Below are 43,503 nucleotides of genomic sequence, written 5' to 3'. Positions count from 1 at the left end.
GGCAGGCCTACGAATTGGTGGGCCACAAGTGGTTCTGTTCGGCCCCGATGTGCGATGCCTTTCTCACGCTCGCGCAGACCGACAAGGGATAGCGTTACGCTACCCGTGAGGGTGGCTACCTGCGCATCCTCAAGTGCGGTTTCCGCACTGGCGACAACGCGCCTATGGCGTACGTCGAGTTGGTTGATCGTCCTGCTGGCGGTGAAGCTGTATCCGCTGAGTAAGACGTCAGTCTGAAACGAAAAACCGGGCCTAGTGCCCGGTTTTTTGTGTCTGTAAGACACGCGCTGTTCATACAAGCTTCCCTGTAATTGATGCCGTCATGATGCGAGCGGGATTGTTGGTAGTATTTTTCTATTGATCTCTGAAAGTTAATGAATTTGTAGCCTTCCTGATCAATGGTCGATACTCCGTCCCACGCCGATTAGCCGGCAGTTCAAAAACTGACAGAGGAAGAAGATCGCATGAGCCAAAACAAAACGCTTACGACCGCCAGTGGCGCTCCTGTCGCCGACAACCAGAATTCACGCTCCGCAGGTCCTCGTGGCCCGTTGTTGCTCGACGATTTTCATCTGATCGAGAAGCTTGCCCACTTCAACCGTGAAAACATCCCTGAGCGTCGTGTGCATGCCAAAGGCTCGGGTGCTTACGGCACGTTTACCGTGACCCGCGACATCACCGAATACACCAGCGCCAAGCTCTTCGAGTCCGTCGGCAAGCAAACCCCAACCTTTCTGCGGTTTTCCACCGTAGGCGGCGAGCGCGGTTCGGCTGATACCGAACGCGACCCTCGAGGTTTCGCTCTCAAGTTTTATACCGAAGAAGGTAACTGGGACATCGTTGGCAACAACACCCCGGTGTTCTTCATTCGCGATCCGCTGAAATTCCCTGACTTTATCCACACCCAAAAGCGCCTGCCGCAAAGCAACCTGAAAAGCGCACAGATGATGTGGGACTTCTGGTCGCACTCTCCAGAAGCGCTGCACCAGGTCACCATCCTGTTCTCGGATCGTGGCATTCCCGACGGCTACCGCCACATGCATGGCTTCGGCAGCCACACCTACAGCCTTATCAGCGCCAAAGGTGAGCGCCACTGGGTGAAATGGCACTACAAGACCCAACAAGGCATCAAGAACCTTGCGCCGGCAGAGGCTGCACGCTTGGCCGGCACTGATCCGGATTACGCTCAGCGCGACCTGTTCGGTGCGATCGAACGCGGTGACTTCCCGAAATGGCGCGTGTGCATTCAGATCATGACCGAGGCCCAGGCCGCGGCGCATTACGAGAACCCGTTCGACGTCACCAAGACTTGGTCGCAGAAAGAATTTCCGTTGATCGAAGTCGGTGAGTTGGAGCTCAACCGCAATCCTCAGAACTACTTCGCGGAAGTGGAGCAAGCGGCATTCGGTCCGAGCAACATGGTTCCGGGTGTGGGGCTGTCGCCGGATCGCATGCTGCAAGGCCGTGTGTTCGCTTACGCTGACGCGCACCGCTACCGTGTCGGCACTAATCACCAGCAACTGCCGGTGAACGCGCCACGTAACCCGGTCTACAGCTATCAGCGCGACGGTTCCATGGCATTCGGCAGCAATGGCGGTGCAACACCCAACTACGAGCCGAACAGCTACGTGGAGTCGCCAAAACAAGCGCCGCGTTATGCCGAGCCTGCGTTGGCCCTGAGCGGTGCGGCTGATCGCTACGATCATCGCGAAGATACCGATTACTACAGCCATGCCGGTGCGCTGTTCCGCTTGATGAATGATGAGCAGAAAACCCTGCTGATCAACAACATTGCCGGCGCGATGGCCGGGGTTTCCGGCGACGTGGTTGACCGTCAACTGCAGCACTTCTTCCGCGCTGACCCGGCGTACGGAGAAGCAATCGCAAAGGCGTTGGGCGTACAGCTTAACTAAGTCTAAACGAGAAGCAGAACCGCCCTCATTTGGGCGGTTTTTGCGTTATTTAAACCACTTTTCTCAGAATATCTTCGCTTTTATCGCGCAATCGGCGTGACCAAACAGTCTTGTTGGTTCAAACTACAAACTTTCAAGCAGGGAGATGTAGGGCGATGCAAGGTCACCCAGACGTAATCGATTACCTCAACACGTTGCTGACCGGCGAGCTGGCCGCACGTGATCAATATTTCATCCATTCGCGGATGTACGAGGACTGGGGTTTTACCGAGCTCTACGAACGTATCAACCACGAGATGGAAGAAGAGGCGCAACACGCTGACGCCTTGATGCGCCGAATCCTGATGCTCGAAGGCACTCCGCGTATGCGGCCGGATGACCTGGATGTGGGGAGAACGGTTCCGCACATGCTCGCTGCCGATCTACGCCTTGAGTACAAAGTCCGTGCTGCACTCTGCAAGGGTATCGAGCTCTGTGAGTTGCACAAAGACTACGTCAGCCGCGAGATTTTGCGTATTCAGCTGAACGATACGGAAGAAGATCACACTTACTGGCTTGAGAAGCAGTTGGGTCTGATCAAACTGATCGGTCTGGAAAACTACCTGCAATCGCAGTTCTGATCCCGCTCTGCTGCCACAGAGAGACAAAAAAGCCCCTGTCACTGATGAAGTGACAGGGGCTTTTTCATGGGCCTGATTCAGGCCTTATCGCGAGCCAGCAGCGGCTTGAGGTAGAAGCCCGTGTGTGACTGCTTCATCTCGGAGACTTCTTCCGGTGTGCCAACTGCAATGATCTGTCCGCCTTTGGAGCCGCCTTCCGGCCCCAGGTCGACCAACCAGTCGGCGGTTTTGATTACGTCCAGGTTGTGCTCGATCACCACCACCGTGTTGCCGTGGTCACGCAGTCGATGCAGTACGTCGAGCAGTTGCTGTATATCCGCGAAGTGCAGGCCGGTGGTCGGTTCGTCGAGGATGTACAGGGTCTTGCCGGTGTCGCGCTTGGACAGCTCGCGGGACAACTTCACCCGCTGCGCTTCACCGCCGGACAACGTGGTCGCTGATTGGCCCAGCTTGATGTACGACAGGCCGACGTCCATCAACGTCTGAAGCTTGCGTGCCAGCGCCGGAACCGCATCGAAGAACACCCGGGCTTCCTCGATGGTCATCTCGAGAGTTTCGTGGATGCTCTTGCCCTTGTACTTGATCTCAAGGGTTTCACGGTTGTAGCGCTTGCTCTTGCAAACATCGCACGGCACATAGATGTCCGGCAGGAAGTGCATTTCCACCTTGATCAGGCCATCGCCCTGGCAGGCTTCGCAGCGTCCACCTTTGACGTTGAAGGAGAAGCGCCCCGGGCCATAACCACGGGAACGGGACTCCGGCACGCCAGCGAACAACTCACGGATCGGCGTGAACAGCCCGGTGTAGGTCGCTGGGTTGGAGCGCGGCGTCCGCCCGATCGGGCTCTGGTCGATATCGACCACCTTATCCAGATGCTCAAGCCCCTTGATGCTGTCGTGCGCCGCGGCTTCCAGCGTGGTTGCGCCGTTGAGTGCCGTAGCGCTCAAAGGAAACAGCGTGTTGTTGATCAGCGTGGATTTGCCCGAGCCGGAGACGCCAGTGACGCACGTCAGCAGCCCAATCGGAATCTCCAGGTCAACGTTGCGCAAGTTGTTGCCGCGGGCGCCTTTCAGGGACAGCGACAGTTTTTTGTTGCGCGGTGTGCGTTTGGCCGGCACCGCGATCTTCACGCGGCCCGACAAATACTTGCCGGTCAACGAGTCCGGGTGAGCCATGACCTCGGCCGGTGTACCTTCGGCGACAATATGCCCGCCGTGCACGCCCGCGCCCGGACCAATATCCACCACATAATCCGCCAGACGGATCGCGTCTTCGTCGTGCTCGACCACGATCACCGTGTTGCCGATATCACGCAGGTGTTTCAGTGTTCCGAGCAGTCGGTCGTTGTCGCGCTGGTGCAAACCAATCGACGGTTCGTCGAGGATGTACAGAACGCCCACCAGCCCGGCGCCAATCTGGCTGGCCAGGCGAATTCGCTGGGCTTCGCCGCCAGACAGCGTGTCTGCGCTGCGATCCAGCGACAAATAGTCGAGGCCGACGTTGACCAGGAACTGCAGGCGCTCACGGATTTCCTTGAGGATCTTGTCGGCAATTTCGCCGCGACGACCTGTCAGCTTCAGCACGCCAAAATATTCGCAAGCATCGCCGATCGGCAGATTGGTCACCGCCGGCAGTGTTTTCTCGCCGACCCAGACGTGCCGCGCCTCACGACGCAAACGCGTGCCACGGCAATCCGGGCAAGGCTGGGTGCTGAGGAACTTGGCCAGCTCTTCGCGTACCGAAGCCGACTCGGTTTCGCGGTAGCGACGTTCCAGGTTCGGCACGATGCCTTCGAACGGGTGCGAGCGTTTGACGATGTCGCCGCGGTCGTTCAGGTATTTGAAATCGACGTTCTGCGAACCGCTGCCATGCAGGATGAACTTCTGCTGGTCGGCCGGGAGTTCGTTGAATGGCACTTCGAGGCTGAACTTGTAGTGGAAGGCCAGCGACCCGAGCATCTGGAAGTAATAGACGTTGCGCCGGTCCCAGCCGCGGATCGCGCCCTCGGCCAGCGTCAGTTCGCCATTGACCAGTCGCTTGATGTCGAAGAATTGCTTCACGCCCAGGCCGTCGCACGTCGGGCAGGCGCCGGCCGGGTTGTTGAAGGAGAACAGCTTGGGTTCGAGTTCGCTGATGGCGTGGCCGCAAATCGGGCAAGCGAAACGTGCGGAGAAGATCATCTCTTCACCCGGCTCGTCATCCATCGGCGCAACCAGCGCAATGCCATCGGCGAGTTTCAGCGCGGTCTCGAACGACTCGGCCAGGCGCTGTTGCAGGTCGGCGCGCACCTTGAAGCGGTCGACCACGACATCGATCGAATGCTTTTTCTGTTTATCCAGCTTTGGCAGTTCGTCCAGCTCGCACAGCCTGCCGTTGACCCGTGCCCGCACAAACCCTTGGGCGCGCAGTTCTTCGAAGACCGAGAGGTGTTCGCCTTTGCGCTCGCGGATTACCGGCGCCAGCAGCATCAGCTTGCTGCCCTCCGGCTGCGCGAGGACCAGGTCGACCATCTGGCTGACAGTCTGCGCTTCCAGCGGAATATCGTGGTCCGGGCAGCGCGGAATACCGACGCGCGCATAAAGCAGGCGCAGGTAGTCGTAGATTTCGGTGATGGTGCCGACCGTCGAGCGCGGGTTGTGCGAGGTCGACTTCTGTTCGATGGAAATGGCGGGCGACAAACCTTCGATGGTGTCGACGTCAGGCTTTTCCATCATCGACAAAAACTGCCGGGCATAGGCCGACAGCGATTCGACATAGCGGCGCTGGCCTTCGGCGTACAGCGTGTCAAAGGCCAGGGACGATTTGCCGGACCCGGACAAGCCGGTGATGACGATCAGTTTGTCCCGTGGCAGGGTCAGGTCGATGTTCTTCAGGTTGTGGGTTCGGGCCCCACGAATCAGGATCTTGTCCAAAGTGGCCTCGCTTGGCGGGCGTCGAAAACGTAGGAGTATACGGCCAAATACTGGATGGATGCACACTATCAAACGAGCGGGTCAACGTCTTACATGAAGAGTCTGTCAGCGGAGCGCGTCAAAGCGTCGCGATATACCCCGTCAATCGATGGGACTGGTAGAATCGCCGCCGGTTCACATGAGGTTTTTCCATGCACGATCCCCACAGCGAACGCATGAGTGGCAGTGAGACCCGCGCAGCAAGCGGTCTGGCCCTGGTGTTCGCCTTCCGTATGCTTGGCATGTTCATGGTGTTGCCGGTATTGGCGACCTATGGGATGGATCTGGCTGGAGCGACCCCGGCCCTTATCGGGCTGGCGATTGGCGCTTATGGCCTGACCCAGGCGATTTTTCAGATTCCGTTCGGGATCATTTCCGACCGCATCGGTCGGCGCCCGGTGATTTACCTGGGATTGATCGTGTTTGCACTCGGTAGCGTATTGGCGGCCAATGCCGATTCGATCTGGGGCGTCATCGCCGGGCGAATCCTGCAAGGTGCCGGGGCGATTTCCGCAGCAGTCATGGCGTTGCTGTCGGACCTGACCCGTGAACAGCATCGGACCAAGGCCATGGCCATGATCGGCATGACCATCGGGCTCTCGTTCGCCGTCGCCATGGTGGTGGGGCCTCTGCTGACCCGCGCCTTCGGCCTGTCGGGCCTGTTCCTGGCCACCGGCGGCATGGCGCTGTTCGGCATTGTGATCGTGATGTTCATGGTGCCGAAATCCACCGGGCCGTTGCAGCACCGCGAATCCGGCGTCGCCCGTCAGGCGCTGATGCCGACGCTCAAGCACCCGGACTTGCTGCGCCTGGACCTGGGCATTTTTGTGTTGCACGCGATGTTGATGTCGAGCTTCGTTGCATTGCCGCTGGCACTGGTTGAAAAAGCCGGTTTGCCCAAAGAACAGCACTGGTGGGTGTACCTGACTGCGTTGCTGATTTCCTTCTTCGCCATGATCCCGTTCATCATTTACGGCGAGAAGAAACGCAAAATGAAACGAGTTTTATTGGGCGCGGTGCTGACGCTGATGCTCACTGAGCTATTCTTCTGGCAGTTCGGCGATAGCTTGCGGGCTCTGGTGATCGGGACGGTGGTGTTCTTTACCGCGTTCAACTTGCTGGAAGCTTCCTTGCCGTCGTTGATCAGCAAGGTTTCACCGGCAGGTGGCAAAGGCACGGCGATGGGGGTTTATTCCACCAGTCAGTTCCTCGGATCGGCATTGGGCGGGATTCTCGGCGGCTGGATGTTCCAGCACGGCGGTCTGTCGATTGTGTTCCTGGGTTGCGCCGGTCTGGCTGCCCTCTGGCTGGCCTTTGCTGTTACCATGCGCGAACCTCCCTATGTGACGAGCCTGCGCTTGCCGTTGTCGCCTGAGGCGATCCGCGAAGCGGGTCTGGTCGAGCGCCTGAAGGCCGTCGTAGGGGTAACAGATGCAGTGATCGTTGCCGATGAAGCAGCGATTTACATCAAATTGGACACCGAACTATTGGATCGCACCACCCTCGAGCGCCTGGTGAACAACCCGGCCCCGACAGCGTGCGAAGCCTAGGAGAACGTTATGGCCCGTGGGGTTAACAAAGTCATATTGGTCGGCACTTGCGGTCAGGATCCTGAAGTTCGCTATCTGCCAAACGGTAACGCCGTGACCAACCTGAGTCTGGCGACCAGCGAACAGTGGACCGACAAGCAAACCGGTCAGAAGGTCGAGAAAACCGAATGGCACCGTGTGTCGATGTTTGGCAAGGTGGCGGAAATCGCCGGCGAATATCTGCGTAAAGGTTCGCAGGTTTACATCGAAGGCAAGTTGCAGACCCGCGAGTGGGAAAAAGACGGTATCAAGCGTTACACCACCGAAATCGTGGTCGACATGCAAGGCACCATGCAACTGCTGGGCGGCCGTCCACAGCAGGGCGACCAGCAAGGCGGGGGCAATAACTACCAGCAGTCCGCCCCGGCCCCACGCCAACAGGCTCCGCGTCCTCAGCAGTCGGCACCGCAACAGTCGCGCCAGGCTCCGCCTCAACAGCAGGCCGCGCCACAGCCTGACTCGATGCCGGACTTTGACGACGATATCCCGTTCTGAACCGCAGCTTTTTCAGAACACATAAAAAGCGAAGCCATTTGGCTTCGCTTTTTTATTGGCGCTGTTAGTTGGACAAGCCAGTCACATTGGCCCGCGCCGCGTGCAGTTTCTTGTAGCTATCGATCAATCGCAGGTGCCTGTCGAGCCCCTCCAGTTTCATGCTGGTCGGCGTCAACCCGTGGAAGCGTACGCTGCCGTTCACCGATCCGATGGCGGCATCCGTGCGCTCGCTGCCAAACATCCGGCGGAAATTGGCCTCGTAGTCTTCCAGTTCCAGGTCTTCGTCCAGCTTCATCTCCAGCACCACATTGACCGCTTGGTAGAACAAGCCACGCTCAACGGTGTTGTCGTTGTATTGCAGGAACATTTCTACCGCCTCTTTCGCCTCTTCGAATTGCTGCAAGGCGAGATAGATCAGTAGCTTCAGTTCCAGGATGGTCAGCTGACCCCAAGCCGTATTGTCGTCAAATTCGATGCCGATCAAGGAGGTGATGTCGGTGTAGTCGTCCAGTTCGCTTTCCACCAGACGCTCAACCAGCGCTTGCAGTTCGCTTTCGTCCAGGCGATGCAGGTTCAGGATATCGGCGCGGAAGAACAGCGCCTTGTTGGTGTTATCCCAGATCAGATCGTCAGCCGGATAGATTTCCGAATAGTCCGGCACCAGGATGCGGCACGCCTTGGCGCCGATATGCTCGTAGACCGCCATGTACACTTCCTTGCCCATGCCTTCGAGAATGCCGAACAAGGTCGCGGCTTCCTCGGCATTCGAGTTTTCACCCTGGCCGGAAAAGTCCCACTCCACGAATTCGTAATCCGATTTCGCACTGAAGAAGCGCCAAGACACCACGCCGCTGGAGTCGATAAAGTGTTCGACGAAGTTATTCGGCTCGGTCACCGCATGGCCTTCGAACGTCGGCTGAGGCAGGTCGTTGAGGCCTTCGAAACTGCGGCCCTGCAACAATTCGGTCAGGCTGCGTTCCAGCGCCACTTCCAGGCTCGGGTGCGCGCCGAACGAGGCAAACACGCCGCCGGTACGCGGGTTCATCAGCGTGACGCACATCACCGGGAATTCACCGCCCAGGGACGCGTCTTTCACCAGCACGGGGAAGCCTTGCTCTTCCAGCGCCTGAATACCGGCCAGTATCCCGGGATACTTCGCCAGCACATCGGCCGGGACATCCGGCAGGGCAAATTCGCCTTCGATGATTTCGCGTTTCACCGCGCGTTCGAAGATCTCTGACAGGCACTGGACCTGGGCTTCGGCGAGCGTGTTGCCGGCACTCATGCCGTTGCTCAGGAACAGGTTCTCGATCAGGTTGGACGGGAAATACACCACCGCATCGTCCGACTGGCGCACGAACGGCAGCGAGCAGATGCCGCGCTCTTCATTGCCCGAGTTGGTGTCAATCAGGTGGGAGCCACGCAGCTCGCCGTCGCGGTTGTAAATCTTCAGGCAGTACTCGTCGAGAATTTCAGTCGGCAGTGCATCTTTGCGGCCAGGCTTGAACCAGCGCTCGTCCGGGTAATGCACGAACGGCGCGTTGGCGATGTCTTCGCCCCAGAACTGGTCGTTGTAGAAGAAGTTGCAGTTGAGTCGCTCGATAAACTCGCCCAGCGCCGACGCCAACGCGCCTTCTTTGGTCGCGCCCTTGCCATTGGTGAAACACATCGGCGAGTGCGCATCGCGGATGTGCAGCGACCACACGTTGGGCACGATATTGCGCCACGAAGCGATTTCGATCTTCATGCCCAAGCCCGCCAGAATGGCTGACATGTTGGCAATGGTCTGCTCCAGCGGCAGGTCTTTGCCCGCGATATAAGTGCCCGTCGCTGAATCGGACGCTGGCATCAATAACGCCTGAGCGTCGGCGTCGAGGTTTTCGACTTCCTCGATCACGAATTCAGGCCCGGCCTGCACCACTTTCTTCACGGTGCAGCGATCGATGGAGCGCAGGATGCCTTGGCGATCCTTGTCGGAAATATCCGCAGGCAACTCGACCTGAATCTTGAAAATCTGGTTGTAGCGGTTTTCCGGGTCAACAATGTTGTTCTGCGACAGGCGGATGTTCTCGGTGGGGATACTGCGAGTGTCGCAGTACAACTTCACGAAATACGCGGCACACAACGCCGATGAAGCCAGAAAGTAATCGAACGGACCGGGAGCCGAGCCATCGCCCTTGTAGCGGATAGGCTGATCGGCAACCACCGTGAAGTCATCGAACTTTGCTTCAAGTCGCAGGTTGTCGAGAAAGTTGACCTTGATTTCCATGGGGGATTACCAGAATAACGGGCTAGACGAAGTGGCTGCCATTATCCGGTTTTTCAGTCGTAAGTCTTGTTGTTGTCGGGTCTTGAACCTGGTTTACCGCCTGTTTCGCGCTTGGCCCGATGCACGGCAACGGGCCTTTTTGTTGGCGATGCATCGGTCAATCAAGAATCAGGTGCGGCAGAAACCGGCTCGAATCCTTGGTGATCAGACTATTGTCTTCCCGCACGCCGATCCCGGCCGCCTGATCGCCGATCACCCAGGAACCGATCAACGTGAAGCTGTCACCGAACTGCGGTAACGGCGCGAACTCCTGAAGGATAAACGGCGCGTCCGTGTACGGCCCGTCCTCTTTGACGATCAGTCCATCAGCGGTTTGCAGTTCGATATTGGCGCCTTCGCGCGAGAAGAACGGTTTGCGCACCCAACCCTTGGGCACCGCTTTGTTCGGCTCGGTATCGAGGTGCGCCGCCAGCAGGTTCGGATGGCCTTTGTTGAATTCCCACAGCAGCGGCAAGATGCCCTTGTTGGAAATGACCGACTTCCAGGCCGGCTCGAAAAACTGCGTGTCACTCTGGGCAATGGCAGCACCAAACGGCTCGTGGAAGATGAACTCCCAAGCATGCAGCTTGAACAGGTGTGGAATCCAGCGATCTTCAAGGTCGACAAAACGGCCGTCACTGGTCAGGCCGATGTCTTCGATGTCGATATGGCGCGATTCGATGCCGACCTTTTCCGCGACCAGCCGCAGATAATCGGTGGTGCCCTTGTCTTCGACCGAGTCTTTCATCGAGGCGAAATAGAACGGCTGCTTGAGCTGCAATTGAGCGAAAGCCTGGTGCAGTTTGGTGTCGATGCTGTTGAACTGGTCCGCGTGGCTGGGCAGCAGGCCGCGCTCGATGCATTGCTCCAGCCAGCCCCACTGGAACGCCGCCGCTTCATACAGGCTGGTCGGTGTGTCGTAGTTGAGTTCCAGCAACTTGGCGGGGCCGCTGCCGTTGTAGGAAAAGTCCATACGCCCATACAGGTGCGGGTGACCTTCGAGCCATGAGCTGCGAATCAGGTCGAAATACGCGGCGGGAATGCTCAGGCGCTCCAGCAGTTCTTCGCTCTGTACTGCGCGAGCGACCAGGTCCATGCACATTTCATGGAGTTCGGTGGTCGGATCTTCGAGATCGTTTTCGATCTGCTTGAGCGTGAACTGGTAATACGCGCTTTCATCCCAGTAGGGTTCGCCGTCGATGGTATGAAACAGAAAGCCGAGACTGTCGGCAGTCTGTTTCCAGTCATCACGCTCTGCGCAGTGGATTTTCTTCATCAGCTGCTCGACCCGCCACCGCCCCAACCGCTACGAGCGCTGGCTTTGCTGCCGAAACCGCCACGGGAGGTGGAGGAGGCCACGGACACCGGTTTGCTGGCGGAGCGCACCGAGTCGGCATAATTGCTGCTGCCGTAACGCGCCTGATTGGATTTGCCGAAGGTCGAGCCTTTGGCAATCCGCTGGCTGAGCGTCGAATTGGCGTAGCTGCCGCGATCGTCGCGATAGCGGTACACCGGCTGGGAGTAATAGCTGTTGCGGTTGCTGCTGAGCATGTTGCCGATCAGCAGGCCGGTCAGCAGGCTGGTGCCGGAGAAACCCGAGCCACCGCTGTTGGTTTCCGAGGCGGGCAGTTGCGCCTTGGCCGCGTCGACCTGGGACTGCGTCACCTGGCCATCGGCGGTCAGCTCGAAGCCGCCCAGTTTGGGAATGAACTTGCCAGCGGAGTCCTGCTGGCACCAGCCGGCGACAAAATCGGCGTCGCAGTCGGCCTGGTTGTCGTACACCGGCGCAATGCGCCGATGCTCGGCCATCGCGGTCATGTAGGCGTCGGAGCAGACGTCTACCGGGAGCTGTTCATCGGCACATTGCTGAACGGACTGGAAGTTGTATTTCTTCTGCACCGCATAGGTTTTTTCCGTCGGCCCGCAGCCGGATATCGCCAGGGCGACCGACGCTGCCAGCGACAACTGAACGTACTTGCTTCGTTTCATCGGGGGCTCCGTGCGCGATCAGTTCTGGGAAGGGGTCATGCACGCGGCGTTCAACATGCCGACGCTGATGGCCACTGCCGCGACATAAATACCCGCCGCAATTTCGCCTTTCTTGATGCGTTCAGACGTGCCTTTGAGCACCAGGCTGGTCATCAGGAATGCCAGCAGTTGCACGAAGGCTGCGATCACCGCCCAGACCACGAAGTCGAGAATGCTGATCGAGTAAGCAATCACGTTACTGGCCGGAATGGCGAAACCGATGATGGCGCCGCCCAGTGCAATGGCCGCCGCGACGTTACCCGAACGGATCAGCTCGAATTCCTTGTGCGGGGTGATGCGGGTGTAGATGAACTGGAACAACGCAAACAGCACGGCGGCGCCCAGAATGTAGGTCACAAACCCGAGCACGGCGGCTTTGTTCAGGGAAATCGAGAGGGCTTCTAGCATGGGCTGCTTCCTTGTTAAAACGTGTTCAGGTCGGTGGTGTACAGCGAGATGCCCAGCGAAGTGCTCAGGCTGATGGTGCCTTCAGCGTCTTCTTCGACGGAAAACAGCAGGAACTCCCGGCGATCGGTCAGCCCGGTTTCGCGAGCGTACAGCATCGAACTGTGCGAGATGCTGTAGGACTCTTCCGGATTTTTCAGCTGCTCGCTCAGCGACACCAGTTCCGTCTGACCATTTTCGGTGCCCCATTCGCGGGTGTATTCGACACCGTTGTGAGTGTAGGTCGGCAGCCCGATCAGGCTTTGCGGGCCGGCCAGCCGGCGCAACTCGGCTTCACTGTTGAGGGTGATGTAACTGAGGTAATTGAACAGAATCACCGACTCGACCTGCCCGGCAACGTCGCCGGTAGTGTGCACTTGCAGCCAGTAGTCTTCGTCGTTCATGTAATAGCGCGACAGCCAGGTCGACTGCCCGAGATCGATGATGCCGTTGCTCCAGATCTGCTGGGAGCCGGGGATGGCCACGGCGGTTTTTTCGTCGAGCAGCAATCTCAGGCTGGAGTCGAACATCACGCCTTTGCCCAGCCCCAGACCCAATGGGCCGGTGGCCGGCGGCGGGGTTTCGTCGGCGGTCCATTTCGACGCTGGATTCGCGTTCGGGGCCTCAAGCCCCAGCAACTGTTTAAACCATCCCATTGGAGACTTCCTTGAAACGAGTGGAGGCGCGTTCGAAGCGCTATCGGGCGGCATTTAACCTGCTGCGCGGCGCAGATAAAAGTACTTTGGCGGCCACGAACCCGGCGAGCGCACCAAAGATATGCCCTTCAAAGGACACGCCCTGGCGTGGCAGAAAGCCAAACACAAGACCGCCATAGAACAGCGCCACGACGCCGGCGGTGAGCAGGTTACCCCAGCTCTTGCGGAACCAGGCGCGCGCCAGGAGGTACGCCCAAAGCCCGAATACCCAGCCGCTGGCGCCGATGTGCACGCCCGTAAAACCGAACAGCCAGACCAGCGCGCCGCCCAGCAGAATAATGATGGCGCTGACGGCCAGGAACCGGTTGAGCCCTTCGACAATCACCAGCGTGCCGAGGATCAAAAAGGGGATCAGGTTGGCGCTCAGGTGCGCAAATGAGGCATGTAGAAAAGGTGAGGTGATGATGCCGAACAATCCATGCACTGTTCTCGGGACCAGGCCGAACGCCATGAGGCTGTAGCCGGTCACGGCATTGAACAGTTGCAGCGCGACCATGAACAGGGCCACGCCGGCGATTGTCTTGAAACCCTTCAGGGCATCCATCCTCGACCTCGACTCCAAAAAATCATTGAACACATGTAAGCCATGTGGGAGCGAGCTCCCACAGGTCATGCATTCGGCATTCCAATCGGTTACTCGGCCGATTTTTTCTTCAGGCGTTCCAGAATCGCGTTGGCGCTGCCGGTGTCCGGAGTGATGCCGGCCTCGCGAAGCTTGCGTTCCAGGTCGGTGCCGGTGGATGCGTCGGCCAGTTCATCCTGAGCGCTCAGTTCAGCGGCGCGTTGCTGCTGCTTGGCTTGCAGACGGTTCAGTGTGCCGACCGCGGTTTCCAGTTTGCCGTTGGCGCCGCCGCTGGCGATGGAGGCGCTGACCTGGGCTTTCTGGACGCTTTCGCGCGCCTTGGCCATGTCCACTTGCTGGCGCAGGCTTTTGATGCGGTTTTCGGCCTTGGTGATGTCTTTGCGCATGTTGTCGGCGTAACCACCGAACTCGGTGGCTTGCTTTTGCTCGACATCCAGCTCGTTGGTCAGGGTCGAAATGGCTTCGGCCACTTCCATCGCCAGGTCTTCACGATTGGCCTGGATGGCGGCCATGGCTTTGGATTCCAGGTCCTTGATCTTGGCCTGGTACTCGCTGACGCGATCAGCCGACAGCTTGTGCTTGGCCATGATGGTCACCAGCTCACGCTTGGCGTTGGCCAGCGCGCCGTCCGCATCGCGAATTTCCTGATCGAGGATGCGCAGGGCCTGTTGGTCTACGATCGATTCGCCGACTTCGCTGGCACCGCCGCGCAACGCTGTGAACAATTTGCTCCAAATGGACTGAGTCATTGGATATTCCCTATTCCTGAAAAATTAATGGAAGAAACGTTCAAAGGCTTCGCTGGCGCGCTGCACGTTGTCGACGAGGGTTTTGACCTCGGTCACGACGTTGGTCAGGCTCGAGTCGGAACTCAAGGCGCCAAACATGTTGTAAACGACCTGCCCGTTGGGCATGGACTCGATACCGATCGACGACAGCGGAAACATTTCCCGGCTGCGCAGAACGGCATCATTGAAGGCGGCTACGTCTTTGATCGACTCGACGTCGACCAGAACGGTATCGACGATGATCTGATCGCCCACCACGGCGATGTAAATTGGCAAGCCACCGAAATCGTTCATCTCCAGCTTGATGCTGGACTCGGAGCCTTGAACGAGGGAGAGGGTGATGTCGTTGGAAACCACTTCGTCCAGGGCTTGAAGGGCGCTGAACAAGCGGTCGATGTTCCAGTTAGTACCTGCGCTCATGTAATTCTCCGACATGAATGAGCCAGCCAGGATCGGCTGACGTAGCTGTTTCTCCATCTGCTTGAGCAGGCTTCGGTTTTCGGGAAGCACCCAAGTCTCGTGTTTCACATAACCGGCGGCACCCAGGCCCGCGCGCATCTGCTTCATATAGAAGCTCGACGGTTTTTTCGCCGAGGGTTTCGAGCGCTCTCCCTTGCTGCTCGCTGAATCAGTGTCGGGCCCGGTGGGCGGGCTCGATGGAGAGCTGCTTTTCATGATGCTGACTCCGTTGTGAAAACTCACGCGTGAGAGACAGTACAGGCAATTTTTGGTGCTCTCAATAGCTCACGCGTGAGATTTTTTGTCACATTTCGGCGAGCCAGCAAAAAGGGCCCGCAGCGCTTGAACGCTGCGGGCCCGTTTCGGAATTCAATCAATACGTTGCGACGTTAGTGGCCGGCTGTCAGGAATTCCTCGGCGGAAACCACATTTGCATAGGCAAAACCGAGCGCCGACATGAAGGCCGCGTGTACATGGGCCGCCGGCACGGTGACGCCGTTGAATTCCAGATCGCGAGTGGCACAGGCGTCGTGAATCACCGTGACGCTGTAGCCGAAGTCCGCCGCCGCACGGGTGATGCCGTCGACGCACATGTGGCTCATGCTGCCGACCACCACCAGTTCCTCGATGCCTTGCTCGTCGAGGATGGACTTCAGGTCGGTTTCGCGGAACGAGTTGACGAAGTGTTTGAGTACCACCGGCTCGTCGGCACGGTTGAGCACTTTGGGGTGCAGCTTCGCGCCTTCCGATCCCGGAGTGAAAAAAGGTGCTTCGTCGGAGGTGAATTCGTGGCGGATATGCACCACCGGATCACCGGCGGCGCGAAAGGCCTGGAGCAGGCGGACTGCGTTGTCTGCCGCAGCGTCGGCGCCCACCAGCGGCCACTTGCCCTGGGGGAAGTAGTCGTTTTGGATATCGACTACGATGAGTGCTTGCTTGGTCATGACTGTTTCCTCGAAGTGGAAGTGGGTGTGGAATGAAGTATTGGCTCTGGCAGTCCGTCCGAGGATTGGCCGCACCGACAATAGAAGGGGGAAAACTGACAATGGACGCACAAAGGGCAATCGTCGAACTCGGCGTGCTGATTTATCCCGGCGCGCAAATGGCGGCGGTGCACGGCTTGACGGACCTGTTCGGTGTGGCCAACCGGATTGCCGCCGAGCATCAGGCTGCGCAATTGCCGTTGCTGCGGGTCAGCCATTGGCAGGCGGTTGGCGAGCAAATGCCCGAGCGCGTCTACGACAGCCATCCCGCCCCGGATGCGGCGTTGGTTGCGGTGTTGATCCCGCCGTCGATCGCCGGATTTTCCGCAGGCCAGGCGCCGCAACCCCTGCTGCGCTGGATTCGTCAGCAACACGCCAACGGCGCAACCCTGGGTGGCGTCTGTGTCGGTTCGATTCTGTTGGCTGAAAGCGGCTTGCTGGACGGTCGCAGTGCCACCACCCACTGGACCTCGACCAAAGCCTTCGCCGAGCGCTACCCGGCGATCAAGCTCAAGGCCGACACGCCGATTGTCGATGACGGCGACCTGATCACCACCGCCGGGCTGATGGCCTGGTCCGAACTGGGTTTGCGCCTGGTCGACCGTCTGCTCGGCCCGAGCATTGCCACCAGCACCGCGCGGTTTCTGGTGGTGGAACACAGTGACAGTGCCAGCGAATGCGGCAGCAATTTTTCACCGATTCTCAGCCACGGCGACGCGTCGATTCTCAAGGTTCAGCATTGGCTGCAAAGCACCGGCGCCACCGATGTGTCGCTGACGGCGATGGCCGAACGGGGCGGGCTGGAAGAGCGCACGTTCCTGCGGCGATTCCGTGCCGCAACCGGGTTGAAGCCGACCGAGTATTGCCAGCACCTGCGCGTGGGCAAGGCCCGGGAAATGCTTGAGTTCACCAACGGCACCATCGATCACATCGCCTGGACCGTGGGGTATCAGGACCCGAGCGCGTTTCGGGCGACGTTCAAGAAAGTCACCGGGCTGGCGCCGAGTGATTACCGGGCACGGTTTGGCGTGACCCCGAGCGCGACCGGGACGCGTTAGTCAGTGCTGGCAAAGATCTTCTGTGGGAGCGGGCTTGCTCGCGAAGTCGGTGTGTCTGTCGAGGTAACGTCACTGACCCAGCGCTTTCGCGAGCAAGCCCGCTCCCACCCCGGATAGTCGCCACGTCGTGCAAAATGCGGGATGTCGTGCAGAATAAAACAGGCGCAGTGCCATCACTTTTTGTGCAATTGACTGATCTTATTAGTGTTTATCTTCCGCCTGCAGTGGCCTGATCTCTGCACTCCTGACACTACATTCATAAATCGCAGATTGAAGGGGGAGGCATGACCCCAACAAATCGCAAGAGGCTGGTGGTTGCGCATTCGGTCCGCGCCGAAGCGCCACAGCACGAAGTCGAAACCAATCGCGCACTGGCGCGCTGGCTGGCGCAGATCCTGGGGTTCAAATACGGCGGCAGCTATAACCCCGAGTTGCACAAGGGCCGTGATTTGTACCTGTTACCGACGCAGACGCTGGTCGGCGCGGCGGCCGCCCAGGCATTAGGCGTCAAGGGGCCGGACGATGTGTGGGGCGGTTACGTCGACCATGATTTCATCTGCACCAAGGCCATCAGCCACGGCGTACTCAACAAACATGCCCACGCCCCCGAAGGGTGGTCACCCTTGTTTGGCGAACGTACCCGTAACGTGGTGCTCGACGGTCTCAGCGTGTTCTCGCTGGAGGATGCGCGGCCGGCGGCGGAGCATTTGCTCTCCAGCGGGCCGATGCGTATCAAGCCGATTCATGCCTGCGCCGGGCGTGGTCAGGAAGTGATCAACAGCCTCGATGAGTTCGACCGCTTCCTCGCCAGACCCGATGCGCCCGCGTTATTTGCCGAAGGCGTGGTCCTTGAACAGGACCTGCAAAACGTCATCACCCACAGCGTCGGCCAAAGCTTCTTTGGCGACAAAGTACTCAGTTATTGCGGTGATCAATATCTGACCGAAGACGGCCATGGCAAGCCGGTGTACGGCGGTTCCAACCTGCTGGTGGTGCAGGGCGATTACCACGACTTGCTCGAATTGGACCTGCCCGACGATGTGCGCCTGGCGATTCAGCAAGCCCAGGTGTTCGACAGCGCCGCAGACGCCGCCTATCCCGGTTTCTATGCCTCGCGGCGCAACTACGACATCGCCCAGGGCCTGGACAGCGCCGGCCAACAGCGCAGCGGTGTGCTTGAACAGTCCTGGCGCATGGGCGGCGCCAGCAGCGCCGAAATCGCCGCGCTGCAAAGCTTCGTCAACGATCCGGGGATGCGCGCGATTCGTGTGTCGTCGGTGGAAACCTACATTGATCAACCGCTGCCGGCGGACGCCATCGAGGTGTACCGCGGGCCGGCGGAAGACAGCGCCTTTCTTCTCAAGTACGTGACGGTCAAATCCTATGACGGCTAGAAGCGAAACCATTCAGATCGACATCGACGATGAACAGATGAGCGGGACTTTTCTCAGCCCCAAATCGAAAGTCCCCGGCGTGCTGTTCGTGCACGGTTGGGGCGGCAGTCAGGAGCGCGACCTGGAGCGCGCCAAAGGCATCGCCGGCCTGGGCTGCGTGTGCCTGACCTTCGATTTGCGCGGCCACACCGGCGGCACCGGCATTGCGCTGAGCCGCGTCACGCGCGAGGACAACCTGCGCGACCTGCTGGCGGCGTACGACCGATTGCTCTCGCACCCGGCGCTCGACACCTCGGCGATAGCGGTGGTCGGCACCAGTTATGGCGGTTACCTGGCCGCGATTCTGACGTCGTTGCGCCCGGTGCGCTGGCTGGCGCTGCGGGTACCGGCGCTGTACCGCGACGAGCAATGGCACACGCCCAAGCGTGATCTGGACAAAGTCGATTTGCGCGATTACCGCAGCACGCTGATCCGCGCCGACAGCAATCGGGCGCTGCATGCCTGTTCGCAATTTACCGGGGATGTTTTGCTGGTTGAATCGGAGACGGATGCGTACGTCCCGCACGCCACGATCATGAGTTACCGCGCGGCGTGCCAGCAGACGCACTCGCTGACCCACCGGATCATCGACGGCGCCGATCACGCGCTGAGCGAGCCGGTTTCGCAGCAGGCCTACACCTCGATTCTGGTGGACTGGATTACCGAAATGGTCGTGGGCGAGCGGTTGAGCATTATTCAATCCAGCTGACATTCGCAGCGTTCTGACGATTCGCGAGCAAGCCCGCTCCCACATTAGATCGCGATCAACTGTGGGAGCGGGCTTGCTCGCGAAGACGTAATTCGCCTCGCTACAAAACTCAAGAAGGCTTCTTCGCAATCCGCAACGACTTCGCCTTGGCCTCCACCACCAGATACATCACCAACGTAATCAACAGCGGCAAAATAAAGTAAATCGCCCGATACGCCAGTAACCCCGCCACCAGGCTTCCCCGCGAAGCCTCATGCTGCAGCAGCGCGACAAACACCGCTTCGAGCACTCCAAGCCCCGCCGGGATGTGGGTAATCACCCCGGCAATCGCGCTGATCAGCAACACCCCAAGCACCAGCGGATAGTCCAGCTTGCTCGGCAACAGGGTAAAAATCACCGCCGCCATCAACGACCAGTTCAATGCGCCGAGCGCCAGTTGCAGCACCGCCATGCGCAGCGACGGCAGGTTGATTTCCACCCCGCGAATCGCCCACTCCCGACGTTTGGCAAACCGGCACGCCGCCAGATACCCCGCGCTCGCCAACAGCAACAACACGCCCACGCCTTGCAACGCGCCGCTGCTCAGTTTCCAGCCCGGTGGCATGGTCACCAGCCCGCTGCTGAACACCGCGCCGGCAATCACCATGTAGCCAAACCAGTTGGTGGCCAGGCTCAGGCCAAGGATTTTCGCGATGTTGCTTTTGCTCACGCCCAAGCGCGAATACAAGCGATAGCGCATGGCGATGCCGCCGACCCAGGCACTCAGATTCAGGTTGAACGCGTAGCTGATGACGCCCACCGGCAGAATCTGTTTCCAGGTCAGGTCCTGGCGAATGTAAGTACGGCCGATCAAGTCGAAACACGCATACACCAGGAAACTCAACAGCGTCAGGCCCGACGCGATGATCAGCGTGCGCACCTTGAAATCAGCCAGGGTGTCGAACACTTCGTTCCATTCGATGCGCTGGGCCAACATCGTGAACAGCACAATCAGCGCGAGGAAAAACAGCACCGTCAGCGGTTTTTTCCAGCGGCTCCAGCGTGACTTGCTCGGGGTCTGGGCGTGGGTCGCCGGTTGTGCGTCAGCGCGGCTCATGGCGTGTCACTCCCGGCGGGATGAGTAAATGGTTTCAGGCGCGGTTTGTGTGCCGGCAACCAACCGGCCCAGGCCGGGAAGTGGCGCAGGAAGTGAAATACCAGAAAGCCGATGGTCATGTGCCAGACCCGCCCGCGCGGCGATTTGTCCGGGGACATCGGTTTGCAGTGGTTATTGCTGAGGATTTCCAGGCGCTCGAACAGTTCACGGTTGAACGCGCGGTCGCGGATCAGCACATTGGCTTCCAGGTTCATCGACAGGCTCAACGGGTCGAGATTGCTCGAGCCGACCGTGCTCCAGTCCTCATCCACCAGAGCGACTTTGCCGTGCAGCGGCCGCTCGCAGTATTCGTGAATCTGCACGCCGGACTTGAGCAAATAGTCGTAGGTCATGCGCGCCGCCAGTTTTGCCACCAGCATGTCCGGCTGGCCCTGCAAAATCAGCCGCACATCGACGCCACGGCGGGCGGCATTGCGGATCTCGCGCAGCAGTCGGTAACCGGGGAAGAAATAAGCGTTGGCGATCACCACGCGGCGCTGGGCACTGCGCAGCACCTGGCGATAAACCTCTTCGATGTCGGTGCGGTGCTCGCCGTTGTCGCGATACACCAGTCGAACCTGCCCGTCATGGTCACTGAACGCCAACTCGGATCGTCGCTGCCGGCGCCGTTGCCACCAGTATTTGGCCCGCGCCGGTCGACCGCATTGCAGCAACGCGAAGTGATGAATATCGGCCACCGCCGGGCCTTGCACTTCCACCGAATAATCCTGTTTGGCCTCGGGGCCGAAATCGCCCAGGTGGTCGGCGGAAAAGTTGATCCCGCCGATGAACGCGATCGTGCCGTCCACCACCACAATCTTGCGGTGCAAGCGGCGGAACCAGTTGGTGCGAATGCCCAAATGCTTTGGCGCCGGGTCGAACATCTGAATGTGTACGCCGGCCTCACTCAAGGCCGCGAGGTAGCCGGTGCTCAATTCGCCGCAGCCGAAACCGTCGAAGCTGGCGGTCACGCGCACGCCACGCTGAGCCGCGTCGATCAGCACTTGCGCCAGCTCATGGCCGACCTTGTCCTCGAACACAATGAAGGTTTCCAGGAGGATTTCAGTCTTGGCCTCGCGCATGGCCTCAAAGACCCGAGGGAAATACGCTTCACCGTTTTCCAGCAGCTCGACACGGTTATTGCCCTGCCAGCCGTACTCGACGTCGACAACGCCGGGCTCGCGAACCGGCGGGGTGGTGGACACGTGCTCCACGGCGGCTTTTTCCATCGGTGCGCTGCTCATAATTCGATCTCCACCGACAGCGGTGCGTGGTCGGAAAGGTGTGACCAGGGCCGCGCGACCAGCACTTGCGGGCGACTGGCCTTGAGGTTGCGCACGTAGATTCGGTCCAGACGCAGCGCGGGCATGCGCGCCGGAAAACTGCGTGCCGGTTTGCCGTGGTGCTCGGCGAACACTTCGCGCAAGCCACAGGGTTTGAGCAGCGCATCGGCGCGCTGGCGCCAGTCGTTGAAATCGCCGGCGACGATCACCGGCGCATCGTCGGGTAGCTCCGCAAGACGCTGTGCCAGCAACTTCAATTGCGCGTTGCGGTGGGTTTCGCGCAGGCCCAGGTGCACGCAAATCGCATGCACCTGCGGCCCGTCGCCGGGCAGGCGCAACACGCAATGCAGGATGCCGCGGTTTTCATGGCCGCTGATCGATACGTCGAGGTTGTCGTGGCGCACGATCTGGAATTTCGACAGCAACGCATTGCCGTGATCGCCTTCGGGATAGACCGCGTTGCGCCCGTAGGCGAATTGCGGCCAGAGCGTATCGGCGAGGAATTCGTACTGGGGCATCGTCGGCCAGTTGCTGTAGCGCTGCGGGTGATGTTCGTGAGTGCCGTGGACTTCCTGCAAAAACACCACATCGGCCGACACGTTGCGCACCGCTTCGCGCAGTTCAGGCAGGATGAACCGCCGGTTGAGCGCGGTGAAGCCCTTGTGCGTGTTGACCGTCAGCACCGTGAAACGGTGCACGCTGGCGAGGGTGGCTTGCTGATCGTCGACGGTGTCGAACGGCTGGGTAATGTTCATGGCAACACCCCGTCGGCAACGGGCTCGCCGGGCGCGGTGACGAGGTCTTCGTCGAGATGGAAATGTTCGAGCAAACGCCGGGCGTCGTAGGGCGCGCGGACCTTGATGTCGTTGTCGAAATAGCAGAACACTTCGCGGGATTTACGCACCTTGGGTTTCTGCCGGGGTGCGATCAACTGCGGGTCCGACGGTTGCTGGCCGTGGTTCCAGGCATCGATCCGGTCGCCCCAGCGATCCAGCGCCTCGGGGGTGTAGCCGCTGGCGTAAAGCGCCTCGGCGCCGTGCAGGCGCAGGTAGACGAAATCACTGGTGAGGTCTTCGCGATACGGCCATTTGCCCGCCGTGTCGGCGATGACCAGCGCCACGTTGTAGCGTTTGAGCAAGCGTACGAACGCCGGATCGACAAAGGTTTCGTTTCTGATTTCAACGGCATGCCGCAACGGTTTTTTCTTGTACGCCTTGAGGCTGGCGTGACCGTGCAGGTGCGAGTCGTGCTGGCGGGCGAGGGCGGCGGCTTGCTCGGTGTCGTGGGGCAATTGTTCGAGAAAGCTTTCGAACAATTGGGCATCGAATTTGAAGCTGGGCGGGAACTGCCAGAGGATCGGGCCGAGTTTTTCCTTGAGTTCCAGAATCCCGGACGCAAAGAAATTCGCCAACGGTGTGTGGATGTCCCGCAGACGCCGGATGTGCGTGATGAAGCGCGGGGCTTTGACGCTGAAGACGAAGTCCGCCGGGGTTTCGGCGTACCACTGGGCGTAACGCTCCGGCCGTTGCAGGGCGTAAAACGATCCATTGATTTCGATGCTGTTGACCGCCCGGGAGGCGAATTGCAATTCACGCTTCTGGGTCAACCCCTTCGGGTAGAAATCCCCGCGCCAGGGTGTGTAGCGCCAACCTGAAATACCGATATGAATCGCTGCCATGTCGCCTCCGTCGGATGGTCCTCGAATTGCCCCCGTTTGTTGATGACTGTGGGGCAACCGAGAAAGTTTCGACGGGGCTACGGACGGTACAGATTCGAGAAACACCAAAACCTACTGTGGGAGCGGGCTTGCTCGCGAATGCGGTGGATCATTCAACATCCATGTCGAATGACAGACCGCTTCGTCGGAACGCCGCCCGGAGCAAGCCCGCTCCCACAAAGGGTTTAGTGACCGGCGACGGTACGCGTCGAGCTTTCGGCGTACACCGGGCCCAAGCGATCAAGACGACCGCTCCACGCCGTCAGCGCCAGCGCCACCAGCACCACCATGCCGCCAATCCACGCGGTATGGATCAGGCCCATGTGCGCAACGATCAACCCGCCACCCCACGCGCCACCGGCAATCCCGAGGTTGAATGCAGCAATGTTCAGCCCCGATGCCACATCCACCGCGTGCGGGGTGTGGTGTTCGGCCTGACGCACCACGTACACCTGCAAACCCGGCACGTTGCCGAACGCCACCGCACCCCAGACCAGCACGGTCGCCAGCGCCAACCATGGATTGCCAGCAGTGAAGGTCAGTACGAACAACACGGCGGCGAGCAGGGCGAAGATGATTTTCAGGGCGCTGATCGGGCCGCGTTTATCGGCCAGTTTGCCGCCCCAAATATTGCCGACCGCCACCGAGATACCGTAGACCAGCAACACCAGGCTGACGGTGCTGGCGCTGAAGCCGGAGATGTCCTGAAGGATCGGCGCCAAAAACGTGAAGGCGATGAACGAGCCGCCGTAGCCGACCGCCGTCATTGCATACACCAACAACAGGCGCGGCTGCTTGAGCACCTGCAACTGCTGCAACAGCGACGCCGGTTTGCTGTGGGCAATGTTTTTCGGCACGTAGATCAGGCTGCCGATGAAGGCGATCACACCCAGCGCCGACACGGCGAGGAAGGTTTCACGCCAGCCGAAATGCTGACCGATGAATGTGCCCAGCGGCACCCCGGTCACCAAGGCGACGGTCAGGCCGGTGAACATGATCGCAATCGCGCTGGCGGCTTTTTCCTTCGGCACCAGGCTGGTGGCGATGGTCGAACCGATCGAGAAAAACACCCCGTGGGCAAGGCCGGTGACGATTCGCGCAAGGATCAGCGATTCGTAACTCGGTGCTTTCCACGCCAGCAGGTTGCCGAGGGTAAACAGCACCATCAGCGACAGCAGCAGTAACTTGCGCGGGACTTTGCCAGTGAGCGCGGTCAGCACCGGGGCGCCGATGGCCACACCCAGGGCGTAGAGACTGACCAGCAGGCCGGCGGACGGCAGACTGACCCCGAGGTCGGCACCGATGGTAGGTAACAGGCCAACGATGACGAATTCGGTCGTCCCGATGGCAAAGGCGCTGAGCGTCAGCGCGAGCAAGGCAATGGGCATGACTGCAACTCCGGTGGGTTTGATTGATGGAGCGCAGTGTCGGGGTTTGCGATGGACGGAAAAATACTCGGTTGGGCATTTGATATTTGCCTCCCAAGCAAATATCCACCACTGGTGTGACCTTGGACCTTGGACCTTGGACCCTGGACCCTGGACCTTGTGACCTTGTGACCTGGTGTGGCCTGGTGTGGCTTGGTGTGACCTGGTGTGATCTGGTGTTACCTGTGGTGAGGGGGCTTGCCCCCGTTCGGCTGCGAAGCAGTCGTAAATCAGGCGAACCCGGTGCGCCTGAAGAATCAGGTCGAATGGTTTTGGGGCTGCTTCACAGCCCAACGGGGGCAAGCCCCCTCACCACAGTGGCGGGTTATCTCGCGGCCATTACCGAACTTGCCGGCCATTTCCCGATCAGTTCCTTACAGACCCTTGCGAAGGAGCTCCCCGTTTTGCTCAAGTTCAAGACCGCAATATTGCTTGGGGCGTTGCTGTTCGTCGGCAGCAACGCGCTGCAAGCCGCCACGTTGCCGGGCCTTCCCGCCGCCACTGCCGAGGCCCCCGCCAAACCTGAACCGCTGGTGCAGGGCGGTTTGCTCGGGGCGATCAGTTCCAGCATCGACGACGTTCAAGACAAACTCGACCTCAATGAAGACTTGGTCGACGCCTGGCGCCTGCGGGCGGATCGGGCGGCCGACGAAGTCGACAAACTGGTCAATCAGCCCTCGTCCCGCTCGCCAATGAGCGTGGTCGGCGACTTCCTCCTGCTCTCCGGCGTGTGGCTTGGCGTCTTTGCCTTGCTCACGGTGCTCGGCGGTCTGCTGGACAAACGCCTGAGCCAAGGCCGTTTCCTGCGCACCCGGCAACGCAGCCAGGACCTGCTCGGTTATCTGTTGCCGTACACGATTCCGGCGGTGATCTGCCTGCCGCTGACGTTGTACGTCAGCCACTTCCTGCCGACCTCGGTCGGCCGCGCGCTGGCGCTGTGTTTTGCCTACGCGACCAGCAGCGGCATTTTTTCGACCTCGATGCTGCTGTGCGTGATTGTCCTGTTCAACACTGGCCACAAGCGTCCGGCGGTGCGGATCATCCGTGATTTCTGCCCCAAACCGCTGTTCCTGATCGGCTTCCTCGCGGCGCTCAGCGACGCCTTGACCAGCCCGCAAATCGCCCGGCAACTGGGCGGCAACCTGACGGGCAGCGTCGCGGTGTTCACCGGGTTGTTCGCCTCGATCATCTTCGGATTGCTGGTGATTCGCCTGCGGCGCCCGGTCGCGCACCTGATCCGTAATCGCCCGCTCGCACAGCGCCTCAAACAGCCTTCAATGCAAGAATCCCTGCGAATTTTTTCCGGGCTCTGGTACTGGCCGATTCTGTTGATGGTGATGGTCTCGGCAATCAACCTGATCGGCGTGGGCGAAGACAACCAAAAGGCACTGCGCTGCGCGTTGTTCACCACGATTCTGCTGATTGCCACGGTGTTTCTCAGCACGATTTTCCAGCACCTGTTCAAGTCGAAAAAAGCCGAGAAGCTCCAGCGCAGCAGCGCGTACAAGGAACGCTTCCTCAGCCTGCTTCACGCCCTGTTGCGGATTGTCATGGCCGTGGCCTTCATCGAAATTCTCGGGCGGATCTGGGGCGTGTCGCTGTTTGAATTCGCCGAGCGCAACTCGGTCGGGCGGGCGATCAGTGAATCGTTGAGCAGCATCGGCCTGATTTTCCTCGTGACGTGGCTGCTGTGGGTGGTGCTCGACACGGCGATTCAGGAAGCGCTGAAACCACCGGTCAACAAACGTGCGGCGCGCCAGCCAAGCACGCGGGTGAAAACCATCCTGCCGCTGCTGCGCAACGCGATCAAAATCATCCTGGTGGTGATTTGCGCGATCACCACCATGGCCAATCTGGGGATCAATGTCGCGCCGCTGCTGGCGGGTGCCGGGGTGGTCGGCCTGGCCATCGGTTTCGGTTCGCAGCAACTGGTGCAGGACGTGATCACCGGCCTGTTCATCATCATCGAAGACACGTTGTCGATAGGCGACTGGGTGGTGCTGGACTCGGGCCACGCCGGCACCGTCGAAGGCCTGACCATCCGCACCTTGCGCCTGCGGGACGGCAAGGGGTTTGTGCATTCGGTGCCGTTCGGGCAGATCAAAGCCGTGACCAACCAATCGCGACAATTTGCCTATGCGTTTTTCTCGGTGCAGTTCACCTACGACACCGATGTCGACAAGGCGATCGAACTGATTCGTGAGGCCGGGGATTCGATTCGCGAGGACGCGTTTCTCAAGTACAACCTGCAAGGGCCGCTGGATGTGTTCGGCGTCGACAAGATGGACCTCAATGGCGTGGTGCTGACGGCGCAGTTCCGGACGGTGTCGGGTGGGCAATATGCGGTAAGCCGTGCCTTTAACCAGCGCCTGAAAAAGCTTGTGGATAACAGCCCGTGGGTGCATTTCGCGCAGACTTATCCACAGCAGGTGTTGATGCCCAAGCGCGCCGTGGATGAGGCTGGAGAGGAGGGGCCGGTGGCGGCGGAGAATTCGCCGGTGTTGCTGCCGGATCAGCCGCGGACCCAATAGTTTGTGTTGGTGCTGCTGGCCTCATCGCGAGCAAGCTCGCTCCCACAGTGGATCGATGTTGGGCCGAAGCTTTGTGACCGACACACATCCCCTGTGGGAGCGAGCTTGCTCGCGATGACGCCCGCCAAAACAACATCAATGCCGGATCAGTTTGTTGTGTAATTCGGCAGCCAATCGCTGATCCAGCTCCACCCAAATAACCTGCTTGCCGGCAATCTCCGCCGCCACCGGCAACCCATCGCGATACACCAGCCGATTGCTCGCCAGCGCCGGCACCTTCGCGCCGGGTAACAACGTCCCGGCGAGGTTCAGCGGATCAACCCCGCACACCGCAATCAAACTCCCGTCATGCGGCCGGCGCCGCACTTCGCGCAGCAGTGGAATCGCCTCCGGCAAGGCAAACTGTTCTCCGGCCAAACCGCTGACAAACCGTCCACCGCGAATCTCGCCCCGCGCCTCCAGGCGATGAAACGTGCGCAGCAATTCGCGCCAGCTCGGCAGCCAGTCCGCCTCACGCTCCAGCAAGCGCCAGAACACCACGCCATAGCGCCGCAGCAAGGTCATGGCAATGTGTTCCAGGGTCTCGGCGGGTGTCCGTTGGTTATCCACAACCGGCGCCGGCGCACCACGGCGTAGCAACGCCCAACGCCCGGCGTCGTCCATGCCGCCGATAAACGCCCCGCGCCCGCGCCGGCTGTTGCGGGCCTGGCGTTTGCTGGCCGGGGTGATCAGCGCGCGCAGCCCGGCGAAACTGTCCGCGTTCACCAGCCCGGCGCCGACCAATTCCTGCAAGGCGATTTCCAGCTCCGAGCGCAGCAGATGCGCCTCCTGCATCAGCTCGTCAAAAAACAGCGCGCCGTGTTGGCTGAGCGCAGCAAAGACTTTCTGCGTCTTGGGCGACAGATCACTGACAGGCGTCTGCTCGGTCAGGCTGCTCCATAACCCGACCTGACTGCGCGGCAGCAGCACAATCGGTGTGCTGCGCAGCGCCGTGCTCGCACTTTTGTGGCGCGCGGTGAGGCGGGTCCAGACCAGTTTGCCGCTGCGGCACAGCTCGTCCAGCCAACTCGCCGAATAGCCTTTGATCCGCGCCGGCAGAAGGTCGCTGTCCCAGGCTGAAGCTGCGGCGGGATAGCCTTCGAACTGACCGACAATCGCCGGTAGCACCGCGTTGCCCTGCCCCTGAGTCGCGGTGGAAAGATGCTGCCAGTCGAACAGAAACCGCATGAAATCCTGCAACGCTACCGGCTCGATCTCTCGGCGCAGTCGCTTGACCGTGTAGCGATGAATGCGCGCCAGCAGGTGCCGTTCGCACCACTCATCTTGCGCAGCACCGGGCGTGAATTGGCCGCGCAGCACATACCCTTCGCGCTCCAGTTGCGCCAGGGCCTGGGTGACGTGCGTCACCGGTAAGCCAAGAGGTTCGGCAATCGCCTTCAGCGGCAACGGGCCGAAGGCACTGAGCCGCGCGCGGATCACTTCCAGTACCGCTTCGTCCCGCTCCCAGCGGTCATCGAAACCGGTGAGCGCGGTCAGCGCTGGCTGCAAACTCGCCTGTGGATAAATCGCTTGCAGGCAGGTCAGCCGCTCGAGCGCCAGCCACAACGAGGGCCCGGCGTCGATCTGCAAACGGCTGGCGCGGCCGCTGTCGGCCAAGGCGTTCAGCCAGTCGAGCCAATGCGTGTTGGCCTGCGCCTCGGTGTCGGTGATGCACGCGAGGCTCATCAGCGCTTCGTGCATTTCATCGATGCTGGTGGGCGTGGGCCAGGCCTCATCGCGCACCGCTTGAATCGCCTCGGCATCCAGCGCGCCGAGGTCGTCGGTGGATTGCGGATCGGTCCAGCGCCGGTTGAGCACCGCTTGCGTGCGGCGTTCTTCCAGTGGCGCATCGTCGAGAAAGGTGTAGGGCCGGGCGCTGAGAATTTCGGCGGCCAGCGGCGAAGGCGCGGGCAAGTCACGGCTGATCAGGCGCACCTCGCCGCTTTCCATGCGCCGCAACAGGGCCAGCCAACCTTCGCAGTCCATGGCTTCGTGCAGGCAATCGTCGAGGGTTTGCTCCACCAGCGGGTGCTCGGGCACTTCGCGTTCGCCGGCGAGGTTTTCCACGCAGGCGATCTGGTCGGGAAACACGCTGGCAATCAGGTCTTCGCTTTTCATGCGCTGGATCTGCGGCGCCACTTTGCGCCCGCCGGTGTAACGCGGCAGCGCCAGCGCGACCCCGGCATTCCAGCGCCAGCGCACGCCGAACAGCGGCGCTTCGAGCACGGCTTGAATCAGCAGGTGTTCAGCGGTGTTGCTGTGCAGGTAACGCCAGACGTCATCGAGTTCAAAACTGTGGCTGGTCGACAGCGACAGCACGATGGCGTCTTCGCTGGCGGCGGCCTGCAATTCGAAATTGAAGGTGCGGCAGAAGCGCTTGCGCAATGCCAGGCCCCAGGCGCGATTGATACGGCTGCCGAAGGGCGTGTGGATGATTAATTGAGTGCCGCCGGATTCGTCGAAAAACCGTTCCATCAGCAGCGTGTCTTGCGACGGCAGTGCGCCGAGTGTCAGGCGGGCCCGGGCCAGGTAATCCACCAGTTGTTCGGCGCTGGCGAGGTTCAGGCCGAGGGTCTCGGTCAGCCAGTCGACGGCGGGCTGCAAGTTGCCCGGCGTGGCGCCGAGCAGTGCGTCGAGCTGCGCTTGCAGGCGCGCCACCGCGAACGACAGTTCGGCGCTGCGGCCCGGCGCCTCGCCCAGCCAGAACGGAATGGTCGGCGGCTGGCCTTGAGCATCCTCGACCCGGACCTTGCCGGTGTCGACACGCAGGATTCGGTACGAGGTATTGCCGAGCTGGAACACGTCGCCGGCAATGCTTTCCACGGCGAAGTCTTCGTTGACGCTGCCGATGTTCAGCCCCTGGGGTTCCAGCAGCACGCTGTAGTCGGCGTTGTCCGGAATCGTCCCGCCACTGGTCACGGCGGTCAGCTTGCTGCCGCGCCGACCGCGCAAGGTACGAGTCACGGCGTCGCGGTGCAGGTACGCGCCGCGCAGGCCCTGACGCCCGTGGTAGCCGTCGGCGAGCATGTGCAGCAGCGCCTGGTAATGTTTTTCGTCGAGATCGGCGTACGGCGAGGCGTTGCGGAACATCTCCAGCAGCGCTTGCTCCTGCCATTCCTGGCAGCTGACCTCGGCGATGATCTGCTGCGCCAGCACGTCCAGCGGCGCGAGCGGAATCAATAACGTATCGAGTTCACCGCGACGCACACAGTCCAGCAGCGCCGTGCATTCGATCAGGTCGTCGCGGGTGGTGGCGAACAATCGGCCCTTGGGCGTGCCGCCGACCTGGTGCCCGGAGCGGCCGACCCTTTGCAGAAACCCGGCAATCGAGCGCGGCGAAGCAATCTGGCAGACGAGGTCGACATCGCCGATATCAATGCCCAATTCCAGCGAGGCGGTGGCGATCAGCACTTGCAGCTCGCCGCGCTTGAGCCGTTGTTCGGCGTCGAGGCGAAATTCCTTGGCCAGGCTGCCGTGGTGCGCGGCGACCGCCTCTTTACCGAGGCGCTCGCTCAAATGGCGGCTCAGGCGTTCAGCCAAACGTCGGGTATTGACGAACACCAGCGTGGTGCGGTGCTCACGGGCAAGGGCGGCGAGGCGGTCGTAGACCAGTTCCCAGACGTCGTTGGCCATCACTGCCGATAGCGGCACCGGCGGCACTTCGACGCCCAGGTCCCGTGGGCGCGCGTGGCCGATGTCGATGATGTCGCAGGTTCGGCCACGACCGACAAGGAAGCGCGAGACCGCTTCGATGGGTTTTTGCGTGGCGGACAAACCGATGCGCATCAACGGTTCAGCACACAGCGCTTGTAAACGTTCGAGGCTCAGCGCCAGGTGGCTGCCGCGCTTGCTGGCGGCGATGGCGTGGATTTCGTCGACGATCACCGTGCGGGTGGTCTTGAGCATCTGCCGGCCGGAGTCCGAGCCGAGCAGCACGTACAGCGATTCCGGGGTGGTCACCAGAATGTGCGGCGCGACTTTGCGCATCGCCGAACGCTCTTTTTGCGGCGTATCGCCGGTGCGCACGGCGGTGTTGATTGGCAATTCCGGCAGGCCCATGGCGCGCAATTGTTCAGTGATGCCGGCCAGCGGGGTTTGCAGGTTGATTTGAATGTCGTTGGACAGGGCCTTGAGCGGCGACACGTAGACCACCAGGGTTGCGTCGGGCAGGCCGCCTTCGGTTTCCAGCCCGCGATGGACCAGGTCGTCGATCACCGCCAGAAACGCAGTCAGGGTCTTGCCGGAACCGGTGGGCGCGGCGATCAATGTCGAGCGGTGCTGGCGGATCAACGGCCACGCCCGGGCCTGGGCGGCGGTGACCGTCGGGAATGTGTTGCTGAACCAGGCGCTGACGGCGGGGTGGAAGCCTGCCAGTGCGGCGTCCGTGGGGATGGGCAGATTCATGAAACAATTTATGCGGGCGAGGGCGGGAAGATGCAAGTACCGCTGGGGATGTGTGTTGGTGTTGAAAGCCTCTTCGCGAGCAAGCCCGCTCCCACAGTGAATTTGTGTGCGCCGAAAATCCCTTGTGGGAGCGGGCTTGCTCCCCAAGGGGCCGGCACAGGCGCAGCAAAACCCTGGGATCTACACTTTGCGGATGACGGTTGCGCACTAAACCCGCAAAATGCAACGATTCCGGCAACTATCACGGCATGGCCTGCGGGCCGTGTCGATACAACCATCGTTCCAATCAGACTGGGCCTGCTGACTTTATGCGAATGCGCCTTATGTTACTGGGCGGCGGAAATGCCCTTGGGCAGGCGCTGATTCGCCTCGGTGCGGAGGAAGACATCGGTTTCCTCGCCCCCCGCCCGCCGCAAGACGGCTGGGATGCCGCGAGCCTGACGCAACTGCTCGACGACACCCGCCCGGACGCGTTGATCAACCTTGCCTACTATTTCGACTGGTTTCAGGCGGAGGCCGTCAGCGACGTGCGCCTGGCCGGCCAAGAGCGTGCGGTCGAGCGTCTGGCCGAACTCTGCCAGCACCACAACATCGTGTTGCTGCAACCCTCGAGCTATCGCGTGTTCGACGGCTCGCGGGCCACCGCCTACAGCGAAAAAGACGAACCGGTGCCGCTCGGATTGCGCGGCCAGGCGTTGTGGCGCATCGAGCAAAGTGTTCGCGCGACCTGCCCGCAACACGTGCTGCTGCGGTTTGGCTGGTTGCTCGACGACAGCCCCGACGGCACGCTCGGGCGATTTCTGGCCCGCGCCGAAAACCCTGAAGAATTGCTGATGGCCGATGACCGTCGCGGTAACCCGACGCCGGTCGACGACGCGGCCCGGGTGATTATTTCGGTACTCAAGCAACTCGATTGCGCGGCGCCGCTGTGGGGCACCTATCATTACGCCGGGCATGAGGCGACCACGCCGCTGGCGCTGGGGCAAGCGATCCTCACCGAAGCGCGCACCCTGCATGAACTGGCCATCGAAGCGCCCACCGCCCAGGCTCACGCCGCGCGGCCCGACGCTGCCGAGGAGCCACAGCACGCAGTACTGGCCTGCAAGAAAATCCTTCACACCTTCGGGATCAAGCCTCGCGCCTGGCGCGCGGCACTCCCGGGCTTACTGGACAGGTTTTATCGCCATGGCTGACGGACGTGTTTTGATCACCGGTGGTGCCGGTTTCATCGGCTCGCACCTCACCGATGCCTTGCTCGCCAAGGGCCATTCGGTGCGAATCCTCGATGACCTGTCCACCGGCAAGCGCAGCAACCTGCCGCTGGACAACCCCAAGGTCGAACTGATCGTCGGCGACGTCGCCGATGCCGCCCTCGTCGCGCAGGCGATGGTCGGTTGCAGCGCGGTGGCGCATCTGGCGGCAGTCGCGTCGGTGCAGGCCTCGGTGGACGATCCGGTGAAGACTCACCAGAGCAACTTCATCGGCTCGCTGAATATCTGTGAAGCGATGCGTGAACACGGGGTCAAGCGCGTGGTGTTTGCCTCCAGCGCAGCGGTCTACGGCAACAATGGCGAAGGCGAGTCGATTGACGAAGACACGCCCAAGGCACCGCTGACCCCGTACGCGGCGGATAAGCTGGCCAGCGAGCACTACTTCGATTTCTACCGTCGCGAGCACGCGCTGGAACCGGTTGTTTTCCGCTTCTTCAACATCTTCGGCCCGCGCCAGGATCCGTCCTCGCCGTACTCCGGGGTGATCAGCATTTTCAGTGAGCGCGCACAGAAAGGCCTGCCGATTACCGTGTTTGGCGATGGCGAGCAGACGCGGGATTTCGTCTACGTGAGCGACTTGGTCGAGCTGCTGGTTCAGGCGGTCGAGAAACCGCAGGTTGAAGTCGGCGCGGTGAATGTCGGCTGGAACCAGGCGACCACCCTCAAGCAAATGCTCGAAGCGCTGGAAGCGGTGTTGGGCGGATTGCCCCCCGTGAGCTACGGCCCGGCGCGCTCGGGCGACATCCGCCATTCGCGGGCGAACAACCGCCGTTTGCTACAGCGCTTTACCTACCCGGAGCAGACGCCGATGAGCGTCGGGCTGGCGCGCTTGCTCGGCCGCTGAGGTTTTCGCAGCCATGAGAAAGGCGCCGTTGAGGCGCCTTTTTTTTATGCTCGATTTTTGTTGTCCGGGCTGACGTCTTCGCGAGCAAGCCCGCTCCCACAGGGGAATGCGATCAACTGTGGGAGCGGGCTTGCTCGCGAAGGGGCCTTAGAACTTGTAACCCAGGCCGACCATGTAGATGAACGGGTCCACATCCACGTTGACCCGGGCCCGAGTGCCCGGTGCAACCGAATCGTTTTCCACGGTCGCACGGGTGTCGATGTCGATGTAGCGCATTTGCGCGTTGAGCATGATGTTGTCGGTAATCATGTAGTCGGCACCGACCTGGAACGCCATGCCCCAGGAGTTTTTTGCCTTGAAGTTGCTGAAGCCGTTGGACTGCGCTTCGCTGCCGACGTGTTCGTCGTAGATCCAGGTGTAGTTGATGCCGGCGCCGACATACGGCTGGAACGCAGACTTGGCGTCCAGCGGGTAGTAGACGACGCTCAAGGTGGGTGGCAGGTGTTTCAGGGTGCCGAGTTTGCCATTGGCCGCGCCGAGGGCGGTGCCTTTGAGTTTCACGTCATGCTCGAACGGCGAGGCCGCGAGCAACTCGATGCCCCAGTTGCTGGTGAGCATGTAGGCGAAGTTCAGACCCAGCTGGGTGTCGCTGCTCATGGTGGCTTTGCCACCCAGATTGGTGCCGGCCAGCGGGCCTTGATCGACCTTGACGCTGGAGCTGTCGGCTTTCGGGTTGACGGTGATTGCACCGGCACGAACGATGATGTCGCCGGCTTCGTGGGCGTGGGCGAGCGGGGCTGCGAGCGCGAGGGCAAACAGCGCGGCACTGCGCAAGGACTTATGCATGGAGGGCTCCAAAGGACGTTAAAAATGTTCGATGTCCAATGGTACGGAGGCGTCTGATACGGTCTTTTGACTCAGCTCAATGAAACGGTGATGGTCCGGGTTTTTGTGGAACCTTTGAGGGCCTCTTCGCGAGCAAGTCGAATCGTCGCACCGTCGCTCCCACATTGGATCTGTGCATCAACACAAATCCCCTGTGGGAGCGGGCTTGCTCGCGAAAACTATCGATCAAACAATACAGAACCCCCGAATTCACTCCGGCAATTCATACACATAAATCTTGTCCGCCTCCATCTGATACCCGGCATCCGCCAACTCGCTGGTCGATGCCTTGACCTGCAACGCACCCTCGATCCAGTACGGCTGATACAGCTCATCCAGCTTCACGCCGACTGCGCTTTTCACATGCACGATCTGGTTCGACGGCGGTGGCGGCACATGGATGCACGCGCCGAAATACGGCACCAGCAGGAACTCCGTGGTGCGGCCTTCCTCGCTCACTTCCAGCGGCACGATGTAGCCCGGCAACCGAATGTTTTTGCCATCCAGACCCTTCACCACCGGCGCATCGGGCATGTCTTGCTTGGCCGCTGGCGCCGATTCGGCGGTCAGTGCGTTGCTCATCTGCGACATGTCGTGCAGCGGCGTCATGTTCGGCACTTCCGGTGCCGCGTCCGGCGGGATCAGCTCCGACCAGGTCAGTTCTTTCGGCTCGGCCGCCCACAGGGGCAGGGCGACCAGCAGCAACAGCGCAAGCAGAGCGCGGGGCATCGTTAACGTCCTCATAGTCGGATCGACAGGCCATCGGCCAACGATTGGCGATACGCGCGCCAGGCCGGCACGCTGCCCATCAGCAGCGCGGCGATCAGGATGCCACCGAGCAGCGTCCATTCATATTTACTGGGCCAGGCCAGCGGCAAATACAGCCCGTAATTGGCCTGCACGTAACCCTGCGCGGCAGCGATGCACACGTACAGCAGCGCCACGCCGGCAATCACTCCGGACAACGCCAAGGCAAAGGCTTCCAGCACCAGCAACGTCGCGATGTGCCACGGTCGCGCGCCCACCGAACGCAGAATCGCCATTTCGCGTCGACGTTCATTGAGGCTGGTGAGAATCGCCGTGAGCATGCCGATCAACCCGGTCAGCACCACGAACAGCGAGACCACGAACAAGGCTTTTTCCGCGGTGCTCATCAAACTCCACAGCTCTTGCAGTGCCACGCCCGGCAGGATCGCCAGCATCGGCTCGCCACGGTATTCATTGATCTCGCGCTGCATGGCGAAGGTCGAAATCTTGCTGTTGAGGCCGAGCATGAACGCGGTGATCGCTTGCGGCGTCAGGTCCATGTTGCGTGCCTGGTCGGCGCTGATCCGGCCGTTGCCTCGGGCCGGTACGCCGTTGTGCCAGTCGATATGGATCGCTTCCATGCCGCCGAGGCTGATGTGCAACGTGCGGTCCACCGGCGTGCCGGTGCGTTTGAGAATGCCGACCACGGTGAACGGTTTGTCGTCGTGCTTGACCAGGCTGATCGCTGCCACGCCGTGGGCCAGTACCAGTTTGTCGCCGAGCTTGTAGTGCAGCGCGTCGGCCACTTCGGCGCCGAGCACCACTTCAAACGGGTCGGTGGCGAAGGCGCGGCCATCGGCCAGGTCCAGGTGTTGCTGATGGCCGTACTGGTAATGCTCGAAGTACGCCTCGGTGGTGCCCATCACCCGATAACCGCGATGGGAGTCGCCGAGGGACATCGGGATCGCCCACTTCACTTTCGGGTTGTTGGCGAAGTGTTCGAAGCTGTCCCAACGGATGTTGTTGGTGGCGTTGCCGATGCGGAATACCGAATACAACAGCAGGTTCACCGAACCGGAGCGCGCGCCGACAATCAGGTCGGTGCCGCTGATGGTGCTGGCAAAACTGGCTTTGGCTTCGGTGCGCACCCGTTCCACCGCCAGCAGCAGGCACACCGACAGGGCGATGGCGAACGCGGTGAGGATCGCGGTGAAGCGGCGGTTAGCCAGGCTGGCCATGGCTAGACGAAACAGATACATGTCAGACCTCGGACTGGGTGGCGGCGCGATTGAGATCGGCCAGCGACAGATGACGATCGAACAGCGGCGCGAGGCTTTGATCGTGGCTGACAAACAACAGGCTGGAGCCGGCTTCGCGGCATTCGGCGAACAGCAGGCGAATAAAGTTTTCGCGGGCGTCGTAATCGAGGGCCGAAGTCGGCTCGTCGGCGATCACAAGTTCCGGCTGGCCGATCAATGCGCGCGCGGCAGCGACGCGTTGCTGTTGGCCGATTGAGAGTGAATCGGCGCGCCGGCCGAGCAGGTTTTGATCCTTCAAACCCAAGTGGGCGAGGAGCGTGGCCGCCGCCTGATCGACACTGCCGTGACGCTGGATCGCCCGTTCGGCACGCAGTGTGGAGAAGTGGCAGGGCAGCTCGACGTTCTCGCGCACCGACAGAAACGGCAGCAGGTTGAACTGCTGGAAAATGTAACCGGTGTGATCGACGCGGAAACGGTCACGGGCGCCGGCACCGAGTTCGGTCAGCTCCTGGCCGAGCAGGCGAATGCTGCCGCGATCCGGTTTCTGCACGCCACCGAGCAGGCCGAGCAGGGTGGTTTTGCCACTGCCGCTGGGGCCTTTGAGGAACAGGGTTTCGCCGGGTTCCAGGCGGAAGGCGGGGATGTCCAGCAGCGGCGGGTGACCGGGCCAGCTGAAGCCCAGGTCGGACAGTTCGATGAGTGCTTGGGTCATGTGAAACCGGTCAGGTAAGTGGTGAACCCCTGTGGGAGCGGGCTCGCTCGCGAATGCGCTGTTTCAGGCAACTCATAGGTTGAATGCCAATCCGCCTTCGCGAGCAAGCCCGCTCCCACATTGGATTTGCAGTGGATTCAGAACTTTAGCGCGGCAGCCTTGGCCGTCACTTCGACGCCTTGCTGGCCACTCGGGCCGATCAGTTGTACCTGAATTTTCTGGGTTGCCGGGAACGCGGTGAAAATATTCGCCAGGTCCAGGTTCTTCAACGCGCCCGGTGCCGAGCAGGTGAATTGATAGTGGGCGTGGATTTCGCTGTGGTCGTGGTGATGCTCATCCTTGGCGTCTGCATCGTGGTCATCATCGGCGTCCGGCTTGTCGCCGAACAACGGGCTCTCCAGTTCCTGGCTCGCGACCACGCAACCAGCGGCGTTTGGCAGGTTGAACAGCGCCAGTGGTTTTTCGAGCTGTGCATGGGCGGCGGCGACTTTGGCCTTGTCGGCGTCGGTGGTGGCGACGTGTTCGAAGCCCACCAGGTTCATCGCCGGGCTTTCCAGTTCCAGCTCCAGAGTCTGCCCGTCCAGCGCCGCATTCAGGCGACCGACGCCATGTTCGTGAGCGCCGAGGCTGCCGTGCTCGTGGTCATGATCGTGCTCATCGGCCGCGTGGGCGACGGCCAGTGGCAACAGGGCAAACGGCAAAGCGAGCAGCAGACGGCGCATGGCGGGTCTCCGAGAGAAAGATGAATGTTTTGTTATGTAATCTTATAACGTAAGCGAGGCGAGTTTGACCGGCTACTTGGCGTTGCACAAGTCCCATGGGAGCATGCAGGTCAGAAATGTGCAGGAGCAGACGTATGTTGCGAATTCGCGGAAGCATCGGCGACTGGCCGGTGGATTTGACGCTGGAGATGGATGACGGTGACTGGGCGAAGCTCGGCGCCCAGTTGCAGGTGAGCCCGCCTGCGGTCAGTGCGGCGCCGGCCAAACCGGTGAATCAGGACGAGGCGCTGTGGCAGATCGCCAAAGACCTGTTGCGCAAGGCCGGGCATTTGAGCGGGCCGGATTTGCTCGAACAACTGGAAGGCCTGACCGGCAGCGCGGCGTCGGGCAAGCGCCTGTTGGTACGGTTGCGCCATTGCGCGGATGTGAAAGTGTCGAGCGGCGGCGATACGCCGCTCTACAGCTGGATCGAACCCGCGTAGGCGCTGCCAATTGCTGCGATCTTTAGATCTTTCGCTGGTTACCACGCCGCAAAAACAGGATCAAAAGATCGCCGCTCCTAAGGAATCGGGTTCACCTGGCCGGAGCCCGATCAATACAGCGCGGCAAACAATTTGCGGCGGTACGTGGTCACCAGCGGATGATCGTTGCCCAGCAGTTCGAACACCTGCAGCAAGGTCTTGTGCGGCAAGCCTTCGCTGTAGCTGCGGTTGCGGATGAACAGCTTGAGCAACGCATCCAGCGCCGCGTCGTACTGCTGGCGGGCCAATTGCTGGATCGCCAATTGATACACCGCTTCATCGTCCGCCGGGTTTTTCGCCAGACGCGCTTTCAGGTCGGCGGCGTCCGGCAGATCCTTGGCCTGGCCGAGGAACTGGATCTGCGCCTTGGCACCGGCCAGCGCCGCTTTGTGCTCGTCGCTTTTCACGGCGTCGAGCACGGTTTGCGCTTCGCCCAGTTCGCCGCGTTCCGTCAGGCAACGGGCATACAGAATCAGCGCTTTGGCGTTGGTGTTGTCTTCGCCCAGCAGCACTTTGAGAATGGCTTCGGCGTCGGCGAAACGGCTCTCGTCAAACAGCGCTTGCGCCTGTTCGAACGGATCGGCCGCTGCCGGTGGCGGCATTTGAACGTGCGGCTCGAGCATCGCGCGCACGGCGGATTCCGGTTGTGCACCGGCAAAACCGTCCACCGGCTGGCCGTCCTTGAACAGCACCACGGTCGGCAGGCTGCGAATGCCGAAGCGCGCGACGATGTCTTGTTCCAGATCGCAATTGACCTTGGCCAGCAGCAACTCGCCCTGATAGCTCTCGGCAATGGTCTGCAACATCGGCATCAGCACTTTGCAGGGCGCACACCATTCGGCCCAGAAATCCACCAGCACCGGTTTGTGGAAAGAGTTCTCGATCACCGACTGGTCGAAATCGGCAGTCGTAGCGTCGAAGATGTACGGCGTTTGCTGACTCATGGGGGATCTCTTGGAAGCGTGAATGGGGCAACTATACGGCTTGGCGGGGTGTGGCCGGAAGCCGGGTGGCCGTTGAAGGTGTATTGGCCGACCGGGCGCCTTCGCGAGCAAGCCCGCTCCCACATTGGAATTGCGGCGAACGAGGATTGTGTGAGCGACACATAACACCGGTGGGATCGGGCTTGCTCGCGAAGCTCTTAGTCACGCCGCGCGTGGTACAGGCTCACATACCTGAACTCTTCAGGTTCAGCCAGATCCGGCAGGGTCATCGCTTCCAGCATCTCAATGCGTTGATACAACGGATGACGAAAATCCCGAACGCGTGAGTCCGCCACCAGCGCTTCCCGGCCGCGACTCAAAAACTCATCGAGCAACGGCAGGTTCGCTCGGTCGTACAGCACGTCGGCCACGAGGATCAGATCGAACCGATCCGCCTCGGCAAAGAAATCCGTCGAGTAACTGAGCTGCACCTCATTGAGTTCGGCATTCGCCCGGCAGGCTGCAATCGCCAGCGGGTCGAGGTCACAGGCCACCACTTCGAGCGCACCGGCCTTCACCGCGGCAATGCCCGCAACGCCGGAGCCGGCGCCAAAATCGAGCACCCGTTTGCCTTTGACCCATTGCGGAAATTCGGCGAGGTAACGCGCCACCGCCAGCCCGCTGGCCCAGCAAAAACTCCAGTACGGCGGTTCATGCAGAATCCGTTGGATTTCGTCCTGGCTGAACGCGCGGTCCATGTTGTCGCCGTCGATCAGCCAGAGTTTCAGCTCGGTGTCAGGCAATGCGACCGGCACCAATTGCGCATCACCGAGCAATTCACCCAACGCCTGTTGCAGTTCGAGCGGTGCAATCATGGCGCTTTGACGAATTGCAGCTGGCCCAAAGCCTGTGTCGTTGGCTGGCTAATAACTTGCGACGGCAGGTGCAGAATCAGTTGCCCGGACTGGCTGGCGCGGCCGCGCAGTTCAACGCGGGCGCCGGCCGGGAATGATTCCGGGTTGAAACGGAGGCGGAACGGCAACACTTGATTGGTGCCGATCAGGCTGGAACTGGCGAGCAATTGTTGCGGGCGGTCTTTTTCGTCGATCACCAGCAGCGCCAGTTCGATTTCGGCGCCGGCCGGCACACCTTGCAACGTGCCGCTCAATTCACGCTGATACACGGGCAGCGGGCCGAGGTCGGCCGCTTCCCTGGCTTTCTTCTGCGCCGCCTGCGGGGCGGGTCCTGGTGTTGGCGGCTGGGGTTTTGGCGCATCGCTGCCGCAGGCCACCAGCAGGCTGAAAACACTGAGCAGTACGAGCGGTCTTGGGGACATTTGTGGCTCCAGCAAGGTGAAATCCATGGATCAAGCGTTATAGGCAGTCTGTATACCGCAAACCCTATGGCTTGTCTTGCCACGGGGATGCGCTACCATGGCCCTCCCTTTTTTTGTTGCCTGCCACCATGCACTGTCCCTTCTGCGGTGCCAACGACACCAAGGTCATCGACTCGCGTCTGGTCGCCGAGGGCGAACAGGTGCGCCGCCGGCGTGAATGCCTGGCCTGCGGCGAACGTTTCACGACGTTCGAGACGGCCGAACTGGTGTTGCCGCGCCTGATCAAAACCGACGGCAGCCGTCAGCCGTTCGACGAAGAAAAACTCCGCGCCGGCATGCAGCGTGCGCTCGAGAAGCGCCCGGTCAGTGTGGAGCGCCTCGAGTCGTCGCTGGTGCACATCAAGCACAAGCTGCGCGCCACCGGCGAGCGCGAGGTCAAGTCCCTCGTGGTCGGTGAACTGGTGATGGCCGAGCTGCAAAAGCTCGATGAAGTCGCCTACATTCGTTTCGCCTCCGTGTATCGCCGCTTCCAGGACCTCAACGAGTTCCGCGAAGAGATCGATCGCCTGGCGCGTGAGCCGGTGAAAGAATGACCACCGCCCCGGAACAAGCCATCCTCGACGCCCATTACATGGCCCGCGCGCTGGAACTGGCGCGCAAAGGTCATTACACGACGCACCCCAACCCGCGCGTTGGCTGTGTGCTGGTGCGTGACGGGCAGATTGTCGGCGAAGGCTGGCACGTGCGCACCGGCGAACCCCACGCCGAAGTCCACGCCCTGCGCGCCGCCGGCGACAAGGCCCGAGGCGCCACCGCATACGTGACCCTCGAACCGTGCAGCCACCACGGGCGCACACCGCCCTGCGCCGATGCGCTGGTGAATGCCGGTGTGACGCGGGTGGTTGCGGCCATGCAGGACCCGAATCCTTCGGTGTCCGGTCGCGGTATGGCGCGCCTGGCCCAGGCCGGTATCGCCACCGAAAGCGGCGTGCTCGAAGGCGAGGCGCGCAAGCTCAACGAAGGCTTCTTGAAACGCATGGAGCACGGCTTGCCGTTCGTGCGGGTCAAGTTGGCCATGAGCCTGGACGGTCGCACGGCGATGGACAGCGGCGAAAGCCAATGGATCACCGGCCCGGCCGCGCGCTCGGCGGTGCAGCGTTTGCGGGCCCAGGCCAGCGTGGTGTTGACCGGCGCCGACACGGTGCTGGCGGATAATGCGCGGCTGACGGTGCGTGCCAATGAATTGGGGCTGGACGCCGAGCAAACCGCGCTGGCGATGAGCCGTCCGCCGCTGCGCGTATTGATCGACGGCCGCCTGCGGGTGCCGCTGGATGCGCCGTTCTTCAAGGCCGGCCCGGCGCTGGTCGCGACCTGCATGGCGGTTGAAGAGCAATATGCCAACGGCCCGGAATGCCTGATCGTGGCTGGCGAAGATGGATTGGTCGACCTGCGCAAGTTGCTGCTCGAACTGGCCAATCGCGGGGTCAACGAAGTGCTGGTCGAAGCGGGTCCGCGTCTGGCCGGCGCGTTTGCCCGGCAAGGACTGGTGGATGAGTTCCAGATCTTCATCGCCGGCAAGTTCCTCGGCTCCTCCGCGCGACCGCTGCTGGACTGGCCGCTCGCGCAAATGAAGGACGCGCCCGAGCTCAAAATCACTGAAATTCGCGCAGTGGGCGATGACTGGCGGATCACTGCCATTCCAGCGTCCGCCGCGAGCGTATAATTCCCGGCCTGCGCCACGCGAAGGCTTTGTTCTCGAGGAGGACTTCATGTTTACCGGCATCATCGAATCCATCGGCAGTATTCGTGCATTGACCCCAAAAGGCGGAGATGTGCGGGTTTACGTAGAAACCGGCAAGCTCGATTTGAGCGACGTCAAACTGGGCGACAGCATCGCGGTCAACGGCGTGTGCCTGACGGCCGTCGAGCTGCCAGGCAACGGCTTTGCAGCAGACGTCAGCCGCGAAACCCTCGACTGCACCGCCATGAATGACCTGAAAAGCGGCAGCCCGGTGAACCTGGAAAAAGCCCTGACCCCGACCACTCGCCTCGGCGGGCATCTGGTCAGCGGTCACGTCGACGGCGTGGGTGAAGTCGTCGCTCGCACCGAGAATGCCCGCGCGGTGGAATTCCGCATCCGCGCGCCGAAGGACCTGGCCAAGTACATCGCCCATAAAGGCTCGATCACCGTCGACGGCACCAGCCTGACCGTGAACGCGGTCGATGGCGCCGAATTCATGCTGACGATCATTCCGCACACCCTGAGCGAAACCATTATGGCGTCGTATCAGCCAGGTCGCCGGGTGAACCTTGAAGTCGACTTGCTTGCACGTTATCTGGAACGCCTGCTGTTGGGCGACAAGGCCGCAGAGTCTGACTCTTCACAAAAGCCGTCCAGTAACATCACCGAAAGCTTTCTGGCCGCTAACGGCTACCTCAAATCCTGACTCAAGGGGGTGCCTTGTGGCGCTCAATAGCATCGAAGAACTGGTTGAAGACATCCGCCAAGGCAAGATGGTCATCCTCATGGATGACGAAGACCGCGAGAACGAAGGCGACCTGATCATGGCTGCGGGTCGAAGCCGGGGAAATGATCCCCAGCGACGGCGAGGTGATCGAAGGCATCGCGGCGGTCAACGAAGCGGCGATTACCGGCGAATCCGCCCCGGT

At 61.0% G+C, this 43,503-nt stretch carries 38 protein-coding genes and 4 pseudogenes; 18 read left to right on the top strand and 24 right to left on the bottom strand.

Annotation, left to right across the window (positions count from 1 at the left end; genetic code table 11):
- The 4 genes and pseudogenes from ACQKP4_RS17050 to bfr form a co-directional block, all read left to right on the top strand.
- Positions 1–89: pseudogene (locus ACQKP4_RS17050) on the top strand (hypothetical protein); the annotation flags it as partial.
- Between the two features lie 3 nt (positions 90–92).
- Positions 93–224, top strand: a pseudogene (locus ACQKP4_RS17045) (bL17 family ribosomal protein); the annotation flags it as partial.
- A gap of 240 nt (positions 225–464) precedes the next feature.
- Positions 465–1,913, top strand: coding sequence for a catalase (locus tag ACQKP4_RS17040; protein WP_427634830.1), 1,449 nt, complete (start codon positions 465–467; stop codon positions 1,911–1,913).
- Between the two features lie 155 nt (positions 1,914–2,068).
- Positions 2,069–2,533 (top strand): bacterioferritin, encoded by a 465-nt coding sequence (gene bfr / locus ACQKP4_RS17035; RefSeq protein WP_427634829.1) that lies wholly within the window; start codon positions 2,069–2,071, stop codon positions 2,531–2,533.
- A 77-nt stretch (positions 2,534–2,610) separates the two neighbouring features.
- Here bfr and uvrA read toward each other — a convergent pair whose 3' ends face one another.
- On the bottom strand, positions 2,611–5,445 hold the full coding sequence (gene uvrA / locus ACQKP4_RS17030) for an excinuclease ABC subunit UvrA (RefSeq protein ID WP_427634828.1): 2,835 nt from the start codon (positions 5,443–5,445) through the stop codon (positions 2,611–2,613).
- Between the two features lie 191 nt (positions 5,446–5,636).
- Here uvrA and ACQKP4_RS17025 point away from each other — a divergent pair, with 191 nt between their 5' ends.
- Together ACQKP4_RS17025 and ACQKP4_RS17020 are read left to right on the top strand one after the other, a co-directional pair.
- On the top strand, positions 5,637–7,034 hold the full coding sequence (locus ACQKP4_RS17025; protein WP_427634827.1) for an MFS transporter: 1,398 nt from the start codon (positions 5,637–5,639) through the stop codon (positions 7,032–7,034).
- 9 nt (positions 7,035–7,043) lie between these two features.
- Positions 7,044–7,568, top strand: a complete 525-nt coding sequence (locus tag ACQKP4_RS17020; RefSeq protein ID WP_427634826.1) for a single-stranded DNA-binding protein — start codon at positions 7,044–7,046, stop codon at positions 7,566–7,568.
- Positions 7,569–7,632: 64 nt separating this feature from the next.
- On the opposite strand, the gene ACQKP4_RS17015 is transcribed toward ACQKP4_RS17020, so the two are convergent.
- From ACQKP4_RS17015 to ACQKP4_RS16975, 9 genes are all read right to left on the bottom strand, one after another.
- Entirely contained in the window at positions 7,633–9,837 is a 2,205-nt protein-coding gene (locus tag ACQKP4_RS17015; RefSeq protein WP_427634825.1) for an OsmC domain/YcaO domain-containing protein, read from the bottom strand.
- 157 nt (positions 9,838–9,994) lie between these two features.
- On the bottom strand, positions 9,995–11,152 hold the full coding sequence (locus ACQKP4_RS17010; protein WP_427634824.1) for a glutathionylspermidine synthase family protein: 1,158 nt from the start codon (positions 11,150–11,152) through the stop codon (positions 9,995–9,997).
- Entirely contained in the window at positions 11,152–11,865 is a 714-nt protein-coding gene (locus ACQKP4_RS17005) for a DUF1190 domain-containing protein (protein WP_427634823.1), read from the bottom strand. The genes ACQKP4_RS17010 and ACQKP4_RS17005 overlap by 1 nt, the downstream gene beginning before the upstream one ends.
- An 18-nt stretch (positions 11,866–11,883) precedes the next feature.
- Positions 11,884–12,312 (bottom strand): DUF350 domain-containing protein, encoded by a 429-nt coding sequence (locus ACQKP4_RS17000; protein ID WP_427634822.1) that lies wholly within the window; start codon positions 12,310–12,312, stop codon positions 11,884–11,886.
- Positions 12,313–12,326: 14 nt separating this feature from the next.
- The gene (locus ACQKP4_RS16995; protein WP_427634821.1) at positions 12,327–13,004 is read right to left on the bottom strand and encodes a DUF2491 family protein; all 678 of its coding nucleotides are present in this window, start codon (positions 13,002–13,004) and stop codon (positions 12,327–12,329) included.
- Positions 13,005–13,044: 40 nt separating this feature from the next.
- Positions 13,045–13,608, bottom strand: a complete 564-nt coding sequence (locus ACQKP4_RS16990) for a rhomboid family intramembrane serine protease (protein WP_427634820.1) — start codon at positions 13,606–13,608, stop codon at positions 13,045–13,047.
- 89 nt (positions 13,609–13,697) lie between these two features.
- On the bottom strand, positions 13,698–14,396 hold the full coding sequence (locus tag ACQKP4_RS16985; RefSeq protein ID WP_427634819.1) for a PspA/IM30 family protein: 699 nt from the start codon (positions 14,394–14,396) through the stop codon (positions 13,698–13,700).
- A 24-nt stretch (positions 14,397–14,420) separates the two neighbouring features.
- The gene (locus ACQKP4_RS16980; protein WP_427634831.1) at positions 14,421–15,002 is read right to left on the bottom strand and encodes a YjfI family protein; all 582 of its coding nucleotides are present in this window, start codon (positions 15,000–15,002) and stop codon (positions 14,421–14,423) included.
- Positions 15,003–15,283: 281 nt separating this feature from the next.
- Positions 15,284–15,838 carry a cysteine hydrolase family protein gene (locus tag ACQKP4_RS16975; protein ID WP_427634818.1) on the bottom strand — a complete coding sequence of 185 codons (555 nt, stop codon included), beginning with the start codon at positions 15,836–15,838 and terminating at the stop codon, positions 15,284–15,286.
- A gap of 101 nt (positions 15,839–15,939) precedes the next feature.
- Here ACQKP4_RS16975 and ACQKP4_RS16970 point away from each other — a divergent pair, with 101 nt between their 5' ends.
- The 3 genes from ACQKP4_RS16970 to ACQKP4_RS16960 all read left to right on the top strand — a co-directional run bounded on the left by ACQKP4_RS16970 (position 15,940) and on the right by ACQKP4_RS16960 (position 19,077).
- Positions 15,940–16,935 carry a GlxA family transcriptional regulator gene (locus ACQKP4_RS16970; RefSeq protein WP_427634817.1) on the top strand — a complete coding sequence of 332 codons (996 nt, stop codon included), beginning with the start codon at positions 15,940–15,942 and terminating at the stop codon, positions 16,933–16,935.
- A gap of 284 nt (positions 16,936–17,219) precedes the next feature.
- Positions 17,220–18,329 carry a DUF3182 family protein gene (locus tag ACQKP4_RS16965; protein ID WP_427634816.1) on the top strand — a complete coding sequence of 370 codons (1,110 nt, stop codon included), beginning with the start codon at positions 17,220–17,222 and terminating at the stop codon, positions 18,327–18,329.
- Positions 18,319–19,077 carry an alpha/beta hydrolase family protein gene (locus ACQKP4_RS16960; RefSeq protein WP_427634815.1) on the top strand — a complete coding sequence of 253 codons (759 nt, stop codon included), beginning with the start codon at positions 18,319–18,321 and terminating at the stop codon, positions 19,075–19,077. The genes ACQKP4_RS16965 and ACQKP4_RS16960 overlap by 11 nt, the downstream gene beginning before the upstream one ends.
- Positions 19,078–19,186: 109 nt before the next feature.
- Here ACQKP4_RS16960 and ACQKP4_RS16955 read toward each other — a convergent pair whose 3' ends face one another.
- From ACQKP4_RS16955 to ACQKP4_RS16935, 5 genes are all read right to left on the bottom strand, one after another.
- The gene (locus tag ACQKP4_RS16955; RefSeq protein WP_427634814.1) at positions 19,187–20,173 is read right to left on the bottom strand and encodes a lysylphosphatidylglycerol synthase domain-containing protein; all 987 of its coding nucleotides are present in this window, start codon (positions 20,171–20,173) and stop codon (positions 19,187–19,189) included.
- Positions 20,170–21,456, bottom strand: a complete 1,287-nt coding sequence (gene clsB / locus ACQKP4_RS16950) for a cardiolipin synthase ClsB (RefSeq protein ID WP_427634813.1) — start codon at positions 21,454–21,456, stop codon at positions 20,170–20,172. The genes ACQKP4_RS16955 and clsB overlap by 4 nt, the downstream gene beginning before the upstream one ends.
- Entirely contained in the window at positions 21,453–22,250 is a 798-nt protein-coding gene (locus tag ACQKP4_RS16945; protein ID WP_427634812.1) for an endonuclease/exonuclease/phosphatase family protein, read from the bottom strand. Before ACQKP4_RS16945 ends, clsB begins: the two co-directional genes overlap by 4 nt.
- Positions 22,247–23,173, bottom strand: coding sequence for a DUF72 domain-containing protein (locus ACQKP4_RS16940; protein ID WP_427634811.1), 927 nt, complete (start codon positions 23,171–23,173; stop codon positions 22,247–22,249). Before ACQKP4_RS16940 ends, ACQKP4_RS16945 begins: the two co-directional genes overlap by 4 nt.
- A gap of 224 nt (positions 23,174–23,397) precedes the next feature.
- Positions 23,398–24,600 (bottom strand): MFS transporter, encoded by a 1,203-nt coding sequence (locus tag ACQKP4_RS16935; RefSeq protein ID WP_427634810.1) that lies wholly within the window; start codon positions 24,598–24,600, stop codon positions 23,398–23,400.
- A 443-nt stretch (positions 24,601–25,043) separates the two neighbouring features.
- Here ACQKP4_RS16935 and ACQKP4_RS16930 point away from each other — a divergent pair, with 443 nt between their 5' ends.
- Positions 25,044–27,170, top strand: coding sequence for a mechanosensitive ion channel family protein (locus ACQKP4_RS16930; RefSeq protein WP_427634809.1), 2,127 nt, complete (start codon positions 25,044–25,046; stop codon positions 27,168–27,170).
- A gap of 135 nt (positions 27,171–27,305) precedes the next feature.
- Here ACQKP4_RS16930 and ACQKP4_RS16925 read toward each other — a convergent pair whose 3' ends face one another.
- Complete coding sequence (locus tag ACQKP4_RS16925) at positions 27,306–31,613, bottom strand: DEAD/DEAH box helicase (protein WP_427634808.1); 4,308 nt, start codon at positions 31,611–31,613, stop codon at positions 27,306–27,308.
- A 308-nt stretch (positions 31,614–31,921) separates the two neighbouring features.
- On the opposite strand from ACQKP4_RS16925, the gene ACQKP4_RS16920 reads away from it, so the two are divergent.
- A complete protein-coding gene (locus tag ACQKP4_RS16920) occupies positions 31,922–32,806 on the top strand; it encodes a sugar nucleotide-binding protein (protein ID WP_427634807.1) in 885 nt (294 codons plus the stop codon).
- Entirely contained in the window at positions 32,799–33,728 is a 930-nt protein-coding gene (locus ACQKP4_RS16915; RefSeq protein WP_427634806.1) for an NAD-dependent epimerase/dehydratase family protein, read from the top strand. The genes ACQKP4_RS16920 and ACQKP4_RS16915 overlap by 8 nt, the downstream gene beginning before the upstream one ends.
- Before the next feature lie 147 nt (positions 33,729–33,875).
- On the opposite strand, the gene ACQKP4_RS16910 is transcribed toward ACQKP4_RS16915, so the two are convergent.
- From ACQKP4_RS16910 to ACQKP4_RS16890, 5 genes are all read right to left on the bottom strand, one after another.
- A complete protein-coding gene (locus ACQKP4_RS16910; protein ID WP_427634805.1) occupies positions 33,876–34,574 on the bottom strand; it encodes an OmpW/AlkL family protein in 699 nt (232 codons plus the stop codon).
- A gap of 249 nt (positions 34,575–34,823) precedes the next feature.
- A complete protein-coding gene (locus tag ACQKP4_RS16905) occupies positions 34,824–35,342 on the bottom strand; it encodes a DUF3299 domain-containing protein (protein WP_427634804.1) in 519 nt (172 codons plus the stop codon).
- Between the two features lie 11 nt (positions 35,343–35,353).
- Entirely contained in the window at positions 35,354–36,619 is a 1,266-nt protein-coding gene (locus ACQKP4_RS16900) for an ABC transporter permease (protein WP_427634803.1), read from the bottom strand.
- A gap of 1 nt (position 36,620) precedes the next feature.
- Positions 36,621–37,331, bottom strand: a complete 711-nt coding sequence (locus ACQKP4_RS16895) for an ABC transporter ATP-binding protein (RefSeq protein ID WP_427634802.1) — start codon at positions 37,329–37,331, stop codon at positions 36,621–36,623.
- A gap of 137 nt (positions 37,332–37,468) precedes the next feature.
- Complete coding sequence (locus tag ACQKP4_RS16890; RefSeq protein WP_427634801.1) at positions 37,469–38,053, bottom strand: DUF2796 domain-containing protein; 585 nt, start codon at positions 38,051–38,053, stop codon at positions 37,469–37,471.
- A 134-nt stretch (positions 38,054–38,187) separates the two neighbouring features.
- On the opposite strand from ACQKP4_RS16890, the gene ACQKP4_RS16885 reads away from it, so the two are divergent.
- Positions 38,188–38,535, top strand: a complete 348-nt coding sequence (locus ACQKP4_RS16885) for a hypothetical protein (protein WP_427634800.1) — start codon at positions 38,188–38,190, stop codon at positions 38,533–38,535.
- Positions 38,536–38,645: 110 nt separating this feature from the next.
- On the opposite strand, the gene trxA is transcribed toward ACQKP4_RS16885, so the two are convergent.
- The 3 genes from trxA to ACQKP4_RS16870 form a co-directional block, all read right to left on the bottom strand.
- Positions 38,646–39,518, bottom strand: coding sequence for a thioredoxin (trxA, locus tag ACQKP4_RS16880; protein ID WP_427634799.1), 873 nt, complete (start codon positions 39,516–39,518; stop codon positions 38,646–38,648).
- Between the two features lie 197 nt (positions 39,519–39,715).
- The gene (locus ACQKP4_RS16875) at positions 39,716–40,372 is read right to left on the bottom strand and encodes a class I SAM-dependent methyltransferase (RefSeq protein ID WP_427634798.1); all 657 of its coding nucleotides are present in this window, start codon (positions 40,370–40,372) and stop codon (positions 39,716–39,718) included.
- Positions 40,369–40,833, bottom strand: coding sequence for a YbaY family lipoprotein (locus ACQKP4_RS16870; protein WP_427634797.1), 465 nt, complete (start codon positions 40,831–40,833; stop codon positions 40,369–40,371). Before ACQKP4_RS16870 ends, ACQKP4_RS16875 begins: the two co-directional genes overlap by 4 nt.
- 128 nt (positions 40,834–40,961) lie before the next feature.
- Between ACQKP4_RS16870 and nrdR the strand changes: the two genes are divergently transcribed.
- The 5 genes and pseudogenes from nrdR to ACQKP4_RS16845 all read left to right on the top strand — a co-directional run.
- A complete protein-coding gene (gene nrdR / locus ACQKP4_RS16865) occupies positions 40,962–41,426 on the top strand; it encodes a transcriptional regulator NrdR (RefSeq protein WP_003228656.1) in 465 nt (154 codons plus the stop codon).
- The gene (gene ribD / locus ACQKP4_RS16860) at positions 41,423–42,556 is read left to right on the top strand and encodes a bifunctional diaminohydroxyphosphoribosylaminopyrimidine deaminase/5-amino-6-(5-phosphoribosylamino)uracil reductase RibD (protein ID WP_427634796.1); all 1,134 of its coding nucleotides are present in this window, start codon (positions 41,423–41,425) and stop codon (positions 42,554–42,556) included. The genes nrdR and ribD overlap by 4 nt, the downstream gene beginning before the upstream one ends.
- 46 nt (positions 42,557–42,602) lie before the next feature.
- Positions 42,603–43,280 (top strand): riboflavin synthase, encoded by a 678-nt coding sequence (locus ACQKP4_RS16855; RefSeq protein WP_427634795.1) that lies wholly within the window; start codon positions 42,603–42,605, stop codon positions 43,278–43,280.
- Positions 43,281–43,296: 16 nt separating this feature from the next.
- A pseudogene (locus ACQKP4_RS16850) lies at positions 43,297–43,428 on the top strand (3,4-dihydroxy-2-butanone-4-phosphate synthase); the annotation flags it as partial.
- A pseudogene (locus ACQKP4_RS16845) lies at positions 43,403–43,503 on the top strand (hypothetical protein); the annotation flags it as partial. The pseudogenes ACQKP4_RS16850 and ACQKP4_RS16845, both read left to right, overlap by 26 nt.

Origin of the sequence: Pseudomonas sp. NPDC086278 (assembly GCF_050280905.1) — a bacterium.
GTDB lineage: Bacteria > Pseudomonadota > Gammaproteobacteria > Pseudomonadales > Pseudomonadaceae > Aquipseudomonas.
This window is presented reverse-complemented; position numbering and strand designations above follow the sequence as displayed.

Coding starts and splice junctions, on each gene's coding strand:
- ACQKP4_RS17040 (WP_427634830.1), top strand. CDS start 465: ATGAGCCAAAACAAAACGCTTACGACCGCCAGTGGCGCTCCTGTCGCC.
- bfr (WP_427634829.1), top strand. CDS start 2,069: ATGCAAGGTCACCCAGACGTAATCGATTACCTCAACACGTTGCTGACC.
- ACQKP4_RS17025 (WP_427634827.1), top strand. CDS start 5,637: ATGCACGATCCCCACAGCGAACGCATGAGTGGCAGTGAGACCCGCGCA.
- ACQKP4_RS17020 (WP_427634826.1), top strand. CDS start 7,044: ATGGCCCGTGGGGTTAACAAAGTCATATTGGTCGGCACTTGCGGTCAG.
- ACQKP4_RS17015 (WP_427634825.1), bottom strand. CDS start 9,837: ATGGAAATCAAGGTCAACTTTCTCGACAACCTGCGACTTGAAGCAAAG.
- ACQKP4_RS17010 (WP_427634824.1), bottom strand. CDS start 11,152: ATGAAGAAAATCCACTGCGCAGAGCGTGATGACTGGAAACAGACTGCC.
- ACQKP4_RS17005 (WP_427634823.1), bottom strand. CDS start 11,865: ATGAAACGAAGCAAGTACGTTCAGTTGTCGCTGGCAGCGTCGGTCGCC.
- ACQKP4_RS17000 (WP_427634822.1), bottom strand. CDS start 12,312: ATGCTAGAAGCCCTCTCGATTTCCCTGAACAAAGCCGCCGTGCTCGGG.
- ACQKP4_RS16995 (WP_427634821.1), bottom strand. CDS start 13,004: ATGGGATGGTTTAAACAGTTGCTGGGGCTTGAGGCCCCGAACGCGAAT.
- ACQKP4_RS16990 (WP_427634820.1), bottom strand. CDS start 13,608: ATGGATGCCCTGAAGGGTTTCAAGACAATCGCCGGCGTGGCCCTGTTC.
- ACQKP4_RS16985 (WP_427634819.1), bottom strand. CDS start 14,396: ATGACTCAGTCCATTTGGAGCAAATTGTTCACAGCGTTGCGCGGCGGT.
- ACQKP4_RS16980 (WP_427634831.1), bottom strand. CDS start 15,002: ATGAAGCAGATGCGCGCGGGCCTGGGTGCCGCCGGTTATGTGAAACAC.
- ACQKP4_RS16975 (WP_427634818.1), bottom strand. CDS start 15,838: ATGACCAAGCAAGCACTCATCGTAGTCGATATCCAAAACGACTACTTC.
- ACQKP4_RS16970 (WP_427634817.1), top strand. CDS start 15,940: ATGGACGCACAAAGGGCAATCGTCGAACTCGGCGTGCTGATTTATCCC.
- ACQKP4_RS16965 (WP_427634816.1), top strand. CDS start 17,220: ATGACCCCAACAAATCGCAAGAGGCTGGTGGTTGCGCATTCGGTCCGC.
- ACQKP4_RS16960 (WP_427634815.1), top strand. CDS start 18,319: ATGACGGCTAGAAGCGAAACCATTCAGATCGACATCGACGATGAACAG.
- ACQKP4_RS16955 (WP_427634814.1), bottom strand. CDS start 20,173: ATGAGCCGCGCTGACGCACAACCGGCGACCCACGCCCAGACCCCGAGC.
- clsB (WP_427634813.1), bottom strand. CDS start 21,456: ATGAGCAGCGCACCGATGGAAAAAGCCGCCGTGGAGCACGTGTCCACC.
- ACQKP4_RS16945 (WP_427634812.1), bottom strand. CDS start 22,250: ATGAACATTACCCAGCCGTTCGACACCGTCGACGATCAGCAAGCCACC.
- ACQKP4_RS16940 (WP_427634811.1), bottom strand. CDS start 23,173: ATGGCAGCGATTCATATCGGTATTTCAGGTTGGCGCTACACACCCTGG.
- ACQKP4_RS16935 (WP_427634810.1), bottom strand. CDS start 24,600: ATGCCCATTGCCTTGCTCGCGCTGACGCTCAGCGCCTTTGCCATCGGG.
- ACQKP4_RS16925 (WP_427634808.1), bottom strand. CDS start 31,613: ATGAATCTGCCCATCCCCACGGACGCCGCACTGGCAGGCTTCCACCCC.
- ACQKP4_RS16920 (WP_427634807.1), top strand. CDS start 31,922: ATGCGAATGCGCCTTATGTTACTGGGCGGCGGAAATGCCCTTGGGCAG.
- ACQKP4_RS16915 (WP_427634806.1), top strand. CDS start 32,799: ATGGCTGACGGACGTGTTTTGATCACCGGTGGTGCCGGTTTCATCGGC.
- ACQKP4_RS16910 (WP_427634805.1), bottom strand. CDS start 34,574: ATGCATAAGTCCTTGCGCAGTGCCGCGCTGTTTGCCCTCGCGCTCGCA.
- ACQKP4_RS16905 (WP_427634804.1), bottom strand. CDS start 35,342: ATGCCCCGCGCTCTGCTTGCGCTGTTGCTGCTGGTCGCCCTGCCCCTG.
- ACQKP4_RS16900 (WP_427634803.1), bottom strand. CDS start 36,619: ATGTATCTGTTTCGTCTAGCCATGGCCAGCCTGGCTAACCGCCGCTTC.
- ACQKP4_RS16895 (WP_427634802.1), bottom strand. CDS start 37,331: ATGACCCAAGCACTCATCGAACTGTCCGACCTGGGCTTCAGCTGGCCC.
- ACQKP4_RS16890 (WP_427634801.1), bottom strand. CDS start 38,053: ATGCGCCGTCTGCTGCTCGCTTTGCCGTTTGCCCTGTTGCCACTGGCC.
- ACQKP4_RS16885 (WP_427634800.1), top strand. CDS start 38,188: ATGTTGCGAATTCGCGGAAGCATCGGCGACTGGCCGGTGGATTTGACG.
- trxA (WP_427634799.1), bottom strand. CDS start 39,518: ATGAGTCAGCAAACGCCGTACATCTTCGACGCTACGACTGCCGATTTC.
- ACQKP4_RS16875 (WP_427634798.1), bottom strand. CDS start 40,372: ATGATTGCACCGCTCGAACTGCAACAGGCGTTGGGTGAATTGCTCGGT.
- ACQKP4_RS16870 (WP_427634797.1), bottom strand. CDS start 40,833: ATGTCCCCAAGACCGCTCGTACTGCTCAGTGTTTTCAGCCTGCTGGTG.
- nrdR (WP_003228656.1), top strand. CDS start 40,962: ATGCACTGTCCCTTCTGCGGTGCCAACGACACCAAGGTCATCGACTCG.
- ribD (WP_427634796.1), top strand. CDS start 41,423: ATGACCACCGCCCCGGAACAAGCCATCCTCGACGCCCATTACATGGCC.
- ACQKP4_RS16855 (WP_427634795.1), top strand. CDS start 42,603: ATGTTTACCGGCATCATCGAATCCATCGGCAGTATTCGTGCATTGACC.